Genomic DNA, 56,014 nt, shown 5'->3' on the forward strand with positions numbered 1-56,014 from the left:
GGTGTGCTCAGGCCTCGTGGCGTGCGTACAGGGCCCGGGCGGCGGCGTCGAACTCGGCGGCACTCATCCGGCTGTCGACGGCTCGCTTGACCAGTTCGGCATGAGTCTCGCCCGCCAACCCCGTCAACGGCTGGTCCAGATCGAGGTTCGACGGGAACGCGTACCCTTCGGCCGACGCTGCGATGACGTTCTCCACGTCCCGGGTGCGGCCGCTCTCGGTCCACTCGAGCAACGTCGGGTACAGAGCCGATCCGATGGCTTCACGGTCGACGCTGTCCAGTGCGCGGCCGAACGCCGAGGAGACCTGCAGCAGATTTGCCATGCGGTAGATGTCCGTCGACGTGTTGTGACCTGCCGCATGGAACAGCGCCGGGTTGAAGAAGACGGCGTCGCCCTCCTCCAACGGAAGCTGAATGTAGTTCTCCGCGAAGTACTCCCGGAACTCGGGCAGATTGAACGCGATGTACCCGGCCTCGAACTTCTGCGAGTAGGGAAGGTACATCGTCGGGCCGCTCTCGATCGGCATGTCGCAGTGAGCAACTGCACCCTGGAGGGTGAGGGCGGGCGACAGACGATGGACGTGCGCACGGAATTTCGCGGCGGTGTCCGTCGACATGAAGCCGAGATGGTAGTCGCGATGCGGGTTCTGAGCCGCACCACCGGGATTGACAACGTTGATCGCCGAGGTGACCTGATACATCGGGCCGAGCCATGCCTCGGACACGAGAGCGAGAATGTCGTTGGAGTAGTAGCGGGCGTAGAGCTCCGGCTGGACCAAGGCCAGCTTCTGCAGCGCAGACCAGATCCTGTCGTTGGCGCCCGGCTTGGCGAAGTGATCGCCACCGACGACGCCGGTTGCGTGCTGCTGCTCGATGATTCGCCGGTACTCCGCCGTCGTCTCCACAAGCGAGTTCTCCGACGTGAACGCCTTCTTGAACACCACGATGCCCGGACCGTTCAGCAAAGCGTCGGCGAGCTCGTCCTGGATGTCCGAGCGGGCGTCCGCATCTGCGGCCTGCGCCGTCAGTGCGGCGGCGTCGTAGATCAGGACGTTCGACGCGATGTCGGCCGCATGAGGGTAATCCGCCAGTTCGGTGGTCTGCGCGACGAGTTCACGAAATTGGTCGATGTTGCAGTCCGATTCGCTGAGCCTGTCGGTCCGCGGGGTCTGCCGGATGTCATTGGTCATGATGAGGTTCCTCGAAGTTCGGGGGGGATCGTTCCTGGATGCAAGCTTGCCAAGACAGATGTGGCCGATCAACGAAAAAAACCATCAAGATCCCCTCGAGCAACGGACGCGCTTCTCGAGGGGAATTTGATGGATCGGCCCGTTGATCGAGACCTGCGTTCCCGGGGACGATGAGCAGATGATCTCCGATGAGCCGGTGAAGTCCACGGACAATGCGCCCCGAGTCCCCGCCGACATGATCGCCGCGTGCTGGACGTCCGCAGGCAACGTGCGTCCCGACGCCTCCCCCGCGGTGAGCCCGATTCCCATCTCCGAACGGATCGCCGCCGTCGCCTCCGCGGGTTTCGCCGGGATGGGCATCGTGGCGGCGGATCTGGCCGCGATCGAGGCCGGCGTCGGATTGCACACTCTCCGAGCGATGTTGGACGATTCGCCGCTGAAGTTCGTCGAGATCGAATTGCTGGAGAAATGGTGGATTCCGCGAGGCGAGGACGGCAACACCTTCGCCGTCCGTGATTTGCTGTTCCGCGCATCCGACGTGCTCGGTCCGACTCACATCAAGATCGGATCGGAGAACGCAGAACCTCGCGACCTCGCTCCGTACACCGAACCACTGCTGGAACTCACCCGCCAGGCCGCAGAACACGGAACGCGGATCGCGATCGAACCGATGCCGTTCTCGATCGTCTCGACCATCCCTGCCGGGGCCGATCTCGCCCGATCCACCGGTCACCCCGATTGCGGGATCATCGTCGACGCGTGGCACGTGTTTCGGGCGGGCACGACGTTGGACGAGCTGCGCGACTCGCTGACGTCGGATGTCGTGTTCGGGATCGAACTGGACGACGCCGATGCAGAGGTGGTGGGTACGTTGCTGTCCGACACGATGGACAATCGTCGGCTCTGCGGCGACGGCACGTTCGATCTCACCGGACTGGTCGGGGTCCTGCGCGACATCGGCTACACCGGTACGTGGGGTACGGAAATCCTCTCGACCGAATTCCGTTCCACTCCCCTCGATCTCGCTCTGAAACGAGCGATCGACACCGCACGCGCCTTCGTCGAGTAGTCAGAACATGTTGAACGGGGTGAGCACGCGAATCGCCGACGACTTGGCGGACACCGGCGCCAGCGCGCCTTGCGCGTGCATCAGCATTCGGCATGCTCGATTCGCGTCTGCGCGGAGGTCGTGATCGAGCACGACGGTGATCCGATGCCGGTACAGCAATTCACGGTTGTCGGCGTCCAGGTCGTGGGCCACGAACACCGAACAGTCGCGGCCGAGCTTGTCGAACGCACGCACTATCGCGGAGTTCCCCCCGCCGCACGAGTAGACGGCGACGATGTTCGGGTTACGTTCCAGCGCATCGAGAACCAAAGTCTCGACGCGCGAATCGAGCCCGTCGTTCTCCGCGATCTCCACCACCGACCGCGGACGGTTGTCGCCGGTTCCGGAGATCCGGCGCATGGCGCTTCTGAATCCGATCTCTCGTTCTTCCTCACCGCGGTAGGAGTTGCTGCTCAGGGTGATCAGCACGTCGCCGGGGGTCTCGCCCAGCATCTTGGTGACCAGGTACGCGGCCGTCTCCCCTGCTGCACGATTGTCGATCCCGACGTAGCCGACCCGTCGGCTCCCCGGCACGTCGGTGACGTGGGTGACGACAGGTATTCCGGCTGCCACGACACGGTCGATCGCGTCGACGATCTCCGGAACGGCGGGAGCCTTCACGATGACTCCGTGGGACGACCCGGCAGCGATCCGGTCCAACCGCTCGACGAGCGAGCCGACGGATCCGTGCTCCTGCAAGTGGAATCGAGCTCGGACCAACGCAGGTTCGAGAGCCGGTAGTTCGGCCTCGATCGCGCGTTTGACGGCACCCGAGAATCGATTGGGAGCGGACATGACCACGTCGAACATGAACTTGCGTCCGGCGACTCGCAGCTGAGCTCGTTGATTGTCGAGGTCTGCGATGGCTTTCTCGACCGCGTCCTTGGTCGATTCACGAACGCCTGGACGCTTGTTCAACACTCGATCGACGGTGGCTTCGCTGAGTTCGGCCTGCTGGGCTATCTCGCGCACCCGGTATCGGTGGGGCATGGGTGCTCCTGATGGGATTTCGGCATCCGTACGGCGCGAAGGTCCATCACCGTACCCGCAGAGAATATCAGCGGCCGTGAACCGTTTTTCCTGAATCCAGCATCTCGAATGCGTCGAGGATCATGCGTCGGGCCACGTCGATCCTCCGCTCGTTACCGGCGAACCGATCGAGCAGTGCCCGCTGGAAGATTCCGTCGAGCAGGATGTACGCAGCCCCGCTGTCCAGCGCCGGCTCCGTTCCTCTGAGCGCGCAGAACCTGCTCACGACGCGCCAGATCATCTCCTCGCGTCGGCCCTCGATCTCGAGTACGTCGTCCCGGAACGAACTGTCGAACAGACTCTGATTGCGCAGGTCGTACCACAGTCGATGCACCAATGCGTCCGACTCCAGTGTGTCGAAATACATGGTGCGGAATCCGGTGAGCAGCTGTTCGTCGCTCTCGGCGGCCTCGACCACTTCGTCGTACCGGGTGACGCAGATGGCTTCGTACTGGCGCACGGCGTGCGTGATCAGGTCGAGTTTGTCCGAGAAGTAGTAGTGCAGCACGCCGTGCGAGTACTCGGAGTTGAGGGCGATCTCTCGCAGTGAGGTGCGCGCATATCCCAACTCGGCGAGGGTGTGCAACGTTGCTTGCGCCAGCTCGGTCCGCTTGGCCTCGAACTTGTTCTTGGCGCGCTCCTCGATGCGGCCACGTGCGTCGGCGGCCTCGTTCATCACCCAGCCCTCCCTTCGCGACGAACACCAGCAGGTTCCAACCCTGCGGCGTCATCGCAGTGTATTCCCGACGGCGTTCGAGTTTTCTGGGCACTTGTCCAAATTTTTCTTGACGTTCGTCCAAATATTGCCATAGTGTGACTCGTGACACACAACGGGCCCGGAGTTCTTCTTCCCGAACGCCCCGATCTCGATCCCACCGTGGCCGACTCCTGTGCGCTCGGCCGATGACGAGAGGACCTACTGCCATGCCAACCGACAAGCGTGTAGTCGTGTACGGAGCGTCCGGGTACACCGGCCGCCTGATCTGTGAGTATCTGCGCGAGTACAACATTCCGTTTCTCGCGGCAGGACGCGATCACGCGCGGGTCGAGGCCATCGTGGATGCCGTCCCCGGAATCGATACCGTCGAGCACGACATCGCGGAGGTCGAACATTCCAAAGATGCACTGGTGGAGGCTTTTCGCGGAGCCGAGGTAGTACTGAACACCGTCGGCCCGTTCTCCAGATGGGGTCACGCAGTGGTCGAGGCAAGCCTGGAGATCGGGGCTCATTACACGGACACCAACGGCGAACAGGACTGGATGATCGACGTCGAGAAAAAATACGGCGCGGCGTTCGCCGAACGAAACCTCGTTCTCACACCAGGATTGGCGCAGATGTACAGCATCGGCGAGATCGCGGCGAACATCTGCCTCGAGACGCCGGGGCTGGACACGCTCGACATCCAGGTGTTCTGGAAGGGGCATCCCACCGTCGCATCGACCAACACGATCCTCACCAACGCCGCATTCTCCAAGGCGTACTTCCTCGAGCAGAACGAATACGTGGAATGGCCCGCCGAGGACGGTATCTACCAGGTGGTGGTCCCCGGGCAGCACGATCTCGGCCTTGCCTTGCCGTGGGGCGGAACGTCACATCCGGTGTGGTTCAAGAACGATCCCCGCGTAGCCAATGCACGCGCACTCGGCGGCGTCATCAATCGACCGCTCATGCTCGGGGTCCCCCAGATCATCGCTGCGGCGCTCGAGCAGATGGAAGGAAAGTCCGACGCCGAAAAGTACCAGATCATCGACACCATATCGGCGTCCGTACGTAGCGAGACTCCGCCGCGAGAGAATCCACGGATCAACACCTCGTTGGATTCGGTCTACGCATCCGGACCCCTCGGACGGGTGCACACCGTCATCCACGGCAACTGCAACTACAAGCAGACGGCGTTGCTCAACGCGTACGCCGCGTCGCATCTACTTCAGGCACCGCCCCGAGCAACGGGCTTCGCGTCGAGCTGCCAAGCGTTCGGCCACCGTGAACTACTCGGCGTACTGCGCGCGTTCGGTCTGGTTCTCGATCCCGTCGTCACCGCGCACAGCTAGGCCGGGACGATGCGATTGTCCGACTATCTCGACAAAGGGATGTCCCTCGGCCGTGATGCACCGTGTATGACGATGGGTGAGTACACGCGAAGCTACGGCGACGTCCACGACGACACCGTGGCCATCGCGGGGGCGCTTCAGCGTGCAGGTATCGAGACCGGCGACCGCGTTGCCGTGCTGTCGGCCAACGATCCGCGTGCGTTGACGTGCGTGTTCGGTATCTCCCGTGCTGGGGCGGTGTGGTGCCCGGTGAACCCGCGGAACGAGGCCGACGAGAACCGCCAACTCTTCGATCTGTTCGGGTGCAGGTTTCTCTTTTTTCAGAAGGCGTTCGCGGAACTGGTGACCGAGATCCGTGACCGGCTCCCCCTGCTCGAGTGGCTGGTGTGCCTCGACGGCGATGTTCCGGGTGCACTTGCGTACGACCGATGGCTCGCCGATCACGTGGCCGAACCCGACACCAGCCGTCGCCCCGCCGACGGTCTGTGCATGATCGCCGGTACGGGCGGAACTACCGGCAGGCCGAAGGGCGTTCGCCTCACCGAGGAGAACATGATGGTCTCCACGGCCACGGCTCTGATGAGTTACCCGTTCGGCGAGCGGCCGCAGTACCTCGCGCTGGCGCCGCTGACACACTCTGCCGGGGTACTGACTTTTCCCATCCTGAGCCTGGGCGGACACGTGGTGATCATGCCCGCGCCCGACGTCGGCCGGTTCCTGGAGCTTGTCGACGAGCATGGCATCACGCACGCCTTCCTACCTCCCACCGTCGTGTACGGATTGCTCGACCACCCAGCACTGGATTCGACGGACCTGTCGTCGTTGCGGTGCCTCTGGTACGGCGCCGCACCGATGTCGCCGACCCGGCTCGAGGAAGCACTGCGACGCATCGGCCCCGTCCTCGGGCAGTTGTTCGGGCAGACGGAGGCACCCAACATGATTGCCACGCTCGCGCCGGCCGACCATTTCCGAGACGACGGTTCGATCGCCACCGAGCGGCTCGCATCGGCCGGCCGGCCGACGCCGCTCACCACGGTCGCGATCATGAGCGAAGCCGGGCTCCTGCTCGGGCCGGGCGAGCGAGGTGAAATCGTCGTCCGGGGTCCACTGGTGATGGCGGGCTATCACGAGAATCCCGACGCGACAGCAGAAGTCGGTGCGTTCGGCTGGCACCACACGGGCGATATCGGGTACCTCGACGACGACAACTTTCTGTACATCGTCGATCGAGCGAAGGACATGATCATCTCAGGCGGTTTCAACGTGTACTCCGCCGAGGTCGAGCAGGCACTTCTCGCACATCCAGCGGTGAAGGAAAGCGCCGTTGTGGGGTTGCCCGACGACAAGTGGGGAGAACGTGTCTCGGCCGCTGTGCAGCTGAGACCGGATCGACAGGCATCCGAGACCGAACTGATCGCTTTCGTGAAGAAGCGCATCGGAAGCATGAAAGCCCCCAAACAGATAGAGATCTGGGACGACCTCCCCCGCTCCAAGGTGGGGAAGATCCTCAAGACCGAAGTACGCACCACGATGCAACTCCACTCGAACACGAAAGGAAACACACCATGACCGAACTCGAGGGCAAGCGCGTGTTCGTCACCGGATCCGGCGCCGGAATCGGAAAGGCCATCTCGGCACTGTTCGTGCGACGCGGAGCCCGAGTCGTGGTCAGCGACATCGACGAGGCGGCCGCCGCCCGAGCGGCCCAGGAGATCGGCGCGGCCGGGATCGCCAACTGCGACGTCACCGACGAGGAACAAGTGCAGGCAGCCGTCGGGCAGGCCGTGGAAATCCTCGGAGGTCTCGACGTTCTGGTCAACAACGCCGGTATCGAGATCTCGTCACCGCTTCTTCAGCAGTCGACCGAGAGCTTCGACAAGATCTACGCCGTCAACGTGCGCGGGCCGTTTCTGGCCATGAAAGCCGCAATCGGGCCGCTCGTGGAGTCTCGAGGGAACATCGTCAACATAAGCTCGGTCGCCGGCATCGGCGGAAGCCCGCTGCTCGGATCCTACTGCGCCACGAAAGCTGCACTGATCCAGTTGACGCGCGTCGCGGCTGTCGAGATGCGGCCGTCCGGCGTTCGAGTCAACGCGGTGTGCCCCGGGTTCGCGGACACTGCGATGGTGGACCGACTCGTTCCGGATTTCGAGGCGGCAACACAGGTTCCGTTCGGAGACCTGGTTGCCGCCAAGCAGGGCCGACTCGGCACTCCGGAAGACATCGCCGAAGTGGCCGCGTTCCTGGCGTCGGACCGCGCATCATGGGTCACCGGTAGCCACTACGTTCTCGACGGTGGTCTCACGGCATCCCTCGTGTAGCGCGCCGCTACCGGGTGTCGGCGGCAGCGAGGTCCGCGATGGCGTCGATGTTGGTGTTGTCGATGAACGACGGACCGGTCAGCACCGCCTGGCCTCCGCCGATCGTGTTCTTGTTGTTCAGGTACAGCCACAGCGAATCGATCGCGAGGTAAGCCTGTAGGTACGGCTGCTGGTCGATGGCCCATTGGACGTCGCTGGACTTGATGGCATCGACCAACGCTGCATTGGTGTCGAAGGTGGAGACAGACGCGCCGGACCCCGCCGCGGACACCGAATCCACTGCGGTCAGTGCGATCGGCGCTCCCAGCGTGACGATCGAATCGATGCTCGGATCCTGTTGCAGTTTCGCTTGGATCGTCGATTGCACGGACGGCAGGTCCTGTCCGTTGACGTTGAGGTTCTCGATCGTCCCACCGAATCCTTCGGCGATGCCTGCGCATCGCGCTTCGAGCTGAACGGCGCCTTGTTCCTGAATCACGCAGATGGCGTTGGTCGCGCCGTCCGCCTTCAATCGTTCGCCCGCGGCGATGCCCGCGATCCGCTCGTCCTGCCCGAAGTATCCCTGCAGCCCCATGTTTTTCCAGTTGTCGTAACCGGAATTGAAGGCAACCACGGGTAGCCCCTGGTCGATTGCGGACTCGACGTTGGTCTTCATCGCGTCCGGCTTGGCCAGTGTCACGGCGATCGCGTCCACGCCGGAATCGACCGCATTCTGAACGAGATTCGCTTGACCCGGGGCGTCGATTTCGCCGTTGTAGCGCAGTTCGATGTTGTCCTTGGCGGCCGCGGCCTCGGCGCCCTTGCGGATCAAATCCCAGAAGGTGTCGCCCGGAGGCGCGTGGGTGATCATCGCGATCGTGGCCCTGGGCGTGTCCGCAGTCCCGCCCTCTGCAGACGGGCCGGTCGATTCCGGGGCTCCCCCGGTGCTGCTGCACGCAGTGAGCACCACGGCAAGAGCAATCGATGCGGCAAGTGCGGTCGGTGCGGAGCGCGCGGTGGATGCGGCCCTGCTGCGACGATTCGTGATCACGTGTTGTCTTCCTTCTTCGATTCGAGATGCGCCGAGTACGCACGTCGAGATGCCAGTTAGACCGAACTATTGGACCGGTCTAAACAATGAGAACGCCGCCAACATGAAGCAGGTCACATCCCTCTGTCAACACCCCGCAGGCGCCTCTTCCAGCGGTTCGTCGCCTCCGGATTGGTAAATGTGATTCAGATCACAACGACGTTTGCTTTTCCCATCAGAAACCGACTGAGTATCTGCAATTTTCAATCACACACAGAAGAGGTGCTCCGATGAGCTTCATCGACAAGGCCAAGAACGCAGCAGAAGACGCATTGGGCAAGGCCAAGGAGGTCGTGGGTGACGCGACCAACAACAAGGACCTCGAGGCCGAGGGCAAGAAGGACCAGGGATCGGCGGGCGTGAAGAAGGTCGGCGAGAACATCAAGGACACGTTCAAGTAACCACCTTTCAGGCCCGACAGGGTCCCCGCACACGCCGGGACCCTGCGGGCCGAACCCTTCGACACGACAACCGCGCCACCGCCAAGTTCCACACTCCGAGTTCCAATTCAGCCCCGAGGAAGCATCATGACCACCACCGACTCCACCTCCGTACGCCCCGCACCACGCCGCCGCGGAGGAATCACCTCCAAGCTCGCGCTGATCGTCGCCCTGATTCTGGCCATCGCGCTCGTCGTGTTCGTGCTCCAGAACACGGTGCACACCCGGATCAACTTCATCGGGTGGAACTTCGACCTCGCGCAAGGTGTGTCCCTACTGGGCGCTGCGGCAGTCGGCGCGGTCATCGCCCTCGCGGTGGTTGCGGCTCTGCGGCTTCGACGCGCGGTGCGTTGATCGATGCTTCCACTTCTGGCTCGAAAGTACTTGTACCGGTACCTGTTCGTCGCGATCGCGCTGCCGATTCTCGCGCGAATTCTGGTGCTCGGGGGTCTGGCAATCGAGAAGCGATCCGGCAAGCCGAACTTGATCTCCAAGGTGTTGACGAAAAGCGGGAGGTTCGCCGAGCGCCGAGCGGAAAAGGCCTCCGGTAAGCACGCCGCATGACGACGTAGGCGGTTACTCGTGTCGACGGCGATCGGAGTCGACACTCGGGAACAATCGGTAACAGTCGATGGTTCTCTTCCTCATGGCTCCGATCACCGTCGACATCTGGTCCGATATCGCCTGCCCGTGGTGCTTCATTGGCAAGCGCCGCTTCGAGGAAGGCCTCGCGGCATCCGGCCAGGACGGAAATGTCCACGTCGTGTACCACAGCTTCGAGCTTGCGCCCGACACCCCGGTGGACTTCGACGGTTCCGAGGTCGACTTTCTGTCGGGGCACAAGGGCATCCCCGCCGATCAGGTCCAGCAGATGCTCGCGCACGTCGAAAATATCGCCGCGTCCGTCGGGCTGAACTACGACTTCGACGCGCTGCAACACACCAAGACGCTCAAGGCGCATGAACTTCTGCATTACGCCAAAGCGCACAACAGGCAGCTCGAGCTTGCCGAGCGCCTGTTCCTGGCCTACTTCACCGAGGGCAGGCACGTCGGACGGATATCCGATTTGGCCGACCTCGCCGCCGATGTTGGACTCGACCGGGCGGACGCCGAAGCCGCTCTGACGGCGGGCAGGTATTCGGATGCCGTCGCTTCCGACATCGACCAAGCCCGCACCTTCGGCATCAACGGTGTCCCCTTCTTCGTGATCAACGGCAAGTACGGGGTGTCGGGTGCACAGGAGCCCAGCGCGTTCGCTGATGTCCTACGCACCGTAGCCGCAGAAACCACAGCCGACACCGCCGCGGCCGATGTCTGACCCGGCATCAGGGGCCGCTTCGGGCACGTCGTTCCGCATGCTCGGTGAACCCGCCGAGGCATGCGCGGGCGGCGTGTGCGCATGGCCCCCGGCGGGTGAAGAAGAGCTCTCCGACGCCCCGGCCGACCCGACGTAGCGAACCAGCGCTGCATCGCGTGGTGACTTCAGCGAGATGCCGTGGTCACTAGACTGGCGGCCGTGTCCAGTATCGATCAGCCTCACTCGGATCGACCGCCGGCCGAGCCGTCCGGAACCGGCCGCCGCCAACAGGACCGGAGCCGGGAGACCCAGGGCAAGATCCTGAGTGCGGCAGTCACGGTGCTGATCGAGCACGGGTACTCGGGAGCGTCGACCCTGCGGATCCAGCAGCAGGCCGGGGTGTCTCGCGGCCGATTGTTGCATCACTTTCCCTCGCGCGAGAAGTTGCTCAGTGCGGCAGTCCACCACTTGGCGCTCGAGCGCATCCGTGGTCTGCACATCAGCTCGGACATTCCCCAGGAACTCAAGGCGCGGATTCGGGCAGCTATCGACGCGATGTGGTCGAACTACAGCCAGCCCTACTTCTGGGCATCGAACGAGCTGTGGAATGCTGCGCGCACCAACGACGAGCTGCGAGCCGAGCTCCGGCCCGTGGAACAGCGAATGGGTCAGGTCATCCGTGATCGGACCGACGCACTGTTCGGTCCGGAGTGCACGACCCGACCCGGTTACAAGCAGATGAGGGAACTCCTCCTGACAAGCATGCGCGGAACCGCCATGACCTACACGTTCGATCCACACGATCCGACGACCGATCGCCATCTCAGCCAGTGGTACTCACACGCGGAAAGCGTTCTACTGCACTAGAAATGCACGTAATCGACGGGCCCGGATCACCGGCCGACCATCGAAATCTCTTGTTTGCAGGCTCACCGGCGAGAGCGTCTGTGCGGCTCGCTCGGACCGTGGTCCACCGGGCATCCCGTGGGAAACGTCCCGAGTTCCGAGATCCGATACCCAGCGGGATAGGAACGGACCGCCTTCTGATCGCGGGCGCGGTATGCCGTCGTACGCGGAGGGAGGAGCCGGACCACACGTGCGCGCGCCTTCACCATGGCTTCGGCAAGCGACCGTTCGAGCTTCGTCGGCTCCGGGTAATGGAAGGCGTCGAGCAGAGGCTTGTCCATCAGCGCGTATGCCATTCGCCGAAAGACCTTCTTCGGCAGGAACTTGTACGGCGCGAACGTGGACATGAGGTCGAGGGTGGCGTCGGCGACGGCGGTGCTGCCCACGTCGTAGGCGAAGTGCTGCTGCTCGTACTCGTCCATGTAACTGGCGAACTGGTCGTAGGTCTCGGGGATCTCTTTGATTCCCATGTGCCGCCCCAGAGTGCGGTAGTACATGACCATCGCGTCGCGCTCACTCACTCCGACCGGACGCCATCCGAACCTCTCGAGCCAGCGGAACGGCACGACCACGAACGTCGCTAGAACGTACAGAAAGTCTTCGTTGGAGATGTCGTACGCACCGTGCATTCGATTCATCCGACGGATCGCCGTGCGGCCGTCGACGCTCCCGAACCCCGACTCGACGACCTGGTCGAGGATCAGATTGGTGTCGTCGTAGCGCTGCTGTACACGTTCGGTGAACTCGCCCGTCGCGGCCAGCAGGCTTCCGACGGTCGGGACTGCGTAGGTGCGGAACAACGCAAAGCTGAGGGCCTGAACCGTGTCCCACGGGAACTCGTAGGAGTAGTGCAGGCGGTATATCTCCTCGTAATCGGTAGTCGGGTCCAGAGACTCGATTCTCGTGGTCCACGGATCGTGAAACATGCGCACTCCGATGCAGTCACAGTGACCTCACTCGCTCACTGGTGAATGTAAGGGTTGACGCTTAATCAGTCAACAGTGACCGTTTATGAGTCCGGCGACGTACGACGAAGCCGAGAACCAGGACATCCCCGACCCGGTTCTCGGCACACAAGTCGGCTAGCGCCCGATGCAGCCTTGAAGAGTGGTGAAGCTACCCGCGAGACTGAGACCGGTGCAGACTGCACCAGTCGGCGTCAGCGTGACGGTTCCGCCAGGACCTGCCACCGCAATCGACAACCCCGGCCCCACCCCTTCGTTCACGGCCGAACTGCCCGGCCCGAACGAGATCGCTGCCGGGCCCGCACCGGCGGTGGCGTCGGACACCGCGGTGCCGCCGTTCAGACCGAGTGCGAGTGCCGCTGCCTGTTCGAGCGCCGCCGCAGAGCCCCAGCCCTCGAATCCGTAACCTGCGGCCGCACTCGTTCCGTCGGCGACGCTGTCGCACTGCGACTGGCCTTCCACCGCGGCTTCCGATGCTCCGCCGGGGGCCGTGGTACACCCGACGGGCGCGGCCGAAGCGGCGGCGGGAGCGAGAAATGACATGCCTGCGGCCAGACCCAGAGTTGCTGCACCACCGAAGAGCTTCGTGAACGTTCTCATCTTGACGCCTTCCTTCGAACGACTTGGAGATCGAGTACCTGCCTCACGCTGCTCCGCCGACAGCACGACCGTCGATCGCGAATATCTCGAATCAGCATCGACCTGGTCACGTCAAGGTAACACCGCTCCCTGTCGATGAACCGGGAACTCCAGAACCCGCGTCGGGTAGGCCGCGATTGATCGGCCGCCGCCCGGGTACACGAACCTCATGAGCGCACCAGCGCACGCCGCTGTATCCCCGACCTTGCCCACACCGGACGGCGAAGTGTCCGCGTCCGTTGTCGATTACCTGTCCGGCACGACCACGTCGGTGGCCACCACTTTCGACGTCGATCCCGTCGGCCGGGACGCGCAACTGGCGCTGACCATCTGCTACGAACTCCACTATCGCGGATTCCACGGCATCGACGACGACTTCGAGTGGGACCCTGCAATTCTGGCGTTCCGGCGATCGATCGAAGAGCCGTTCCTGGCGCACGTCCGCGAGTCCGTCGAGGACGGCGTCGACGCGGTTGCCGAGATGGACGCTCTGTCCATCGAACCGAGGAGCGGCAGCGGTCCGTCCTGGTTTCTCAGAGACGAGGGAACGTGGGACCACATGCGCGAATACTTCGCCCATCGGTCGCTCTACCACCTCAAGGAAGCCGATCCGCACGCCTGGGCCATACCTCGGCTGATCGGTCAGGCGAAGGCGTCGTACGTCGCCGTCGAGTTCGACGAATACGGCGGTGGCCGTGGCGATCACGTCCACCAGCAGTTGTGGAGCGCACTGATGGACGCGGCCGATCTCGACTCGTCGTATCTGGGTTATCTCGACCGTGTACCAGCGCAGACCCTGGTCTGGGTGAACTTGATGTCGTTGTTCGGCCTGCATCGGAGCTTGCGCGGAGCGACGGTGGGCCACTTGGCCGCAACGGAGATCACGTCCTCGCCGGGTTCCCGACGGTTCGTCGACGGTCTGCGCAGGCTCGGGGCTCCCGAAGCGTGCGTGGCCTTCTACGCCGAACACGTCGAAGCCGACGCGGTTCACGAGCAGGTCTTGCGTCATGATGTCGTCGGGGATCTTCTGCGCCGGGAGCCCGAACTGGAACGTGACGTGGTGTTCGGGATGCGCGCTCTGTCCTACGTCGAGGATGCCCTCGCCGACCACATCATGGGTGCGTGGCAGAAGGGCAAGTCGTCATTGATGCACCAGTGACGCGATGCAACGGTGACGCCTCGAGTCATGCGGGCCGTTGCTTGCGTCGGTGGCTCGTGTCGCACAGCGGGTAGGTCTTGCTGCGCTTGCACGTACAGATCGCGACCGCGAACCGGTCGGACGTCGTGTGGGTTCCGTCATCTGTTTCGATGTCCACGGGACCCGACACGATGATCGGTCCGTTGGCCACGACCCGGATCGATGTTCGCGCGCGGTCACCGCTTGTCGGCACGGATGACCACCAATCGTTCCGTCCGTTGACCGGTGCGCGCGATACCCACGTTCTCGAGCCACTCGGCGCGCGACGACATGACCGGACCGTAGCCGATCGTGCGCGAATCGACGATCGCCGCGGACATACCTCGCGCCGCCAGCATCGATACCGTGAGCTGCGGATCCGCGAACTCGGACTGGACCGCCAGCAGCGTGCCACCCGTGGACAACATGTCGAATACGTTGTTGCACAAGGTATCGAGCACGAGACGGCCGGTAGGGCCCGCGTCCCAGGCCCGGGCCGGGCCGAGCTCGACGGGCACGTTGTCCGACGGTACGTACGGCGGATTGCACACCACCACGTCGAACGGCCCTGTTCGTCGAGCATCGTCGAACGACCCCAGCCGCACGTCCACGTTCAACCCGGCATTGCGGGCGTTCTTCTGGGCACACGTCGCTGCGACGGGATCGATGTCGAACGCGTGCACGCCTCGAGCCCCCGACCGTGCGGCATGAACCGCGAGCACCCCCGAGCCGGTACACATGTCCACGACCCGAGCACCCACGGCAATTCCCGACGCAGTGAGGGCCTCGGCCAGCAGCCACGAATCCTCTTGCGGTCGATACACACCCGGATCGACCGCCACGTCGAAGAACTTCTGCATATCGTGACCGGCACGGACTGCCGTCGTGTTCGCCATAGGGTAGGTATGCCGCCTGGCGAAAGACCCAAACCTCGAGGATCCGCGCCACCCGAACCATGGGTCGTTCTCGCTCTCGGCTGACGTTTGAGTTGTCCGGTTCGGGGAATCCGTCCCGAAGCAGCGAGGGTCTTCGGTTGAGCGTGCAGCCGACAACTCTTCATTTTCCAGTCGAAATTTTCGTCCTGCCGACGCCGGTCGCGCCCGGAGCACATCTCTCCTGCCGTGATTCGCCTCCGTCGCGGCTTGCGCAGGCGTCGGGACGCGAGAACAGGTGATTGCCGTGATGGATCGTGACCGATACCGAGCGGAGTGGTCGACGCTGCACGGGGGTCTCGACGCGTCGTCTTCGCGTTTGATCGACGGCTGGCTCGGGATCATGTACCTCTGCGCTGCCCCCTTCGTTCGACGGCGTGTCTCCCCGACGACCGTGACGGTCTTGGCGCTGGTGTGTGCGGCGATCGCGGTGGCGGCGAGTGCATTCGGTCGCTGGGGCGTACTGGCGGCAATGGTGCTGATTCTGGCGTCGACCCTGCTGGACGGCGTGGACGGTGCGGTGGCCGTCATGTCCGACCGCGCATCCGCGTGGGGGTCGGTCCTCGATTCCACCGCTGATCGCGTCAGCGATCTGTGTTTCTATGCGTGCGCCGCCGTAGTGGGTGTGCCGCTGCCGCTGATCGCGACGATGGCAGCCTCCACGCTCGTCCACGAATCCGTTCGCGCCCGAGCGGCCGCAGTCGGCATGCCGGAGGCGGGCGTGCTCACCGTGTGGGAACGACCGTCTCGCGCTGTCACCGTGTTGCTGATACTCGGCGCGAACATGATCTTCCCGGAGCAGACCTGGACTTCCGCGGCAGGTGGAGCCGTCGGAGCCGGATTGGCGCTCATCGGGTTGGTTCAACTCCTGGTGGTGGTGCATCGTCGGCTCGCGGCCCCTGCGCAACAACCTGCGCGGTCGCCTGGGTGAACGTCCAGCCCGTGATGAGCAGGACATGGAGCACCCACATCCACAGACCGATCGCGATCGCGGCTCCCACAGTGGTCAGGCCTCCGAACGGGGCGCCGAGCGACACCGGAATCGCCAGAAACAGAACGAAGCCCTGAACGAAGCCTGCGATGAACGACGCTGTGACCGCGGCACACCACCAGACGACGGTAAACGGAATGTCCTCTGCCGCAACTATCGAATACGCACCCGCGACCAGGACACCGAGCACGAGCCACACGACGACGAAGCCCAACCACACGCGCAGCAACAAGGCCGCTACTCCCCCGCCCGTCGTCGCATCGGCGAGCCATTCTGCCGACGCCAGCACTCCCAGGAGCAGAAGCGGCGCGACCACTGCCACCGGTACCAGGGCAAGCCGGCCTCGCCAACCGTCGAAGGATGTGGGGCGAGGTCGCCTCCGCGAGGTCAGCGCTCGGCGCAGGCCCTCGCCGTAGAACGTGGCAGGGAAGATCGCCAGTACACAGTGCAGCAGACTCAACTCGGCTCCCGCCGAAACCAGCTGCAGCACAACGCTCCGCGCCCCGAGCGCGTCGGGTAGCAACGATGCGACGTCGTCGCCTCTCGCTTCGACCCACGACGCCGACGTGACCAGAGCACAAGCTCGCAAGGACAACAGCAGTAAGGGCACCACCGCGATGGCGCCGTAGAACGTCAGTGTGGCGGCCAGAGCGCTCGAGTCTCGTGTAGCCGAAATTTCCTTGTATCGCGCGACCGTCGCCGACGCTCGTCGCCTGACGGATCCGAGGTTCCGAGTGCTGGGCAGTATGTTCATGATCTGTTGCCAATTCCCCGCGAGCCCCGTGATCAACCCCGGCGCTGGTTTTCGCGCGACCTACCTGGGTATGCCTCGCACAATGACATTCGACGGTACTCCCGCACCCACTGCCTTTTCTGCGCCTCGACATGGGCGGGAAGTGACCGACACCGTCGATGTTCTGATCATCGGAGGCGGCAACGCCGGCGTCAGCACCGCCGCTCGTCTGCTGCGAGAACACGTGACCGACAGCGTTGCCATCATCGAGCCACAACAAGTGCACACGTACCGGCCGATGCTGTCCTACGTCGGATCAGGCCAGGCTCGCTTGGCCGATGCGCAGAAGACGCAGCGGTCGGTAACTCCCGACGGGTGCAGGTGGATCGAGGACTCGGTGGTCTCGATCGATGCGGAGTCCAGAACGGTGCGCGCCGGTTCGGGCCGCGAGTACAAGTACACCGACCTGATCATCGCGGCTGGTCTCGTGCCGGATCTGGATGAGCTTCCCAACGTGTTCGACGCCCTCGAGACTCCCGCTGTCGCCAGCAACTATCTCGACCGCGCGGAGAAGACCGCGGCGCTCGTCGACTCGATTGCTCTGCCCGGGCACGCTGTGTTCACGTTGCCACGACCACCGGTCAGTTGCAGCGGCACCACACTGAAGCCGCTGTTTCTTGCCGCGTCGCAGTGGCAACGAGACGGCCGCCTGCCGAGGATCGACATCACACTCGTCGTCGACCGCTCGTATCTGGTCGGTGTTCCTGCCTTGGACGACATCCTGCGCCGTAGGCTCGACGAACTGGGTGTGCGAGTTCTGTTCGACACCAGCATTTCCGGAATCGAGGCGGACCACCAGCGCCTGCACGTTCACGGCGGCGGTAGCCAGAACCGCATCGACTACGACTTCCTTCACCTCGTCCCGCGGTTTCGTGGGCCGAGCTGGCTGGCGGACCTCGCCGACGACACACCTGCCCACCTCGTCGACATCGACCCGATGACCTTCAGGCACGTTCGCCACGACTCCGTGTGGTCACTAGGTGACATCGCCGCAACCGGCACCGACCCGTCGGGAGGCGCCCTCCGCAAGCAAGCTGCGACTCTCGTCGACAACATCGCGGCTGCCCGGCGGTCGCAGCCGTTGGCCTCGTACGACGGTTACACCGTTGCACCTGTGGCGGTCGATTCGCATACCCTGATCGCGGGGGAATTCGACCGAGATTTCGTGGTCTCGTCCTCACTTCCGAGTTTCCTCGATCCGCTCAAACCGCGTAGGTCGGCATTTCTTTTCGACCGCTACGCCTTGCCGCAGGCCTACTGGCGCAGGATTCTCCGCGGACGTCTGTGACGCCGGTGCCGAACAATCGTACGAGCCGCACGGTTTGGACGACCATGTTTGTGGACACCCACACCACATGACCGCTGAGCTCTACACCGCCCTGGTAACCGCGACGGAAGCAGGAGTGACGTCCGACGACGGATTCCTGTCACTCGACGTCCACGAGCCCGAAAAGCTCGGCGGGCCAGGAGAAACCACCAATCCCGAACAGTTGATGGCCGCAGCCTTGGCCAGCTGCCTCGTCCAATCGCTGCGCATCGCCGTCGGTACGGTCGAAGGAAGCATGGACTCCGTCGCCGTCGAAGGCAAAGTTGTTCTCACCGACTCCGACGGTTCCGGCTACGACGCCAGATTCTCACTGAAGGTCCAGCTACCCGACGTCGAGGATCCCGATGCCGTACTTGCACAAGCTGTCTCGATCTGTCCGTTCTTGAAGGTCATCGAGTCCGTCGATGTGAGTCTGGGCTGATTCTTTCTCGCCCCTCCCGACACGTCGTCGGGTAGCCCCCCGCCTCCGCGGACTCTGTGGGAAAGTATTCCCACCGACGACCGCGAGGGGAACCCGTGACACAGACTCATCCCGGACTGCACCGTCAACGGGTGCCGGCCGAGCACCGTGTGCTCGGCCTCGACCGAAGAACGCTTGCGCCAGCGCTTTTCGTCATCGCGGTCTTTCTCGTTCTTACCGTCGCTGTACCGCGCGTCGATGCGGCCATCGGCTGGAACGATCCGGTGCGCGCCGGTCAACAACTAGCGCTCACGGACACGATTGCCTTCACGCCGAGGACTGGCTGGGAGGTCGAGACCGGGTTTCGTGTGGGCGAAGAGGACCGGAGATCCGGCGACGCCACCGTATCCGGGGACGGCGTCACGTTTCAGGTGACGGCGGACTCGTTCGACGGGACACCGGACGATTTGGTGGACCAGGTGGAAAAGGTCACCTCGCGCACCACCGACCCGTCGTTTCGCGTCGACGGAGATCGGGCCACTCTGACCACAGCAGCCGGGCAGACCGGTGTCGTGCAGGCCTACAGCAGCGTCCGCGGAGACGGACTGGTCGCGGCGTTCGTTGTCGACGGCACCGGCCTGAAGATCACGACGTACGGTCCGCCCACTCAGATGACCGCGGCGGCAACCGATATCAAGGACATGATCTCCAGCATCCAGACCGTCGACGGGAGCAACCGATGAGTGACGCCGTGACAGACACCGCGTCGTCCGAGGCCGAGCACCGTCGGCAGGAGGCGCTCGAGGTCTCCGGGTGGGGTGAACGATTCGAATTCGTACAACCCCACAACCTGTCGTTCTGGGTGTACATCGCGCTCACTGCGGTCGGAGCGTTTCAGGCTTGGGCGTTCTTCGCACCGGGAGCCGGGTTCTACGCCGAGGGGTTCGCCGTGTCCGCGGTGCTGTGCACTCTGTGCGGACTCGCGTGGTTCGCGTGGTTCCGTCACATCGACCGGTGGGAACGGCAGCCAGGCCGACTGGTCGCGGCAGCACTGCTGTGGGGCGCAATCCCCGCCACCTTCGCGTTCGCGATGACGGTCAACACTGCGATGCTCAGCATCTACCCGAAGCTGTTCGGCCAAGCATGGAGCGCGAATTGGGCTGCAGGCGCGACTGCACCGATCACCGAGGAAGCGGCCAAGCTCTGCGGATTCATCCTGCTGATGAGCCTTGCCCCGCGGCTGATCCGAACGGCCAACGACGGTCTCATTCTGGGCGCCTTCATCGGACTCGGATTCGCAATGTTCGAGGACTTCCTCTACGCAGCCAACGCCACTGCCCGGACGTTCGGAACCGACCCGGTCGGAAATGCCGTCCACATGTCGCTCACGCGGATTGCCGTCAGTTTCGTCTCGCACCCTCTCTTCAGTGCGCTGGTGTGCGCAGGCGCGGTGTACCTCATCGGGACGAAAGCACAACCACGCAAGATCGGGCGTGGTCTCGCCTTCGTTGCGGCGGGGGTGTTCCTGCACTTCACCTGGGACGACGCCACCGGGCTCGGCGGAGGTAATCCGCTTCTGTTGTTCGGCGTCATGTTCGCGTCCGTCGTCATCGCATTCACGGTGCTGGCGATCGCGTTCCGCCGAGCAGCACCACGCGAGTACCAATTCGTCCGCGACATTCTGGCTCCCGAGGTCGATGCAGGATTCCTCACCGACGCCGAGGTGGACGGCGTTCTGGACAGAAAGGCCAGAAAGGCATTCCGCGCGTCGTCGCCCGATCGACGGGCCCGGAAAGCGCGTAAGCATCTTCGACGCGCAATCCTGGACCTCGCACACGACATCGCGAGCGCCAAGGGCGCGGACACCGAAGCGGTGCGGCACTCGCGTGCCGAGGTCGAACGTCTTCGCGCCGAGGACGGCATCGGGCAGCCACTCGGCAGTTAGGTGATCGGCGGCGGATTACGCCTTCGCCACAAGCGGTGCGACCTCGGTCCCCAGTAGTTCGATTCCTCGGAGCAGATCTCCGTGCGCAAGGCGAGGATTCGTCATCTGCAACGACAACCGATCGACACCGCCCAGCTGCTCACCCACGCGCAGGATCTTGTCTGCGACGGTCTTCGGGTCTCCCATGAAGAAGGCTCCGTTGGGGCCAGACGTCGCGTCGAACTGTTCCCGAGTGGGGCGTGCGAAGCCGCGCTCGCGTGAGACCTTGGTGAACATCTCGTGCCAGCCGGGGTAGATGGTGTCCGCTGCCGCTTGCGTCGACTCGGCCACGAAACCGAACACATGTAGTCCGACTTGCAGCTTTTCGGGTGCGTGCCCGGCCTCCGCGCCTGCCCGTCGATAGAGATCGACGAGCGGCGCGAACTGTCGGGGTTCGCCGCCGATGATCGCGATCATCAGGGGAAGACCCAACAACCCGGCTCGAACGAAGGACTCGGGAGTTCCTCCGACGCCGACCCAGATCGGCAGCGGATCCTGTACCGGCCGGGGGAAGATGCTCTGCCTGTTCAGAGCCGGTCGGTGACGCCCGGACCACGTGACTTCCACGCTCTCGCGGATCTCGAGCAGCAATTCGAGCTTCTCGGCGAAGAGCGAGTCGTAGTCGCGTAGATCCAGGCCGAACAGCGGGAAGGATTCGGTGAACGATCCGCGGCCGACGACCAGGTCGATCCGCCCCTTCGAAATGAGGTCGAGAGTGGCGAATTCCTGGAACACGCGTACTGGATCGTCCGCGCTGAGCACTTTCACTGCACTGCCGAGCCGGATGCGTTCCGTGCGAGCGGCCGCGGCCGCCAGGATGATCGACGGCGCCGAATCGTAGTACTCGCTCCGATGGTGCTCGCCGATGCCGAACGAATACAACCCGACCCGGTCCGCGAGGGCGATCTCCTCCAGCAGATGGCCCATTCGCTCGGACGGGCCGATCACGCGTTCATCGGTCGGGTCCGTCACGGAGGAGACGAAGCTGTCTACGCCCAGGTGCATTGTTCGACCTCTCGATTCGGGGCGGAAAGCCCACCCGTGTCGATTGTAGATTCAACCATCATCGCCGACGGTCTCTGTCGACCCCTCACCGGTTGCCCTAGCCTTGACGTGATCGTCTCACTGTCCGCACACCCACACGTTCAAGCCGACAAGGGAGCACCCATGACAACGTGGCTCATCACCGGATGCTCGACGGGCCTCGGAAGGCATCTGGCCGAGACAGCATTGGCACGTGGTCATCAGGTGGTGGTGACCGCGCGCGACGTATCGAAGGTCGCCGACATCGCTGCCCGCTACCCCGACACCTCACTCGCGATCGCTCTGGACGTCACCGACGACACTCAGGTCTCTGCTGCCGTCGACGCTGCTACCGACAGGTTCGGAGCAGTCGACGTACTCGTCAACAATGCGGGCTACGGATATCGCTCCGCGGTCGAAGAGGGCGAGGACGGTGCGGTCCGCCGGTTGTTCGACACCCACGTCTTCGGTACCGTGTGCACGATCAAGGCCGTTCTGCCGGGAATGCGCGGCCGTCGCTCCGGGACGATCGTCAACATCTCGTCGATCGGGGCGCGCCTTTCACCCGCCGGGTCCGGGTATTACGCCGCGGTCAAAGCCGCCATCGAGGCGCTCACACTGTCGCTTCGTCGAGAGGTCGCCCCCCTGGGCATCCGCGCCCTCACGGTCGAACCCGGCGCGTTTCGCACGGACTTCGCGGGCAGATCCCTGACCCAGTCCGCCTCCCCCATCGCCGAGTACGCAGCCACGGCCGGTGCGCGCCGGATCGAGAACGACACAGCGCACGGCAACCAGCCAGGTGACCCGGTCAAGGCAGCACAAGCTGTCGTCGACGCAGTCGAATCCGACGATCCCCCGTTCCTGCTGCTCCTCGGCAACGACGCGGTCGACGGATTCACCGGTGCGCTCGACGCCCTGCGCGCCGACGCCGAGTCGTGGGAATCCGTTTCACGAAGCACAGATTTCGACTCCTGAACTGCACGCGATTCAGTCGTTCTGCGGGTTGTCTTCGTAGGTGACGGTGATTTCCTGGAACCCTTTGTTGCGTTGAGCTTCCGCTTGCCCGGTGTACGAGTTCTTGTCGCCCTCGGTGAGTTCGACATTGTCGGTGAACGGTGTCAGCAGCGCGCGCGGATGAAGGTGGTCTACTCGAACTGCGTTGATCTCGATACAGATCACGATCAGAACCGACGCCACGTACAGAAAACCCAACAGCCCCAGCACGATTGCGAACACACCGTTGCTTGTGCTGACGTTGCCGACGACGTAACGGATGTAGATACCGCCGAAGGATTGCAGAGCCTGCCAGATCACCGCGGCTGCAACGGCTCCGAGCAGCACGTCGCGGACACTCAATGGCCGCGCGGTTCCGATACGGAACGCGGCAGCGAACACCGCACTGTTGAGCGCGATCGCGCCCAGGATCGCCGACACACCACCGGCGAAGCCGAACAGGCCGGACGACGCGACGACGTTCAGCACGGTTAAACCGATGATCGCGCTGCCGACGGTGCTGAGCAGCAGCAGCCCGCGCACTCGGGCGCGAATCGGGTCCGGCTGGTTGTTGCGCGGGACGGACCACGCAGTATTCAACGCGTGTTGCACCGCCAGTGACACCCCGAGACCGCCGTACAACGAGCCGGCCACACCGATCACGATTGCCGTGACGCCGCCACTGAGCCGGTCGGGCTCGCCGAGCTGGTCTCCGATGACCGGGATCTGACTCATCGCCGAGTCGAGGATGCGTTCCTGCAGATCGGGATTGCCCGCCAGCACGATGCCGAGCAGGGTGGTGAACAGCAGCAGCAGCGGGAACAGCGACAGAAACGCGTAGTAGGCGATCAATGCCGCCAGGTATCCGCCGCGGTCGTCGAGGAATTTGTAGACGACCGCGAGCGGGAACCCTGCTGCCGGGTGCTTGCGCTGGAACCCGTCGATGCGAGAGACCATCAGCGGTCGAAGAGGGACTTCGATTCGATGCTCCGCGCCAGTGCCCGCACTGCGCGAGTCGGCGCGGCCTTCAGCTGACGCTGACGACGGTTTCTCCTGGCAATGACGAACGCGATCGTCCCGGCGCCGATCACAGCGGCGACGACGGCCACGGTTCGAGGAGATGTCGCCGTGTCCACGACGCTGTCGACGTCGACCTCGCGGACCTTGGATGCTGCATTGTCGGCCAAGTCCGTGACCGACGCCTTGGCGTCGGCTGCGGTCGATGCCGCGGTGTCGGCGAGCGAGGAGGCTGCTTTGGTTGCCGAATCGGCCGCGTCGGATACGACGTCTGCTGCCTTGTCAGCGACCTCCGACGCCTTGTCGCCCAGTTCCTCGGCGCCGTCGGACACGGTGTCGGCGAGTTGATGGGCATTGCCCTTGGCCTTCTGCGCCGCCCCGCTACCGCGGAGTTCGTCGTCGCCGGTGGCGTTGCCGATGCGCTCCTTCGCATCACCGGCGAGTTCGTCGGCCTTGTGTTGCGCTTTGTCGATGAAGTCGGACATCAGGTTCCTCCATGTCGTTCGCGACGCCGCACAGCGTGTACGGCGTTCGAGGGTCGATCGGCCGGTGGGAACCGGCAGCTTTAAGTCGGTTCGAACGAAGAAAAACAAACGCGAAGAAGTAAGTGATCTGCGCCACACTACCTGCGAGCGATCCATGAAGCTCTCGGCCGCGAATTGATTGAAGAAAAAAGGTCCGACCAGTGTGTTTTGTACGCGACGCCACACGTTTGCCTCGGCACGACCCGTGCCAGAATCAGCTCCTCGATTCGACCTCCGATGTCGAATCCGAACAAGTACGGAAGTAGGTCGTCTGTGGGCGCGAAGTCGATAGTCGAAAGCTGGTCCGACATCAGACGGCCGAACAGCGGGTCCGACACCGATCGGACCTGCCAGAACATCGTCGACCTGGCCGTGGCGACCGTGGGATGCACGGGTGCGTCGATCACTGCGATGACCGACCGTGCCCGACCCATCATCGTCGCCGCGACCGATCCAGCGGTGATGCGCACAGCTCTGGAGGTCGCGTCGATCACCGGGTACTCGGCGACCGAGGCGGTCATCGACGGCCGAAGAGCCGTCGTGGTCGACGACATGGCCACCGAACCAGACCGTCCGGAGTATTCCCAGGAGATCTTGGCTCGTACCGGGGTGCGCTCGACAGCGAGCTTCCTACTGCTTCTCGACGACGTCGAGCTGGGCGTGATGACGTTCTACTCGACGGAACCACGCACGTTCACACACGACGTCCTGGATCGGTGTGCACGTTTCGCTGACCAGTCGGCCCTTCGGTTGGCATACGCCAGTGCACGGGAGCGGGCAGACCACCTGGCCTCCGCGCTTGTGCGTAGCCGTGAGATCGGCATCGCGATCGGAGTCGTCATGGCCACGGCCAAGGTGGATCGCGACGCTGCTTTCGACATGCTTCGTCGGGAGTCGTCGCTCACCAATCGCAAGCTGCACGAGATCGCGTCCGAGACCGCAAGAACAGGAGAAGTGCCGGGACTCCGCGTGCCGTGAACCGGTCGTACACTTCGGCCATGGACTGGGTCTTCGACGCCGAGGTGTTCCAGTGGCGCGGTCCCGCGCCGTTCTACTTCGCGGCCACTCCCGCGCACGTCGACGACTTTCTGCACGCTCACCTCGGTGAGCTGACCTACGGATGGGGCGTCATCCCCGCTCGGGTGAAGATCGGTGACACCGAAATCGAGACTTCTCTGATCCCGAAGGACGGTGCATACCTGGTGCCGTTGAAGGTCGCGCTACGCCGCCCAGAGGACATCGACGACGGTGACCACGTGGAAATTCACCTGTCCGTGGGGCGCTGTGAGCAACAGATCCCGGTGCTCAGTCGGCCTGATCCGCACGCGCCATGACGCCCTGGTAGTCGTCCAGATCTATTTCCTCCGCAATCACGGTCTTGGTCCCGTTGTAGACGTCGCGGTCGATCTCGTCGTCGGCGTTGGCAACGAGCATCGCCACGAACGTGTCACCGTTGACATTGAGGAAGGTACGGAAGATTCCGGCGAACCAATCGACTGCGATCAGCAGCCCGACGGCTTCGAACGGCAGGCCGAGCGAGGTGGCCAGGAACATCGCGACGACGGGAAATCCGCCCGGAACAGTGATGGTGCCCATGTTGAGGAGGATCGCCAATCCCATACCGAGGGCGATCTGTCCGATGCTCAGGTCGATGTTTCCGGCTTGCGCGAGGAACATCACCACGATCATGTAGTTCAGGACCGCGCCGTAGGAACCCATCGTCAGGCCGATGGACAGCGTGAAGTTGGCGACCTTCTGACTTACTCCCACCTTTTCGACAGTGTTCTTCAGCACCGTCGGGAAGGTGACGGCCGAACTCGTCGTCGTCACTGCGACGATGGTCTGCTCGGTGAGCTTGTTCGGCAGCTTCCATGGGCTGAGACGAGTTCGTGCTGCCACGACAGCGACGAACAGCGCGAACAGGACGATGACGCCGATGAGTGTCGTGCCCAGATACTTCAGCGCCGTCGAGACCACCGAGAAGCCGACGTCTCCTGCGAGAGCTGCCAGTAGACAGAACACGCCGATGGGGGCGATCACCATGACGAGACGGATCATCGTGAGGACGATCTGTTGAATCTGATCGAACAGCCTCAGGACGCCGGTGTCGCCGGTCTTGTTCACGTGGATGCGCAGTGCGATTCCGAACAGCAGCGAGAAGACGATGATCGGCACCATCGTCGCGGTGGACATCGCGTCGAACACGTTGGTGGACACGAAGTTCAGCAGCGTGTCCTGCCATCCGAGTGCTTCCCCCGCCGATTCCTCCAGGCTCGGGTCCAACTCTTGCGTGAACACCATTCCCGACCCCGGCCGCACGAGACTGCTGAGCACCCAAGCCAAGACAGCCGCAACGAACGAGAACCCGATCATCCACTTGAACGTTCGGAACGCGATCTTTCCGGTACCGGTGCCCGACATGGATCCGGTGGCGACGATGACCGATGCCATCACCAACGGAACGATGGACATCTGGATCAGACGGATGAACAGGTCTCCGATGAACTTCAGGTTCGCTGCCCACTCACCGACGAGCAGACCGAAGACAATGCCGCCGATCGCAGCGAGACCGATCTGTGCAGCGGGATGCCTCAAAGACTTCATGCCTCAAACTAAGACGAGCCCGCTACCGGGCCGTGACCGTCGTATTGCACTCGCATTACGGCCTCGAAGCGCGGCCGATTCCCGACGATGCGCCGGTCACGATTGCTGTCTTCATCCTTGCCCCTGTTCCGCCCGCGCGAGTGCGCGGAGCTTTCCCACTGACATGCGAAGCCCGTACGCCACCAGAGTCTTTCGACCGTCCGGGTGCGTCCAGCGCAGCAGGGCCGACCCGTCGTCCACCGAACCGGTGACAATTTCCGGTTCACCGACGAGTGGCAGCGGACCTACCGCCTTGATGGACAACCCGAGCACCTCGGTCCAGAAGTAGTCGTCGACCGGAGCGCACCGAGCGGCTGCTCCGAGCGCGGATGCTGCAGCAACCCTGCCCTGAGCCACAGCGTTGGACCAGAACGGTCCGCGTCGGGGATATCTCGACGGCTCCCGGAAGTACGTGACGTCGCCGGCAGCGAACACGTCGGGTACCGACGTCGAGCAGTCCTCTCCTATCCCCACACCGTCTCGATCCGCAACGCCGGTACCGTCGAGCCAGTCGGAGGCCGGCACCTCCCCCACACAACTGACAACGACATCGGCATGCAGCGCAGTGCGATCCGGCAGGACGATCCCGTCCACGGGACTGCCGGACAGCGTTACCGGCCCCGCAGGGCGCAGCATACTTCCGCTGTTCTCCGCCAGGCGCTCTTCGATGGCCGCAGCAAGGAAGCTTCCGAGAACTCGCTCCAGAGGAGGATCCACGTCGACGACGGTTGTCTCGATAGTGCGTCGGACGCACGCCGAGGCGATTTCCATTCCGAGGAAGCCTGCGCCGACGATGATCGCCGACGATGCCGCGTCCAGCCGGGAACGCAGGACCCGTGCGTCGTCATGGGTTCTGACGACCAGTTCCCCCGCTTGGCCGACCCGAGCCAGGCGTCGAGCATCGGCGCCTGTCGCGACGACGAGTGTGCCGTACTCGACGTCGGTTCCGTCCGAGAGAGCAACGGTCTTTCGGTCTGGGTTCAACCGTATTGCAGCAGAGTTCAGTTCGGTGATGTCCAAGTCGGACAGATCCCACCGGGCCGACGTGCCGCTGCCGTAGTTCAGGACGTGCTTGGAGAGCGGCGGCCGTGAGTACGACCCGTCCGGATCCCCACCGATCATGACGATGTCCCCGTCGTGACCGAGGGCTCGGAGCTCACGGGCGGCCGCGCAACCGGCTGTCGACCGACCGACGACGACAATCGGAGCTGCGTTCATTTCTGTTCGCGCAGCGCGGCCACCGGGCAGGCGCCGATCGCGGACCGCACCGCAGCGACCTGCTCCTCGGGCACGTCCTGGTGGTCGTACGCGTAGTGCAGTTCGCCGTCGTCGTCGAGGCTGAACACCTCGTGTGCGGCCTCTTCACACAGTCCGTGGCCTTCACAGCGATCCCAGTCGACGTCGATCCTCATACTTGCTCTCCCCTGCTCGGTACCAGCTCGAGCGGTAGCCGTTCGAGCCGGTGAATGATGTTGTTGACGGCCCACTTCGGCTCTCCGGTCAGTTCGATTCGTTCGACCCGACGCGCCAGCGCCTGCAGCATCGATCGTGCTTCCAACCGTGCCAAACCCTGGCCGGCGCAACCGTGCACGCCGGACCCGAAGCCGAGCTGCCGAGCAGCATCGCGGGTGATGTCGAACGAGTCGGGTCGATCCCATTCGGCAGCATCACGGTTGGCCGAGGCGTAGATCACCAACAGGCGGCTCCCACGCGGAATCGGAACTCCACCGATGTCGACGTCGCGCGCTGCTTTGCGCGAGAACGCGCGTAGCGGCGACTCGAACCGGACCACCTCGTTGACGGCGCCTGGGATGAGCGTGGGGTCGGCCCGCGCCGCCTGCCACTGCTCCGGGTGCTGCGAGAACAGGTACAGCGCACTCGAGATGGCTCCGATGGTGGTGTCCAGAGATGGCGCCATGTAATCCACCATCAACGCAGGGCACGCCTTCGGGTCGATCGTGCCCTCGTCGGCGGCAGTGAGCACATCGCCGCCCATGCTTCCTTCCAGCACCGATCTGTTCTTCACGACGCGACGTGCGAACGCCATCATTTCCGCCACGGCCTTCGCAGCACCGACCGACCGGCAATTCACCGGTCCCATTGCGTCGAATGTCGCTCCGGCCCAGCGCAACAGCTCCTCGCGGCCGTCCTCCGGCCATCCGACCAGATCGGGAACGACCGACAGCGGAAGGACCGTCGCCAAGTCCTCGACCCCATCGACGTCCAGCATCGACATCGCTCGATCGACCACTCCGTCGGCGGCCTCCTCCACTGTCGTGGTCATCTTTCTCAGGGCTTTGGGGGTCATGCGGTGCGCCAGAACGGATCTCTTGGTCGCATGGTCGTCCGCGTCGCTGTTGAGCGTCGTGCCGTGCCCCAGGCGATTCGCGACGGCGTTGAGCGACACTCCGTCGCCGGAGATGAACGACTCGTCGTCCAGCAGCACCGCCTTGCAGTCCGCGTAACGCGATACGGCATAGACGCGTTGGTGCGGCAACCACACCGCAGGACCCAAGGCGCGCAGCCGCTGGTAGTGGGGATACGGGTCGACGATCGCGTCGACGTCGTAGATGTTCTGTCGGTATCGGGGGACCGACGAGTCAACGGTCACCGGAGCTCCTGACAATTCGATAGGCGCAATTCGGCAACCGAGTGTGCAGTGACGGCACCGACCGGCCTGCGGCCATCACGGTTCTGTCCGGCCGCACGATGGCAGCGTTGGCGCGGCGTCGATGCAGCCACATCCCGAGTTCCGAGGATTGCGGGACCTCCAGTGCGGTTGCGCCTCGGCGGACAACTTCCGTGTTCTGCTCGCGGGTGAGCGGTGTGGTGGAGACGAACAGGAAGCACCCTGGGGCAACGTCGTCGACCCTCCTCCCGCGATCGACGACGGCGTTGGGACACAGCGATCCGGCGAGCCCACGCGACAATACTTTTCGCGTAACGAAATTGGAGGGCGACAGGCGCGGCGAGGTACTGTCGGTCACCTGTGCTCCGATCATGGGTAGGTGTCCGAGGACGGGCGCGACGGACTTGCGCACGGCGTCGGTGATCGCTCCCCCACCGGTCATTGCCCTCCCGATTGCCACGGCCAATCGAATCGACGACGTCACGTGAGGTTTGCGCTCCGCTTCGTAGGAGTCGAGAGTGTCGTCGGCGAAGGATCCGTTCATGACGCCTACCAGTTTCCAGACCAGGTTCATCGCGTCGCGCACACCCGCGCCCATGCCCTGCCCGATGAACGGCGGCGTCAGGTGCGCTGCGTCGCCGAGCACGAAGATGCGACGATCGCGCCACCGGTCGACCACTCGGGCACGGAAGGTGTACTCGGTGGATCTGATCAGGTGCAGTGCGTCCCGATCCGCAGTACCTAGCCATGGCGTCAGCAGAGGGCGGACACTGTCGAGATCATCGAAATCGTCGGCAGTTTCGGTGTCGCGGAGCCGGAATTCCCACCGATGACGGGTGTGGCCGATACGCATGTAGGTTGCGGCGCGTTCGGTGTCGCACACCTGGTGCACACCCTCCCACAAATCGAGCTCGGGCTCGGTGGCGATGTCGATCACCAGCCATCGTTGCTCGAAGCCGAGGTCGAGCATTCTCGATCCGATCGATGACCGCACGGTGCTGTTCGCTCCGTCGCATCCGAGTACATAGTCCGCGGTGACGGCACAGCGTTCTCCAGTGCGTGTATCGAGGTATGTCACGACGCAGTGGTCCCGCCTGTTCGCGACGTCGACGACGGTGCAGCCGCCTGCCATGTGGACGCCGGCGAGCGAGGACAGCCGCGACCGCATGAGATGCTCGAGGTCGGGTTGATCGAACATGTTGGCCTGCGGAAAGCCGTGCGGCCTGAGGTCGGGGTCTCGATCGAACACTGCGAGCGTCGTGAGGCGTCGGTCGACCAACTGCAACCCGCGGGCCGGTCTGGAGATCGCCGCGAACTCTTCGGCCAACCCGAGGCCACCGAGTATTCGGCAGACCTCGTCGTCCATGTGCACCGCCCGAGGCTGCGGGTACACACCCTCCCAGCGGTCCATAATGGAACAGCTGATTCCGTACTGCGCCAACAACAGTGCGGCCGTCATCCCGGTGGGCCCCGAGCCGATGATCACGACCGGGTGGTGATCGACGGACTCAGGCATACCGAACCCTGGTCCGTTGAATGCCGAGATCGAGTGCCCCATCGGGTGTCGACACGGCCAGTTCCAGCACATCGCCGTCCTGCAGATACGACGGGTTGGACGACTGTTTCTTGAAGAAGATCTTCCATTTGAGTGCGGGAGGGAGGAGCGAGCCGATGATCTCGATCGGTTTGGCGGGCGCCGTCAGCGCTGTCCCGCCTGGAGTGCCCGTCAGCAAGAGATCACCCGGGTCCATACGCTGAAATCGTGTCAACGTTCGCAACGTGTCCAACGGGTGGTAGATCATGTCCGCGACCGTGCTGTTCTGCCGTACTTCACCGTTCACGCGCAGGGTGAGGCAGAGATCGGTGAAGCGGCTGAAGTCGCCCGCCTCGAGGAGCAGCAACACCGGTCCGGCGGGCGTGAACGTGGGGTACGACTTTCCCTCGTAGAACTGAGTTTTTGGCAGTTGTACGTCCCGGGCGGACACATCGTTGGTGATGACGAGAGCTGCAATGTAGTCGGCCATGTTGTTCTCGTCGAGTGCCGTGCCCACGGTCATCGATGCGCCGAAGACGAGCCCGATCTCGATCTCGTAATCGAGCAGTTGCACATGCGCGGGCTTGACGATGTCGTCTGCCGGACCACTGATGGACCCCGATGCCTTGCGGAAGAACGTCAGCGGCACCGTCTCCGGGTTCATCCCCGAATCCCTCACGTGTGTCACGTAATTGGTCATCTGCGCGACGACCCTGCACGGCGCGGTCACCGGTGAGACCAGCGCCAGACCCTCCACCGACGCGGTCGCCGAACCGCGGCGTGCGGCGTCGATCGCGGCCCGGTCGGCAAGGAGCTCGGCTGTCGTCACCGCGTCGGTGTCGACTCGGACGGCGCCGCCTGGCGTGTGCACCCACCAGGCGTCGACGGTACGGAGAATCGAAACAGTCATGAGTTGGCTACTTTCAGCAGGCCCCGCAAGCGCTGGGCGTCGAATTCGTTGTCGTGTCGTAGCGACGAGATGATCGACCGCAGTTCCCCCAACGATTGCCGTCCGGGCGCGATGCCGAGGAAATCTCGTGTTGCCGGCGGTCCCCATTGGGCGAGGCCCGACGCCGTCATCGGGGCCCAACCGGGTTCGAGCGAGCTGTCGAACAGGTCGCCGTCGCTGAAGTGCTCGACCAGGAAACCGTCGGGATCGCGCCAATAATCGAAGATCTGGCTTCCCTGGATGTGTCGGCCGATCCCCCACGAGTGGCGGTAGCCGCGTTCGGTCAGGAACTCGCTTCCCGCGGCGATAGCGTCGAGATCACACACCTGGTAGGCCGAGTGCACGTATCGATCCGAGGGTCCCAGTGTCATCGCCACGGTGTGGTGGTCGGTCGGGGTGTCGCCGCGGTCGCAGCGGATGAAGCTCATCACCGGTCCACGTTCGCGCTGATTCTCGTAGAAGAGAAAGTCACTCACGATGAGCCCGAGGTGTTCCAGGTACCAGTTCAGGTTTTCGAGATATCGAGTGCGCGAGAGGACGACGTGACCGATGCGCTCGACGAGCGCTGGTTCATGGGGAGTTCGGCACGTCGCGTTGACGCGAGTACGACTCCCGCCGTCGTTGTGGGGGTGGATGCGCTGGCCGGTCAGCGCAGGAAGAGCCCGGGTGCCGGCGACCACGCGTACCGGTTGTCCGCTCGGATCGTGGAGAGTGACCCCGATACCGCCGATGCTCTCGTGCAGTCGATCGACCCGACGTCCGGTTGCCTTGCCCAGCCGAAGTACGTCGGACTCGTCGACGGCCTGGAACGCCGCGCCGACGAAGCGGGTTCGCGTGCCTCTGCGAATGACGACGCACGGCGAACCGCCTTGCGTGCCCCGAAGGTGGAGCTCCTGGGACGAACGATGGGTCACGGTGAACCCGAATGCCGACGCGAATGCCTCGGCACGGAGAAGGTCCGGTTTGCAGAATTCCAGCCAGGCGATGTCGTGAATTTTGACGATCGGATTTTTTGCCCGCCCCGGGTGCTCGCCTGGCAGCGCGCCCTGGTCGACGTGCATGTCCTTGTGCGCGTCCGTCATCGTTGTTCCCTCCCTCGTCCACTTTCTGACGATATCGTCACCTATGAGTGAGCCGTCAGTCAAGGGTTCTGACTAAATCGTCAGCTATGAGGGTGGTCTAATGTGGCGACGGACATTCACGCGAAGAGGGGTGTGACCAGCAGAATGACCACTGCAGGAAACCGGCTCGAACGCCGCAAGGCTCGTACCCGCTCCGCGCTGATCACAGCTGCGCAGCGGTTCATCGCCGACGGTAAACCCAACGCGCCGATCCTGGAGATAACGCAAGCCGCCGACGTGGGAATGGGCTCGTTCTACAACCACTTCGACAGCAGAGACGAATTGTTCGCTGCCGCAGTCGAGAGCGCACTGGAGTCCCTCGGGGACTACCTGGATTCACTCACCGTCGAACTCAGCGACCCAGCGGAGATATTCGCACAGTCCTTCCGCATCACAGGACGGCTCTTTCGCCTGCAACCCGAGCTGAGCCGGGTTCTCGTCAACTCAGGACCATCCCTCATCGCCTCGACGAAGGGCCTGGCTCCGAGGGCCGCACGCGACATCGCCGCAGCTACCGAAGCCGGCAGATTCGTCGCCCCTGATACGGACCTCGCCATGGCGTTGGTCGCCGGATCCCTCCTCGGCCTCGGGCAACTACTCCTGCAGCAACCCGACCGCGACGACGCAGCCGCCGCCGACGCCATGACGGCTGGAATCCTTGTCTCACTCGGACTTTCACGCGCCGAGGCCGAAGAACTGTGCAGCCGGCCCATACCGTTGGGCGCTGCCGATCTCGACCAGCCCTGACCGTCGCGGTCTCGGGGGTGCGGAAACGCGACTCAGCCTCCCTGAACGTACGTCTCCACGTGAGCGCCGGTGACCACTCCGACATTCGGCACAAGTGCACCCCACCCCGAGCTGCATGTACCCGACGCCTGACCTGTCGGCCCGAACGAGCTGGTCGACGCGGTGTACGGCCCGACCGCGTAGAACGGGAAGGCATTGGGGATGCCATGAAGACCCCAGCATTCGATGCTGAGGAAATACTCTCTCCGGGGCGGAGCTCCGGTGTCGTGACAGGTTACCGATGCGCTGAAAGAGTCGTGCACGACGGCACAGTCCTGCGGGCCGGCAGACGCCACCCCGGAAGTCGAGATCGAAGCGGTGGCCAGACCGCACATGACGACGCTAACTCGTGCGGCTGCAATAAGTTTGCTTCTCATAGGTAGTAATTCGCCGGCGCGTGACACGCCGTTACGTCCGGAAGCAAGTAGTCAGCCCGCTGCACTTCTCGTCGCTCTCGACAAATGCAGGCAGTTCTCGCCCACATTGTGAACATATGGCAGTGATGCAGCCTACATCGCCGGCCATAGGCTTTCGTCACGCCGAAAAGCGGGGGCGAGTGTTCGGACCCCGACGTTCTCTGATCGGCGTTCTCGAAAGAATTCGGCGTCCACGCCGCCGTCGATGAAACGTCTACAGTCCCGCTTCGAGAGGAACCCCATGACCGGTGCAGCCGACGCTCGTATCGAGAGCCTGGAAAGAACTTCACCCGAGCGGGCGCGCACACGTCGAAAGGCGCTGATCGCCGGCGCAACGGGGAACATCGTCGAGTGGTTCGATTTCACAATTTACGGCTTCAGCGCCGCAGTTCTCGCCACAGTGTTCTTCCCTGCCGAGTTCGGCAGCGGCGCTCTGCTCGCCACCTTTGCACTCTACGGTGTCGCGTTCCTCGCCAGGCCCGCAGGCGGCGTGGTTTTCGGCAGGCTGGGCGACCGGTTCGGCCGCCGAGGATCCCTGTCCTTGGCAATTACGCTCATGGGTTGCTCGACAGCGGCTATCGGGCTTCTGCCGACCTACGCCTCCATCGGCGCTGCTGCCCCACTACTCCTGCTGGTCTGCAGATTGGTTCAGGGTTTCTCGGCCGGCGGCGAATACACCGGAGCAGCCACCTTCGTCGTCGAACACGCGCCATACCACCGTCGGGGACTTTACGCCGGAATCATTGCCGGTTCGTCCTTCGTCGGCAGCATTCTCGCGACAATCACGGTACTGACGTTCAATTCGGTTGGCACAGAGTACTTCCTGGACGGTGGGTGGCGTTGGCCGTTCATCATCGGAGGGGTTGTCGCAATTGCCGGCCTGTTCATGAGGCTTGCGGTCGACGAAACACCGGCTTTCACCGAGATGAAAGAAAAAGAAGCTCTTCTCACTCGCCCCCTGGCCGATCTGTTACGCAATCACTGGCGGTCTCTGGTCACTGCGTTCGTCTACTTCGCGTCGCTCGGTGTCGCTACTCATATGCTCATCGGTTACATGCCGACATTCCTGACACACGCTGCAGGAGTGTCGAGCACAGCTGCATTGATGCTGACGTCCGGTGCCCTGGTGCTCGCGGTTCCTCTGTACATCGCCTTCGGCGCAACTGTCGACCGGATAGGCAGGCGTCCCCTGGTCAGAATCGGAATGGTTGCATCGGTTCTTGTCGCGGTTCCCAGCTATGTTCTGATCGGCACGGGAAACATCGTCGCAATCGCAGGTGCGTTGATCGTCTTGGTTATCGTGCAATCCTTGCTTGCCTCAGCTCTTCTCGCGGTCCTCGAGATGATGCCGACGAATGCTCGATTCACGGGTACCGCACTGCCGTACAACCTTGCGTACGCGCTCTTTGCCGGTACCGCGCCTTTGGTATGCGAGACGCTGGTCAACTCCACGGGCAGCAACCTGTCGCCGGCGTTCTATGCAACCGCGGTCGCTTCGATTGCGCTTCCGGTCCTCTGGCGGGGCATACCGGAATCGAGAATCGCAGGGACGGACCGCCCTTTGCACAGCTGAGAAACCCAACGATGCAGTGGCACCTCCCGAAGCAATCGATCGAACCGGGACTCGACATATGTCGATGGTCCCGTGCCCAAGTCGCAACGCGCGGCCACTGTCCGTTCCGGTGGACACGCACCATGATGGGACCTGGGCGAAAGCACATGAAAGACATGCGTCATCGTTGCCATTACGGAGGAGACATCCGAAGAGGCGAAGACCGGGAGGTTGTGTGACGGAAACGTGGTACGCAGGAGGAAGAGTCGCGGACGGATCCGGTGTCGAACCATCCGCGGTGGATGTCTGCGTGAATAACGGGATCATCACCGCCCTCGGCGATGCACCAGCAGGCGCAACAACGGTGGATCTGGATGGCAGGCTGGTCACCCCCGGACTTATCGACGCACACGTTCACCTCGGTCTGTCCAGTCCCATCAGAGCACAGTTCGGATTCGAACTGTCTGCCGCCGAGATCGCGGCCGACATATTCGCCTCGGCAGGCTTCGCCCTCGATGCCGGCTTCACGACCGTTCGCGACACCGGTGGCATAGACCGCGGTGTCGTCGACGTCATCGCCAAGGGCAAGGTGCGGGGTCCGCACGTCCTGTCCTGTGGCCCTGTCCAATGCCAGGTCGGCGGGCACGGATACTACGGCGCCGATTGGGAACCCACAGAATTGTGGACACAGCATCACATTCCCGGGCTGTGTGCGCTGTCGCTGATGTCCGGCAACGCCGACGAACTCAGGAAGAACGTGCGTGAGACGTTTCGCCGGGGTGCCACGTTTCTGAAGTTGTGCGTTACCGGTGGAGTCGTGGGCGGGCACGACCGGCTCGCGGACACCCAGTTCACCGTCGAGGAAATCGCGGTCGCTGTGCAGGAAGCCGCAGCACGAGGCACGTACGTCACAGTGCATGCGCACGGTGAGGAAGGGATTCGCAACGCAGTACAGGCGGGGGTGCGCTGCGTAGAACACGGCACCGATATCGACGAGCAGACAGCGGCTCTGATGCTCGAGCACGACGTCGCTATGGTGCCCACCTTCTCCGTGATCGACCAACTGTTGAACGACGGGGTGGCGGATGTCGATCCCGCGACTGTCGAACGAGTAGCAGGAGTTCGAGAGCGGATGGCGGCCGCTCTCGAGGTTGCCCGCGCGTCCGGCCTGCGCATCGGCCTCGGTTCCGACCTCATCGGCCCGAATCAGCAACGGCGCGGCGACGAGTTGCGCGTGCGTTCGGAGTTGGAATCGCCGATGCAGGCCTTGGTGTCCGCAACGAGCGTCAATGCAAACATCCTCGGCGTGGGCGACACCGTGGGCATGGTGCGGGTTGGAATGCGAGCAGACCTGACCGTCTGGCAGGAAGACCCTCTCGAAGACCCCGATGTCTTCGCCGATCCCGAGATGGCCGTCCTCGTAGTCAAGAGCGGCACGACAGCAAAGGACATTCGTTGAGCGCGATATTGCATGGTTGCCTTCCGGACACCGAATACCTCGAAGTGGAGTCACGCTCAGGCAACCGGTACGGAATCTGGATCACCACACCTCCCGGATACGAAGAATCCAGCGAATCAGTGCCACTGGTCTACGTGTTGGACGGCAACTGGACCGTGGGTTTCACCGCTCCGCTCATTGTCACGCAACGCGATCCGTATCTGAGCATTGCGCCCTACATTCAAGTCACCGTCGGCTACGCCGGTGACGAGGCATCGGACTGGGCGCGGCTTCGCAACCGCGACCTCGTGCCGCCCGGGGAACCTATCGGCGATGACGTAGTGGCTGCATTGGAGTCTGCACGCGAAACCGGGGCGATGAGTCAACGGGACATCGACGCCTACATCGAGCAACACTCGGACTGCAATGCGGATACGTTTCTGGACTTTCTGACCGACGAACTGCACCCTCGTCTGCACTCTCACCTTCGCGTCAGCGACACCGGTCACGGGCTGTTCGGGTTCTCGTACGGTGGGCTCTTCGCGTTGTACGCGTGGCTTCGCGGCGGAACTCCCTTCTCGACGGTCGGCGCGGGAACACCGGGGATCAGCAGCGCAGACAGCCAACTGTTCGACATGATCGGAAACCTTCCGGAAGCGAGCGACGGCGGCCCAGGCGCCGGACGTCTCCACGTCACTCTGAACAAGGTAGAACTCTGGGGCGATGTCCCCGTGTATCGCGGCTTGGCCCGAAATGTCCTCAGAGCGCTCGAGGGACTGCGCGCACAAGGTCGTTCGGAGCTCCTGTCGACTTCGATGCTCGACGAGACGCACGTCACCGGAGTACAGGCATCCTTCTTGAGCTATCTGAAGGAATGTCATGTCCGGTGATCGAGCGAGGTGGTCTCGGACCGCGCTGCACTAGCATCAAGGTGCCTGTCGAGAGTTGCGAGGAGAGTCCACATGTCCATCGACGAACTGCAGCTCCTCGTCGACGACCTGGCCGGGCGACTCCGCCGTTCTGTGGCCATCGACGACCCGTCCATCCGACTCCTTGCGTCCAGTCGACACTTCGGCGACGAAGACTCCCTGCGCGTCGCATCGATTCTGAATCGAGCGGTACCCGAGGAGGTTTCGCGGCCACTTCTCGCTCTCGGCATCGGCACCTGGATCAAACCGGGTAGCGCGCGGCCCGATGTGCCGGGGAGCGAGAAGCGACTCTGTGTACCTGTGCGGTGCAAGAGTCTGCTTCTCGGTTTCCTCTGGCTGATCGACAGTGAAGAGAACCCTCTGACCGAGTCCGACGTCGAAATGGCTGAGGACACTGCCTCGCGCGCGGGCATTGTGCTGTACGAACGACTTCTGCGTCATGAGCGTTCGAATGCTCGTCGCGAATCGATTCTCCGCAACCTCGTCAGCTCAACTCCAGAGGTCAGGACGCAGGCCGTCGAGGATGTAGTCACCGACCAGCTGTTCGCCCCGCGACCGATGCTTTATCAGGTCATCGCAGCGCAACGCGACACTGCACATTCGGTAGAAGCATCGGACGACATAGCGGTACAGGTCGCGATGCAGGAAGCGCTGGACACTCTTCCGACCGGCGCCGGTCTGATGGTGGCAGACAAGTCCCGCGCGTGGATCCTTCTTGCATTCGAGAATATTCCGACGCCACAACAATTGAAGCGCGTCACCGAACGCGCGGATTATCGCTTTCGCCAACTGAGTGGTCGGGACAGTCGATTCGTCCTCGGCGTCGGCGACACCGTGAACGAGCTCGGCGCGGTATACCGCGCCTATCGCAGCGCGACGGCCGCAGTTCGCGCTGCACTGCTCGTCCCCTCGCTCGGCGACGTGGCGAGATGGGGCCACCTGGGTCCCTACGACGTCCTACTGCGACTGTCCCGTGACGAAATCATCGGAGCTACACAGGTTTCACCTGTGAAGGCACTCGAAGCCGCGGACAAGCAACAGGTACTGACGACTACCCTCGGCGCATTCTTCGACAATGCGTGCGATATTCGACGCACCGCGGAACTGCTGCGAATTCACCGTGCGACGCTCTACCAGCGACTCAAACGCATCGAGCAGATCACCGGTTGCAGTTTCGACAACGGCGACGACCGACTCTCTCTGCACCTCGGCTTGAAGATGAAGTCCATAGCCGAAGCACACGACTCGTCGATCGGCTGACTGTTCCGTACGGGCGCCGTACGCGACAAATTCTGTTCGTAGTCAACCGAAGTATCCACAAATGGAGATAGCGTCGCCCTCCGGTCTAGGCAAAACTTGTGGTTGTAGCGGTTCGCTTCGTGTACACCGTCGCAACAACACATCTGGAGGAACGATGCCCCGATCGACCGATGCGATAGTTGTGGGAGCCGGGGTGATCGGCAACTCCATCGCTTACGAACTTGCTGCTCGTGGTTACGAAGTCCTGGTCCTCGACAAGGAGGGAGGTTCCGGGTTCGGTTCCACCAGCGCCTCCAGCGCGGTCATACGCTACAACTATTCGACGTACGACGGGATGGCTGCAGCATGGGAGGCCGCGCACTGTTGGAAGAGCTGGCGCGAACATCTGGACGACTCCGCCGGCGGACCAATTGCCCAGTTCCACGAATGTGGAATGGTATTCCTCGATGTGGACCTCGCCCCACGTGAACGTACGGTTCGACTCTTCGACAAGATCGGGGTGAAGTACGAGCTGTGGGACTCGAAAACGTTGGGCGATCGGATCCCAGGAATCGATGTCGGGTCTTACTACCCTCCCAAACCTGTTGACAGCGAGGAATTCTATGCCGACACCCACACCTCGCTCGGAGCGGTGTTCACACCTGAAGCCGGCTTCGTCGACGACCCCCAGCTTGCGGCGGCCAACTTGGGCGCTGCCGCGGCAGCGAAAGGCGCGATCCATTCGTTCCGCACCACAGTGATCGGCATCGAACAACATGCCTCGCGGCAGTGGGCCCTTCGACTGGACAACGGCGACACCGTCGAAACCTCGGTCGTGGTCAACGCTGCTGGGCCGTGGTCGAATGCGCTGAACGCAATGGCAGGAGTGGGATCGGATTTCACCGTCACCGTTCGCCCCCTCAGGCAGGAGGTTCATCATGTCTCGGCGCCGAAAGGCTACAACCACCATGCGCGACTCGGGCCGATGATCGCCGATCTCGATCTGGGAACCTATATGCGACCAGAACACGGCGGTGGCTTTCTGATAGGTGGTACCGAGCCCGAGTGCGATCCACTGGAATGGATCGACGACCCCGACACCGCAAACCCGAACCGCACTGCCGCTCGTTTTCAGACGCAGGTCCTCAGAGCAGCTCGGCGTCTTCCACATTTGCCGGTACCGTCCCAGCCCAAAGGAATTGCCGGCGTGTACGACGCTGCCTCGGACTGGACCCCGATCTATGACAAGACCGATCGACCGGGCTTCTACGTAGCGATGGGCACCAGCGGTAATCAATTCAAGAACGCACCTGTCGTCGGCCGAATGCTGGCTACTCTGATCGAGAAAGTCGAGGCGGGGCACGACCACGATCTCGATCCAGTTGTCTACACGGGTCCGCACACCGGTGTGCAGATACATCTCGGATCCTTCTCCAGGCGCAGGGAATTCAATACCGAGTCCACCGGAACTGTCCTGGGTTAGGCAATGCATCTGGACCACGTCGGTCGACCACCGCACCAACACCTGAACTCATGCACGATGATTCTTCGGAAGGGCTTTCGAACATGACACTCAGCACGCAATCCGTCGCGGGCGCCGCAGACACAACAGTCTTCGACCGGACCGATGCACTCGAGGGATTGCCACACGAGCAGGTCGTCTTCTGCGAAGATCACGCCACGGGCCTGCAGTCGATCATCGCGATCCATTCGACCACCCTGGGTCCCGCCCTGGGTGGCACCCGGTTCTACCCCTACTCGGACCAGGGGGCCGCTTTGACGGACGTACTCCGCTTGTCACGTGGGATGACCTACAAAGCGGCAATCGCAGGCGTTCCACTCGGTGGCGGCAAAGCCGTGATCATCGGCGATCCGCGGGACATCAAGACCCGGGCTTTGCTCCGGTCGTACGGACGCTTCATCGACACTCTCGGCGGCCGATACATCTCGGCGGGCGACGTCGGCACCGGCGCAGACGATCTCGACGTCATCGGAGAACGGACTGCCCACGTGGTCGGACGGTCGGCGGCCGCGGGCGGTTCCGGCAACAGCGGTCCGATGACTGCTCTCGGCGTCTACCAATCCTTGCGTGCCGCGGCCACTTCGACCTGGGGCACGCCCGATCTCACGAATCGTGTGATCGGGGTCGAAGGCGTGGGAAAGGTCGGCTCCGAGCTGATCGCCTTGCTGGTGCGAGCAGGGGCGAACGTCATCGCGACGGACGTCGACGTCGAGGCAGTGCGCGCTGTTGCAGCCCGCTTCCCTTCGATCGTCGTCTGCGACGATGTTCTCGACGCCGAGTTGGACGTGTATGCCCCCTGCGCGCTGGGTGCGACCGTCACCGTCGCTTCCACCGACAGGATGACCGCATCTATCGTGTGCGGCGCAGCAAACAACCAACTCCGGACTGCGGACGTCGGCCAGTATCTGCACAGCAAGGGTGTGCTGTGGGTGCCCGACTACGTTGCCAACGCCGGCGGACTCATCCAGGTTGCGGGGGAAAAGGACGGTGTCGACGCGCAGTGGGTCCGCCACCGCGTAGAGAGGATCTACGACACGGTGTTGTCGATTCTCGACCGCTCCCGCTCCGACAGTGTTCCCCCAGGCGAGGCTGCCGACCGAATCGCTGGCGCACGCCTCCGGCTCGAACGGAACGGGGTGTGACCGGTCTCCGCGCAAACAGCACGCCAGTCGAGACCCGGATTGTCTCAGGTTGCTACAGACCGGTGGGCCGCTTCGATCCAGTTGCTGAATTCGCAGGCGAGATGCCACTGATGTTCTGCGATCAGTCTTGCCGGTGTCGTGCCGGGAAACTGCACCGTCAGCACAGCGTCGAGGTTTCCGTTGACATTGCGAAATTGATGTCGCACACCGCCGATGACCAGACCGTCATCGAGAACAGCTGATCCCGCGACTTGGATGGGATAGTCGTGATCGATCTCGATCGTCAACGACGCCGTTCGGGTGTAGTCGACCAAGAAGCGGCTTGCCGCAGGCGATCCGCCCGTCGTCTCGATGACCTCCTGGCGCCCGTCGGGTAGCCCCCGCAGAAGGTAGTGATCGGGACACGCGTCGAGCATGTCGGTTTCTGCATTCGTGACGGTCAAGTTGTCGAACCACTCCACGGAGCGTTCAGCGTCCACACCTGGGACCTGCAGCCGTGTCACGGCATGTCGGGTGTGGCCGCGACTGGCGGCAACACCGATACGCGTGAGACGCTCCGATACTGCCATCTCGCGTCGGAGCGCAGCGTAGATCCCGGCATGTCCGAGTTCGTATTTCAATCGCGTCAATGCAGACCGTTGCTCGGCGAGGTTGGTCGACAGGAGCTGTTGGACCGACTGATTCGGCGACAGCTCGCGCATCGCCCGCTCCCCCAGCTTGGCCGCGAATGTGGTGAGTACTTTGGTTGCGCGGGCGGACTCCCACTCGAGCACACGCTGTCGAGACACCGTTCTCGCCCCGATGGTGGCCCGAATATCCAGCGACTCTTTCATCTTCATTCCCCATCTCAGACGCGTGATCAAGCTACTCCGGTGGTAGGCGACCGAAGATGAGCGACTTAACGCCAGTAATTATTGCGTTAAGGTGCCATTACCGCAAGAGGGCAGGTGCTCGGGTTCATCGAACGGTTCCTCTCAACCGCCCCGAACAGGGTGTAAGTGGATCCTGGCAGGCATCTAGCGTAGAAACAGAGCCCATGGACCGGGCCACACACGACATCCCTGAATCCGCGGCGGGTGACGGCGAGGTTCGTAGGAGAACCGGCGGCAGATCGGCACGTGTGCGCGAGGCGGTGCTCACCGCAACTCTGGACCAAGCCCGCGAACACGGTATCGAAGGATTGACCATCGGCGACATCGCCGCACGCGCCGGCGTCGCCGAGACGACCGTCTATCGCCGGTGGGGTACTCGAACCGCGTTGATCGCCGACGCTGTCACGGATCTCGCAGCTACCCATAATCCTGTCCCGGACACGGGAACCCTGCGCGAAGACCTGATGGTGGTCGCCGACCAGATAGCGCAGCTGATCTCACGACCGGGCATCACGCGTTTGATCGGAACGACCATCGCCCTGTCCGCCGATCCGGACGTCAGCGCCGCACGAAACCGGTTCTGGACCGAGCGATTCGAACAGAGTTCCCACGTGATCACCCGAGCCCTCGAACGGGGAGAGTTGCCCGCGAACACCGATCCCCGTTCGCTACTCGAAACACTCTGCGCACCGATGTATTTCAGACTGCTCGTTATCGACGAGACCCTGGACCGCGCTTTCATCGAGCAGTGTATCGACCACACCTTGGTTTTGTACGGCGCAACTTCCTGAGCGGTGCCCCCGCTGCGACAACGACAGTCACCGCACCGTCGAGTGGTGTCGACGATGTGAGGGGACGTCGTGATGAGCCGGTAGCCGCACGTCTTTTTCGCCGTCATCAGTCGAGGTGCTGAGCCCACGTTGTGTCGACGTGACGGTGCCCTGTCTGTGTGCTCGATCGGGGTGTGCAGCGCTGGGGGTCTGCCGGCCGGGCCCCATAGGCGGGCGCCGATCAGCTGCGCCGCGCTCCCATTCCCCGCGCCAGCAGGTCGTCGACGAATCGGCGGGTCAGTGCGTCCGTGCGCGTTCCGACCATCGCGACGACCGCGCGTTGCAGCGGTGGCCGCATCGGGGTGACGATGCCGGCGAACCGCGTGGGGAGTGCGGTGGTCGGAACGAGCGCGATTCCGAGGCCCGCGTGGGCGAGTTGTGCTGCTGTGGTGGCGTTCCGGGAATGGGTGACAGCATCGAGCTCGACGCCGTGGGTTGTCGCGACGGAGTCGAACCACCCGCGTAGACCGTTCGACGGGTGGTAGTGCACGATCGGTCTTCCGGCGAGATCGGTCCACGAGATGGCGGGCTCGTCGGCGAGATCGAGCCCCTCCGGAATCACCGCGACGATGTCTTCCGTCCCGATCACGTGGGTGACGCCGGCGAACTGCGTCGAAGCCGGACCGACTGCGAGGTCGATGTCGCCGTACGAGAGTGCGTCCGCCATCGCATCCGCGCTGGCGAACTCGGTCAGGTCCAGGCCGATGTGCGGATACTTTCTCGTCCATTTTCGTAGCGTGGGCGCGAGGACTGGGACAGTCATGCTTTCGGCGCACCCTAGCCGTAACCGGCCTTCGCGTCCCTCCGCCGACGCTCGTCCGATCCGGACGATTCGGTCGGCAGCTGAGAGTGCGGCCCGCGCATCGTCGAGCAATGCGCGGCCGGTCGGGGTCGTCCGAACCCCGCGCGGGAGACGCTCCAGCAGCGGGGTGCCGATTTCCGTTTCCAACGACGCCAACTGATGAGACAGCGCAGGCTGTGAGAGATTCAACTTCGCTGCCCCGGCGGTCACAGAACCGGCGTCCACCACGGCGACAAAGCATTCGAGGGCTCGCAGAGTCGGCATCGGTCGAGCGTATTCTACGGCGACAGTCCGACGCCTCTAGCTTGAATCCCTCTTCAGGTTGCGACTTGTCGTCTGAACGAGCATCGTGCTGAAGAAGATGCCGATCAGCGTGAGGATTACGCCGGACCGAATGTCTCCGTCGATGAAGTTCGTGACGGCGACGACGTAGGAGATCACGGCCATGACGATGCCTGCGGCCATTCTGATCCTCGGGTCGACGTTCATGTGTGTCAGCTCCTGTCGTAAGTAATGGTGTGCGATGGTGGCGGCTCGGCTCGGTTCGGTCAGCCGACCGCGACGAGTCCGGCTTGCCGGAGGAAGGTGAGGTTGTCTTCGAGGTGCCAGTCCGAGTCGATGCGAGCATCACCGACGTGCTGGATGTCGATCGCACCGAATTCGATCGGTTGTCCGGTGCCGGTGCGACCGTCGTACGTGCCGGTGAAATGACCCCGGAAGATCAACCGTGCGGTGAAGGTGTCACCAGTGACGTACAGATCGACGAGCTCGCACGTCAAGTCGGGCACCGCAGCGCGGAACGTATCCGACGCCGCGACGGGTCCCGCTGGGCCTTGCGGGCGTCCTGGCGGCAGCGTGTTGTCGACGAAGCCGGGGTCCACCGCTCGGTCGAGATACCCCTTATCACCGGTATTCCAGAACGTGTACAGCGTCTGCGCGATACGGACGACCTCACGGGTCCGGTCCGTAACCGATGCATCACCGACGTTCACCGTACCCGGTGCGACCAGGTCGACCGCAGAATCCACCAGAGGCCGGTCGGTGGTTGTCGCACGGGCGGAACACGCCACCAGTGGCAGCGTCACGGCCACCAGGGCAGCCATTGCCGTGAGGAGTTTCATGCCAACCGCCCTCCCCCGTCGACGTGCAGGGTGACGCCGGTGACGAAGGTGTTCGTCAGCAACGACAGTGCAGCGGCCGCGATGTCGGACGGTCGACCGACTCTGCGTACGGGGTTGGTGCGCGCCGTATCCGCGAACAGTTTGTCCTTCCCCGGTCCCATAGAGTCCCAGGCCCCCGAGTCCACGATCCCGGGTGACAGGGCATTGACGCGGACGGGTGCAAGTTCGACTGCGAGCGCCGCGGTCAGGAACGCCACCGCCCCGTTCGTCGTCGCCATTACTGATAGGCCGGACGCAGGTCTCCACGCAGCGACACCGGAGAAGAACAGGAACGAACCCCCCTCTCGCACCTGCGGCGAAAAGTGCTTCGCCAGCAGAATCGGTCCGATCACTTTGGCGTCGAATGCGATTCGGACTGCGGTGCCGTCAAGATCGGCGAGGGGTCCGTTCGCATGATCGGCGGCGAGGCTGATGACGTGGTCGACCGAGCCCACCGACGAGACTGCCTGCGCGATGGAAGACTCGTCCGCGAGATCCATCACCACCGCACTCGCTCCCGGACCCAACGAAGCGACTGCTGCGTCGAGAGACTCACGGTGCCGGCCGGCGAGGACCACCTCACCGCCGCCGTCGAGAACAGACGACGCAATGGACCGGGCGATCCCCGACGCTCCGCCGATCAGAAGTACTCGCATTCGAATGACCCTTTCGTTGTGTATGTGTGCCATTCGAGTGAAGCAAGAGAGCGACCGTCGAACAATCGATACTTTCTCTGATTGCCATCGATACCTTCGATACCGGCCATCCTCGCCTGATCTACGAATTGATCGAACTCATCGCCGTCGAGTGAAGCGGTAGCCGAAGCAGCGTCGCTCAGTGGTCTGCCGCCGGCCTGAGCTCGGGTGCGCGGTAGCCGCGGCCTCCTCGTACCCGATCACGGGGAACAGTGCGGTGGTGTCGCAGTTCAAATCGTCTCCGTTGAAACAGGATTCGATGAAGTTGGTGTACATGTCGCCGAGAATCGTTGCCGAGCAACACTGTCCATCGAATCGCTCTCACCCGACACCGTGGGAACCAAATGTCGACCGTAGTCGCTCACCGGCCGGAATCCCGGACGCCACCAGCGCGGCACCGTCGGACCGCATGATGGCATCACGCGGTGTGAACTCGATGCGACTCGTCGGGTTCGTGGTGGGTCATGCACAAGCACGTGCGGAAACGCTTCGAGAAACTGTTCAGAGAGATGAAGGAGCCCGACATGAGGCTGGGCGACGGAGGTCCCGATGGGCTAGGGACCTGTTCGAACTTGGCGCGTGGGTACGAATCTCGACCACGACATCCGCCAGCGTAACCGTCGTCAGATATCGACGACGACGGGGTCGGTGGCACGTATAGCGGCGCGCATGCGGAAGCCCGCCCCGCAGCCCCCACTCTCGTGACGGTCCGGAGGTCGATCTCCGACTGCTTCCCATCTTGCGCAAAATGACAAAACTCCGCCCAGAGCGCTTCTCGAATTCCTGACCCTGACTCAACTGAGCGTGAGGCTCGAACGGACCGCGGCGAGCTCTCACTGTTAGCCCGGCCTGGACCAGATGTGACCAGCAGCTGCTGCAACTGATGAGCTGGGCTGTAATCTCCAGAAACCAAAACACCCCGCCCCCAGCTTCACGCTGGTGACGGCGAGTTTCTGGGTGCGCCGTCAGGAACTCGAACCCCGGACCCGCTGCAGAAGCGATAACAATTAAAATGTATCCATTGAGGTTCATCACAGTGCGGCTGACCAGCGAGTCCGGCGAGTCGAGTGACCACCGACGTACGGATGAATCCACCCGAATACGACCCAAAGTGATGAGTAAAAGATGAGCACATCCGCCCGCCTCCCGGTCCAACCGCGTCCCGCACGGTCCCCCATCGTCTAAACGGACCGCCATGGCCACTCGACTCCACCACGTTTCAAAATGATGAGTTCGAACCCGTTCTGAAACACCGGCCGTCGGACGTGCCAGCCCAATCCGCCTGGATCAACATCGCCCACTGTGCGATGAGGCAGACTACCGAAAGCAAAGAACCCGGGTCAGCTGCATGAGCTGAATACCGGGTTCTTCGAACTTCTTCAACCGGGTCACGTCTTACGACGTAGCACCGCCTGTGCACGGTAATCATAGCTTCATCTGATAGGAGTGCCAACCGTGACAACACAAGCGCCCGGCCCTGGGTCGAAGAGTGGTTGAGTCCCGAACGCTTCGGAACCTACCTGCGACTCGCCGGCGGCAGCAGGATCCGGGCGCTCGCACTGCACGAGAAGAACACCTGCGTTAACGCGGCTCTCCTCCACGACTTCGCGCACCTCGAAGTGGGCCTACGAAACATGTACAACCGCGCACTACTCGGCGCTCACACCCGCGGTGACAACCACTGGACCGACACGCAATCCGCCGCTATGCTGTTTCCGCACGCCACCCGAACACATGCCGATCTCGAGAGAGCCCGCAGAGCCGCTGGCGGGCCCAGCGCACCACCCGGGAAAATGATGGCAGAGCCGACATTCGGATATTTGGTACTGATGACCAGCTCACGAAACTCACCACTCATTTGGCAGCCGCACCTACAGCACGTGTTCCCTAACGGCTCCAACCGGCAACAGGTCCACTCCGGGCTCGACGATACTCGCAAACTCCGCAAACCCGTAGCCCACCACGAACCAGTCAATCGAAGCGAGCTCAACGGTTCGCTAAGACGAATGCGGCGCTTCACCAACTACATAACGCCCGAACTGACCTCATACCTCACATCGACAAACCAGGTGCAGAGCCTCCTAGCGGCACGACCCTAACACCCCGCCAGACGTCATCCCAGAGCGTTGCACCGGCCATGCACCCGACGCCCAGCTCAGCGTGACTTGTCCATAAGTACAAGGTGGACGGCAGACTGCGTTCAACAGGCGAACAACAACCTCACGCGTTGCCCGCCACCTGACGGCGCTTGTGTCGAAAATGAGCCTGAAGCGCCGTACTCTCCCCAGACCGATCGGGGACTGTCTAGATCTATAAGCCGCCGATGATGCGTCGGCGGCTGTCGCACGGATTTCGCGCCGCCGAAAGCCACGACAACTGGAGTAGAGCTATTTTTTCGGGGCCTGTGATGCCAGATCGAGTGCGATGTCGGTGATCAGATCCTCCTGGCCTCCCACGAGTCCGCGTTCACCGACTGCGAGAAGAACTGTGCGGGTGTCAAGCCCGTACTGTTTCGCTGCTGTCTCGGCATGACGGAGGAAGCTCGAATACACACCTGCGTAGCCCAGGGTGAGGGTTTCGCGGTCGACCTGTACCGGTCGATCCTGTAGTGGCCGAACTACGTCATCGGCGGCATCCTGCAGCCCGAATAGGTCGCAGTTGTGCTTCCAGCCGTGCAGGTCTGCGACGGCGACGAACGGTTCGATCGGGCAGTTGCCCGCGCCGGCGCCGTGTCCGGCGAGTGACGCGTCGACGCGTGTGACGCCTTCTTCCACTGCGACTATGGAGTTGGCGACCGACAGCGACAGATTCTGGTGAGCGTGGATACCGATCTGGGTTTCGGGCTCGAGAATGTCTCGGTAGGCTCGGACGCGGTCGCGTACCCCGTTCATCGTCAGCCGGCCGCCGGAGTCCGTGACGTACACGCAGTGTGCGCCATACGATTCCATCAGCTTCGCCTGTGTTGCCAGCTGCGCGGGTTCGGCGAGATGCGACATCATCAGAAAGCCGGAGACATCCATGCCGAGTTCACGGGCTTTGTCGATGTGTTGGGCGGCAACGTCGGCTTCGGTGCAGTGCGTGGCCACACGCACCGAGGTCACGCCCAGTTTGAAGGCGTGTTCGAGTTCGGTGACGGTGCCGACGCCTGGCAGTAGCAAGGTGGTGAGTTTGGCGCGGTGCACGACCTCGGCGGCGGCTTCGATCCATTCCCAGTCAGTGTTGCTGCCGGGTCCGTAGGTGAGGCTGTGGCCGGCCAGCCCGTCGCCGTGGGTGACTTCGATGGCGTCGACGCCGGCGCTGTCGAGGGCGCTGGCGACACTGGCGACGTTCTCGGGGCTGATGCGGTGGCGCATGGCGTGCATGCCGTCGCGCAGGGTGACGTCCTGGATGTAGAGCGCGGCACCGTCGGCGACGTTGGCACGCGTGGTCTGCTCGGTCATCGTGCTGCCTCCAATGTGGTGTTCTCTGCGATCTTTTCGGCGACCTGCAGCGCTGCGGAGGTCATGATGTCGAGGTTTCCTGCGTACGCCGGCAGGTAGTGCGCGGCGCCTTCGACTTCGAGGAATACAGATACCTTCCACAGGCCAGGTCCTTTGTCGACACCGCCGGTCAAGGTGGCGACCGATTCTGCGTCGTCGAGTTGAGTGAACTGGATGTCCTGTTTAAGTCGGTAGCCCGGCACGTACGCCGATACCTTGGCGACCATATCGAGGATCGACTGCCGGATTCTCTCCTGGTCCGGGTCGGTCACCAACGCCAGGACGGTGTCGCGCATGATCAGCGGCGGTTCGGCCGGATTGAGGACGATGATGGCCTTACCGTGGGCCGCGCCTCCGACCTTCTCGATCGCTTCGGAGGTGGTTTCGGTGAATTCGTCGATGTTCGCGCGGGTTCCGGGGCCGGCCGACTTCGAAGCGATCGAGGCGACGATCTCTGCGTAGTGCACCGGAGTGACCTGGGAGATAGCTGCGACGATGGGGATGGTGGCCTGCCCGCCGCAGGTCACCATGTTTACGTCGGGTGCGCCGAGGTGCTCGTCGAGGTTGACCGCTGGGACCACGTACGGCCCGATGGCAGCCGGGGTGAGGTCGATCAGGCGTTTGCCGTGCGGGCGTAGAGCTTCTTCGTTGATCAGGTGCGCTTTGGCGGAGGTCGAGTCGAAGATGATGTCGATATCTGCGAAGTCCGGATGATCGATCAGTCCGTGCACTCCGGAGTCGACGGTACTGATCCCGAGGCGCCGTGCGCGGGCGAGCCCGTCAGAGGCCGGGTCGATGCCGACGAGCACGGCGATTTCGACGTTCTTGGCGACGCGTTTAAGTTTGATGACGAGGTCGGTGCCGATGTTGCCCGACCCGATCACCGCTGCTTTGGTTTTCTTCATGAGTCGACTTTCTGGGTTAAGAAGTGAATGTGGCTGTGACCGAGCCGAGGTCGGAGAAGTGGGCGGTGTATGTCGCACCTGCCTCTGCGGGGACCATGGGGCCGAGGGCGCCGGTGAGGATGATTTCACCGGCACGTAGAGGCGACCCGTATGACAGGCTCGTGTTCGCCAGCCACGCAAAGGCGTTCCATGGGCTGCCGAGGCAGTCTCCACCGGATCCGGCGGAGACCTGCTGTCCGTTGCAGGTCATCGTCATGACAATCGATGCGAGGTCGGGCGCCGTAATCCGTGGTGTCGCATCGCCCAGGACATAGCAGCCGCTTGAGGCGTTGTCTGCCACGGTGTCGACGAAAGTGATGTTCCAGTTCTGGATTCGACTGTCGACAATTTCGAATGCTGCAAAGACGGAATCGACCACATCCGGAGCGGTGTCTCCGGTGATCGGTGCAACGACGTCGCGGGCGAGCAGGAAGGCGACCTCGGCTTCGATGCGGGGCTGCAGCAGCGATGAGGTGTCGACGTTCTTGCCCGTGCAGTCCATGTCGTCGAGGAGGACTCCGAAATCGGGCTGATCGACGCCCAGCTGTTTCTGGACCGCAGGCGAAGTCAACCCGATCTTCCGTCCGGAGACAGTCCTGCCCTCGGCCAGCCGCCGGGTGATGTTGCGTTGCTGTATGTCGTAGGCGGTTCGGACGTCGCCGACTCCGATGAGGTCGCGGACGGGCGCGCAGGGGCTCTTGTTTACGCTCGCGTCACGGAGACGGGTGGCCGCCGTCTCTGCAGCGCTGCGGGGTGGCGGGGTGCTGTTCATCGGTTCCGATCCTGTCCCGGTGTTCTCTTCTGGTCGCGCGGGCGGGCCGCGATCGCGCCGAAACCGGCAATGTATTCGCGGATCGGCCGGTAGTACTGGACGTCGGTGTCATAGTTACCGAAGGTGGACAAAGCGGCGAATGCCGCTAGCCAGGTGCGTGTTTCGTGTGAGCTGTGTCCTGCATCCCGGGTCATCTGTTCCCAGTCGTATTCGGCAAGCGCGGATAGATCACCGGTTCGGCAGTGGTCCATGAAGGCGCGATCCCAGGTTGGGTTCAAGTCCTGAATCGTGGCGGTGCCCTCCGCGAATGCCTGCGCAGTCGCCATGACGTTCTTCTCGCGAGTAGCTCTGGCTTTCGGTGTTGGCTGGCGACCATTCAACAGTCCCGCACGAGCGGTGGGCGTCGCAGTGTGCCAACGCGGAACGGGTGGATCGTGGGAGAGCCCACCGGATGCGACGAGGAGCACCCGTTCTCTTCTTCCCTGGATGAACTGTCCGATGGACTCACCGAGTGTTTTAACTCGCCGCATCGGCGTGAAAGGTTCCGCCACGCCGTTGATGAACACGGGTATTACCGGGTGCTTGTCGATCGAACCGAAGAGCAGTTCAAGCGGTTGTACCGCGCCGTGGTCGACCTTCATCGCTTTGGACATCGTGAGATCGACGCCGTCTGCAAGAACGTGGTTGGTCAGATCCATCGCGAACGACTCGGGAACGTTGAGCGGTCCGCTTGGGCTGCCGAAGTCTCCGATCGATTCGGCAGCTGTGCCTACGCAGAACGGCGGCATTATGTCGTAGAAGAACCCGTTGTAATGATCGGGCGTGAACAAGATCGTGACGTCGGGTTCGAAGTCGGCGACGAAGTCTCGAAGCAACCCGAACACGGTGTCGAGTTGCGACTCCACGTCCCGCTCGACGGTCACCTTGCCGAGCAGTGGGGTGTGGGACATAGCGACCAGGCTGGTGGGCATTACGCGCCCTTGTTCTCGTCGCGATGACCGTGGCGTAGGAAGTCGAGTTGAATGCGGTTGAACTTGTCCGTCTGTTCGTACTGCGGCCAGTGTCCGGCGTCCTCGATGACCGCGAGTCGGCCGTTGGGTAGCAGGTCAGCGATGCGTCGGCCTTCCTCGACCGGGCCGGACGGATCTTGCCTAGTCCACAGGACCAGCGCCTCGGTGGTGATGGAACGCAGGTCGTCGTCGGAGAACATGTTGCGTTTACGGGTCTCGAGGTTCTGCAGGGCCATGTTCGCCTCGCACGCAGCCAGCCAATCGGGCTGTTCGAAGATCATCTGCCTCGTGCGAATCAGGTCGTCGGTGACCATGGAGGGGTCAGCCATCAACCATTCGAGGCGCGCTTTGACGCGCTCCCAGCTCGGATCCGTAGCCGCCTCCATGCTGAGTGTGTAGAGCCGCTCCATGACCTTCGGGTTGGCCATCGTTCCGCCCATGGTGTTCAAAACGATTCGATTGACACGGTCAGGGTGCTTGAGAGCCATCGCGGCAGATACCCATCCCCCGACGGACTCACCGGACAGCGAGACGCGATCGAAGCCAAGGGCGTCCATGACTTCGAGTACCTGCTCGATGTAATGTTTGATTTCCAGTGGATGATCGGGTTTCGAGGAATATCCATGACCGATGAAATCGATTGCGTATACATCGAAGTGCTGGCCGTGCGACTGCAGGTTTCGGACGTAAGCCTCTGCGTGACCGGTGACACCGTGAAGCAGCAGAAGGGGTGGCTTATCCGCGGTGCCCGAGTGCAGGTATCGGGTTCTGTAGTTGGCGGTTTGAAGGAAGCCTTGGCTGAATTCGACCTGGTTCAGATCGGACCAGACCGAAGTGTATGACGTGGACACGAAGTCCTCCTAAACAACGTTGGGTATCTGTCAGCGACCGTGCGGAGTGGCGTCTGTTGCAAGGCCCCGCGAGTCTGCCTCATCCAGATTGCGATTCAAGGTGTCCCGCGACATCGCGATCGCCACGAGACTGATCAGTGTTGCGACGATGAGATATCCCGCCACGAACGAGTACTGGGCAGCCCCTTCGCTGCTGAGATGGTCTTGGCCTAGAACCCACACAGCAGAACTGATGATCGGGGTGAAGCTGGCCAGGACCGTGCTGATCTGGTAGGTCAATCCAGCACCGGTATACCGGGAGCTTGTGGAGAATCGCTCAGCAATGTACGCCGCGAGCGGACCGTACATCGATCCTTGAATTAAGGGATTGCCGATGAGGAAAGCGAGAAGCACTAAAGCCGTGACCCCACTGCTCAGCAGCCAGATCAACGGGAACGCCAACACGAGGCTGAGTGCGCAGCCCGCCAGCATCACTTTCCGGCGTCCGATCCGATCCGACAGACGTGCAAAATACGCGATGGTGAAGATGTGTACGAACGCGGCGCCTGCCTTGCACAGGAGCACTGCGGTGGAGCCCGTACCCATCTCGCGAGCGATCGAGATTGCGAACGTGGCCATGAAGCTGGAGTAGACGAATGCAGCGACACCACCAAGAGCGGCAATAGCAACCTGGGCGCGATACTTGGTCAGGATAACCATCACCGGTGCCTGCGTTTTGGCTTTGGTGGCGTTTGCCTTGGCTTGAGCGGCGAGGAAGAGCGGACTTTCGGAGATTCGAAGTCGAATGAACAGTGCGACGAGTACGAGTACAGCAGACAGAAGGAATGGAACTCGCCAACCCCAGCTCATGAATTGTTCTTCGGGTAGCAGCGCGAACCCGGCGAAGACCAAGGTTGCGAGCATCGCTCCGGCAGGCCCGCCCATGTTTGCGACGGAGGCCGCGAAGCCGCGCTGCTTCTGTGGGGCGTGCTCGAGCGCCATGAGCGCCGCGCCGCCCCATTCTCCCCCGACGGCTAGCCCCTGAACGATGCGCAAGATCAGTAGTATGACCGCAGCCCACGAACCAATCTGCGCGTGCGTCGGAACGAGCCCGATCGCGGTAGACGCAATGCCCATCATTGCCATGGTAATGACGAGGGACGATTTGCGCCCTATGCGGTCTCCCAGGTGCCCGAACAGGATTCCGCCGATAGGACGCGCAACGTATCCGACTGTGAAGGTCGCGAAAGAAGCCAACAAGGCCATGCTGGGACTGAGATCAGAGAAGAACAACGGACCAAAAACCAGAGCGGCCGCTGTTCCGTAGAGCAGGAAGTCGTAGAATTCAACAGTCGAACCGATGAAGCTCGACATCAAAATACGCCGGTACTCTTTCGGACTGGCAACCAAAGGCGCGTCGATCGAATCGACGCCTCCCTGTTGTTTTGCCATGATATTTCCTTTGCTTCAGTGGGGGGCTGCATTTTTGAGGAAGTCTTGTGAAGACGCGCACGAGGGTCTGTTCATTAGACGATTGACCGGCAAGCATCTCGCTCACTGTGCGTGACTCGATCAGCTGCAGGCAACCTTCCGGTTCAGGTGTCGAGGTGCCCGACACCGTCCGGTGGCACCCATATAGTGACACCACTGGTGTCGGTAGATAGCCAACGTTTGTCGTGCGCCACTTTCAGCGCGACGTCGACGAAGCTGAGTACTTCCTCACGCGCTTCGTGTTTTCGCCAGAACAGTGACCATGGGTAGTAGGCCTGAACGTCGTTCAACTTGTACCAGTTGTAATACTCGGAACCTGGATAATCGCGCATTCCGTTCAAGGCAAGTACTGGTGGTAATTCACCGCTGATCTGTCCTTGGCCGATCGCTTCGAGCATAGTGTTGTCGTGTGGGACGACTTCGAGGTCTACCTCGAAATCGTGGGCGAGTTGTTGGCAGAATGTGCTCCATCCAAGAAATCTGTCACTGAACAGTCCTGTGTATCCGAGCCGGCTTTTGGCCAAAGTGACCGTTTCCAAAGGATGGATACTCAATACCATCAACGCATCTAATCGTAGCGGGGCGGACTCGATTCCTGGAATATGTTCCATCAATCGACCCATTCCTACGTCGAGGCGACCTTCAAGGACTGCTTGAATTTGCTCGACGCTGAGCATGTCGTGGAAGCTGACTTGCTGCCGCGGGTTGCTTTTTCGGTACGTTTTCCAGCAGTCTTGCATCATTCTGCGGCCACGAATTTCGGCTACACGGACAGGCGGGCGTTCGGACCGAGACAAGCCGAGCAAGTTATCGGTCGCAACCATCACCGCATGTGCGTACGGCAGTAGTCTCGTTCCTTGTTCCGTCAGGACGATGTGAGAATGGTGCCGTTCGAACACCGGGTACTCCAGGAGACTTTCCAGTTTTCTGATGTGATTGCTCACGCCCTGCTGTGTCATTCCCAGCTTTACGGCGGCTTGAGTGAAACTTTGGTCACGGGCGACCGCGGCGAACGTACGGACGAGTCGTGTGTCGATGTCGCGAGGCGTTCGG

At 62.8% G+C, this 56,014-nt stretch carries 58 protein-coding genes and 1 pseudogene (1 of these 59 cut by a window edge); 27 read left to right on the top strand and 32 right to left on the bottom strand.

Annotated elements, in window-relative coordinates:
- Positions 1 to 7: 7 nt before the first annotated feature.
- On the bottom strand, positions 8 to 1,189 hold the full coding sequence (locus BH95_RS03410; RefSeq protein ID WP_019664838.1) for a phytanoyl-CoA dioxygenase family protein: 1,182 nt from the start codon (positions 1,187 to 1,189) through the stop codon (positions 8 to 10).
- Between the two features lie 178 nt (positions 1,190 to 1,367).
- Between BH95_RS03410 and BH95_RS03415 the strand changes: the two genes are divergently transcribed.
- A complete protein-coding gene (locus BH95_RS03415; protein ID WP_019664839.1) occupies positions 1,368 to 2,258 on the top strand; it encodes a sugar phosphate isomerase/epimerase family protein in 891 nt (296 codons plus the stop codon).
- Here the strand turns inward: BH95_RS03415 and BH95_RS03420 are convergent, their stop codons facing one another.
- Together BH95_RS03420 and BH95_RS03425 are read right to left on the bottom strand one after the other, a co-directional pair.
- Positions 2,259 to 3,287 (bottom strand): LacI family DNA-binding transcriptional regulator, encoded by a 1,029-nt coding sequence (locus tag BH95_RS03420; protein ID WP_026347749.1) that lies wholly within the window; start codon positions 3,285 to 3,287, stop codon positions 2,259 to 2,261. It abuts the gene before it with no gap.
- Between the two features lie 67 nt (positions 3,288 to 3,354).
- The gene (locus tag BH95_RS03425) at positions 3,355 to 4,002 is read right to left on the bottom strand and encodes a TetR/AcrR family transcriptional regulator (protein WP_020111739.1); all 648 of its coding nucleotides are present in this window, start codon (positions 4,000 to 4,002) and stop codon (positions 3,355 to 3,357) included.
- Between the two features lie 248 nt (positions 4,003 to 4,250).
- Here BH95_RS03425 and BH95_RS03430 point away from each other — a divergent pair, with 248 nt between their 5' ends.
- From BH95_RS03430 to BH95_RS03440, 3 genes are read left to right on the top strand one after another with little or no spacing between them, the layout of a single operon-like run.
- The gene (locus BH95_RS03430; RefSeq protein WP_037180957.1) at positions 4,251 to 5,378 is read left to right on the top strand and encodes a DUF5938 domain-containing protein; all 1,128 of its coding nucleotides are present in this window, start codon (positions 4,251 to 4,253) and stop codon (positions 5,376 to 5,378) included.
- Between the two features lie 9 nt (positions 5,379 to 5,387).
- Positions 5,388 to 6,947: an AMP-binding protein gene (locus BH95_RS03435; RefSeq protein ID WP_020111741.1), complete on the top strand. Its 1,560-nt coding sequence runs from the start codon at positions 5,388 to 5,390 to the stop codon at positions 6,945 to 6,947.
- Complete coding sequence (locus BH95_RS03440; RefSeq protein ID WP_019664844.1) at positions 6,944 to 7,699, top strand: SDR family NAD(P)-dependent oxidoreductase; 756 nt, start codon at positions 6,944 to 6,946, stop codon at positions 7,697 to 7,699. Before BH95_RS03435 ends, BH95_RS03440 begins: the two co-directional genes overlap by 4 nt.
- Positions 7,700 to 7,706: 7 nt before the next feature.
- On the opposite strand, the gene BH95_RS03445 is transcribed toward BH95_RS03440, so the two are convergent.
- Complete coding sequence (locus BH95_RS03445; protein WP_208601135.1) at positions 7,707 to 8,729, bottom strand: substrate-binding domain-containing protein; 1,023 nt, start codon at positions 8,727 to 8,729, stop codon at positions 7,707 to 7,709.
- A gap of 269 nt (positions 8,730 to 8,998) precedes the next feature.
- On the opposite strand from BH95_RS03445, the gene BH95_RS03450 reads away from it, so the two are divergent.
- From BH95_RS03450 to BH95_RS03470, 6 genes are all read left to right on the top strand, one after another.
- Positions 8,999 to 9,169 (top strand): CsbD family protein, encoded by a 171-nt coding sequence (locus BH95_RS03450; RefSeq protein ID WP_019664848.1) that lies wholly within the window; start codon positions 8,999 to 9,001, stop codon positions 9,167 to 9,169.
- Positions 9,170 to 9,295: 126 nt separating this feature from the next.
- Positions 9,296 to 9,562, top strand: coding sequence for a lipopolysaccharide assembly protein LapA domain-containing protein (locus BH95_RS03455; protein ID WP_019664849.1), 267 nt, complete (start codon positions 9,296 to 9,298; stop codon positions 9,560 to 9,562).
- A gap of 3 nt (positions 9,563 to 9,565) precedes the next feature.
- Complete coding sequence (locus BH95_RS03460; RefSeq protein ID WP_019664850.1) at positions 9,566 to 9,772, top strand: hypothetical protein; 207 nt, start codon at positions 9,566 to 9,568, stop codon at positions 9,770 to 9,772.
- Between the two features lie 67 nt (positions 9,773 to 9,839).
- Positions 9,840 to 10,526: a DsbA family oxidoreductase gene (locus BH95_RS03465; RefSeq protein ID WP_019664851.1), complete on the top strand. Its 687-nt coding sequence runs from the start codon at positions 9,840 to 9,842 to the stop codon at positions 10,524 to 10,526.
- A complete protein-coding gene (locus BH95_RS28685; RefSeq protein WP_155290387.1) occupies positions 10,519 to 10,662 on the top strand; it encodes a hypothetical protein in 144 nt (47 codons plus the stop codon). Before BH95_RS03465 ends, BH95_RS28685 begins: the two co-directional genes overlap by 8 nt.
- Before the next feature lie 62 nt (positions 10,663 to 10,724).
- Positions 10,725 to 11,372 (top strand): TetR/AcrR family transcriptional regulator, encoded by a 648-nt coding sequence (locus BH95_RS03470; protein ID WP_019664852.1) that lies wholly within the window; start codon positions 10,725 to 10,727, stop codon positions 11,370 to 11,372.
- 62 nt (positions 11,373 to 11,434) lie between these two features.
- On the opposite strand, the gene BH95_RS03475 is transcribed toward BH95_RS03470, so the two are convergent.
- Together BH95_RS03475 and BH95_RS03480 are read right to left on the bottom strand one after the other, a co-directional pair.
- Positions 11,435 to 12,337, bottom strand: coding sequence for an oxygenase MpaB family protein (locus BH95_RS03475; RefSeq protein WP_037180959.1), 903 nt, complete (start codon positions 12,335 to 12,337; stop codon positions 11,435 to 11,437).
- A gap of 156 nt (positions 12,338 to 12,493) precedes the next feature.
- Positions 12,494 to 12,976, bottom strand: coding sequence for a DUF6764 family protein (locus BH95_RS03480; protein ID WP_019664853.1), 483 nt, complete (start codon positions 12,974 to 12,976; stop codon positions 12,494 to 12,496).
- A 208-nt stretch (positions 12,977 to 13,184) separates the two neighbouring features.
- Between BH95_RS03480 and BH95_RS03485 the strand changes: the two genes are divergently transcribed.
- Entirely contained in the window at positions 13,185 to 14,174 is a 990-nt protein-coding gene (locus BH95_RS03485; protein ID WP_019664854.1) for an iron-containing redox enzyme family protein, read from the top strand.
- A gap of 25 nt (positions 14,175 to 14,199) precedes the next feature.
- Here the strand turns inward: BH95_RS03485 and BH95_RS03490 are convergent, their stop codons facing one another.
- Both BH95_RS03490 and BH95_RS03495 read right to left on the bottom strand, forming a co-directional pair.
- The gene (locus BH95_RS03490) at positions 14,200 to 14,364 is read right to left on the bottom strand and encodes a CDGSH iron-sulfur domain-containing protein (RefSeq protein WP_019664855.1); all 165 of its coding nucleotides are present in this window, start codon (positions 14,362 to 14,364) and stop codon (positions 14,200 to 14,202) included.
- A gap of 25 nt (positions 14,365 to 14,389) precedes the next feature.
- On the bottom strand, positions 14,390 to 15,088 hold the full coding sequence (locus BH95_RS03495) for a HemK2/MTQ2 family protein methyltransferase (protein ID WP_019664856.1): 699 nt from the start codon (positions 15,086 to 15,088) through the stop codon (positions 14,390 to 14,392).
- Positions 15,089 to 15,374: 286 nt separating this feature from the next.
- Here BH95_RS03495 and BH95_RS03500 point away from each other — a divergent pair, with 286 nt between their 5' ends.
- Positions 15,375 to 16,055 carry a CDP-alcohol phosphatidyltransferase family protein gene (locus tag BH95_RS03500; RefSeq protein ID WP_230595669.1) on the top strand — a complete coding sequence of 227 codons (681 nt, stop codon included), beginning with the start codon at positions 15,375 to 15,377 and terminating at the stop codon, positions 16,053 to 16,055.
- On the opposite strand, the gene BH95_RS03505 is transcribed toward BH95_RS03500, so the two are convergent.
- Positions 15,973 to 16,869 (bottom strand): YhjD/YihY/BrkB family envelope integrity protein, encoded by an 897-nt coding sequence (locus tag BH95_RS03505; protein ID WP_037180961.1) that lies wholly within the window; start codon positions 16,867 to 16,869, stop codon positions 15,973 to 15,975. The two genes, BH95_RS03500 and BH95_RS03505, sit on opposite strands and share 83 nt — an antisense overlap.
- 142 nt (positions 16,870 to 17,011) lie before the next feature.
- Here BH95_RS03505 and BH95_RS03510 point away from each other — a divergent pair, with 142 nt between their 5' ends.
- The 4 genes from BH95_RS03510 (at position 17,012) to BH95_RS03525 (ending at position 20,580) form a co-directional block, all read left to right on the top strand.
- Positions 17,012 to 18,196, top strand: a complete 1,185-nt coding sequence (locus tag BH95_RS03510) for an NAD(P)/FAD-dependent oxidoreductase (protein WP_019664859.1) — start codon at positions 17,012 to 17,014, stop codon at positions 18,194 to 18,196.
- Between the two features lie 67 nt (positions 18,197 to 18,263).
- Positions 18,264 to 18,656 carry an OsmC family protein gene (locus tag BH95_RS03515; protein WP_020111750.1) on the top strand — a complete coding sequence of 131 codons (393 nt, stop codon included), beginning with the start codon at positions 18,264 to 18,266 and terminating at the stop codon, positions 18,654 to 18,656.
- A gap of 95 nt (positions 18,657 to 18,751) precedes the next feature.
- A complete protein-coding gene (locus BH95_RS03520; protein ID WP_037158172.1) occupies positions 18,752 to 19,378 on the top strand; it encodes a hypothetical protein in 627 nt (208 codons plus the stop codon).
- Positions 19,375 to 20,580, top strand: coding sequence for a PrsW family intramembrane metalloprotease (locus tag BH95_RS03525; protein ID WP_037180963.1), 1,206 nt, complete (start codon positions 19,375 to 19,377; stop codon positions 20,578 to 20,580). The genes BH95_RS03520 and BH95_RS03525 overlap by 4 nt, the downstream gene beginning before the upstream one ends.
- Positions 20,581 to 20,595: 15 nt before the next feature.
- On the opposite strand, the gene BH95_RS03530 is transcribed toward BH95_RS03525, so the two are convergent.
- Positions 20,596 to 21,624 (bottom strand): LLM class flavin-dependent oxidoreductase, encoded by a 1,029-nt coding sequence (locus tag BH95_RS03530; RefSeq protein ID WP_037180966.1) that lies wholly within the window; start codon positions 21,622 to 21,624, stop codon positions 20,596 to 20,598.
- 162 nt (positions 21,625 to 21,786) lie between these two features.
- On the opposite strand from BH95_RS03530, the gene BH95_RS03535 reads away from it, so the two are divergent.
- On the top strand, positions 21,787 to 22,617 hold the full coding sequence (locus BH95_RS03535; protein WP_037181071.1) for an oxidoreductase: 831 nt from the start codon (positions 21,787 to 21,789) through the stop codon (positions 22,615 to 22,617).
- 12 nt (positions 22,618 to 22,629) lie between these two features.
- On the opposite strand, the gene BH95_RS03540 is transcribed toward BH95_RS03535, so the two are convergent.
- Together BH95_RS03540 and BH95_RS03545 are read right to left on the bottom strand one after the other, a co-directional pair.
- Positions 22,630 to 23,592, bottom strand: coding sequence for a YihY/virulence factor BrkB family protein (locus BH95_RS03540; protein WP_037180968.1), 963 nt, complete (start codon positions 23,590 to 23,592; stop codon positions 22,630 to 22,632).
- Positions 23,592 to 24,137 (bottom strand): CsbD family protein, encoded by a 546-nt coding sequence (locus BH95_RS03545; RefSeq protein ID WP_019664865.1) that lies wholly within the window; start codon positions 24,135 to 24,137, stop codon positions 23,592 to 23,594. The genes BH95_RS03540 and BH95_RS03545 overlap by 1 nt, the downstream gene beginning before the upstream one ends.
- 312 nt (positions 24,138 to 24,449) lie before the next feature.
- On the opposite strand from BH95_RS03545, the gene BH95_RS03550 reads away from it, so the two are divergent.
- The gene (locus tag BH95_RS03550; protein WP_230593896.1) at positions 24,450 to 25,154 is read left to right on the top strand and encodes a GAF and ANTAR domain-containing protein; all 705 of its coding nucleotides are present in this window, start codon (positions 24,450 to 24,452) and stop codon (positions 25,152 to 25,154) included.
- A gap of 20 nt (positions 25,155 to 25,174) precedes the next feature.
- Positions 25,175 to 25,510: a DUF1905 domain-containing protein gene (locus BH95_RS03555; protein ID WP_037158166.1), complete on the top strand. Its 336-nt coding sequence runs from the start codon at positions 25,175 to 25,177 to the stop codon at positions 25,508 to 25,510.
- On the opposite strand, the gene BH95_RS03560 is transcribed toward BH95_RS03555, so the two are convergent.
- The 7 genes from BH95_RS03560 to BH95_RS03590 all read right to left on the bottom strand — a co-directional run bounded on the left by BH95_RS03560 (position 25,482) and on the right by BH95_RS03590 (position 33,013).
- On the bottom strand, positions 25,482 to 26,780 hold the full coding sequence (locus BH95_RS03560) for a dicarboxylate/amino acid:cation symporter (protein ID WP_020111756.1): 1,299 nt from the start codon (positions 26,778 to 26,780) through the stop codon (positions 25,482 to 25,484). The two genes, BH95_RS03555 and BH95_RS03560, sit on opposite strands and share 29 nt — an antisense overlap.
- 111 nt (positions 26,781 to 26,891) lie before the next feature.
- Positions 26,892 to 28,037 (bottom strand): NAD(P)/FAD-dependent oxidoreductase, encoded by a 1,146-nt coding sequence (locus BH95_RS03565; protein WP_037180970.1) that lies wholly within the window; start codon positions 28,035 to 28,037, stop codon positions 26,892 to 26,894.
- The gene (locus tag BH95_RS03570; RefSeq protein WP_019664872.1) at positions 28,034 to 28,231 is read right to left on the bottom strand and encodes a ferredoxin; all 198 of its coding nucleotides are present in this window, start codon (positions 28,229 to 28,231) and stop codon (positions 28,034 to 28,036) included. The genes BH95_RS03565 and BH95_RS03570 overlap by 4 nt, the downstream gene beginning before the upstream one ends.
- Positions 28,228 to 29,430, bottom strand: coding sequence for a cytochrome P450 (locus BH95_RS03575; protein WP_037180973.1), 1,203 nt, complete (start codon positions 29,428 to 29,430; stop codon positions 28,228 to 28,230). The genes BH95_RS03570 and BH95_RS03575 overlap by 4 nt, the downstream gene beginning before the upstream one ends.
- A complete protein-coding gene (mhpA, locus tag BH95_RS03580) occupies positions 29,420 to 30,964 on the bottom strand; it encodes a bifunctional 3-(3-hydroxy-phenyl)propionate/3-hydroxycinnamic acid hydroxylase MhpA (protein ID WP_037180975.1) in 1,545 nt (514 codons plus the stop codon). Before mhpA ends, BH95_RS03575 begins: the two co-directional genes overlap by 11 nt.
- Entirely contained in the window at positions 30,957 to 31,892 is a 936-nt protein-coding gene (locus BH95_RS03585) for a fumarylacetoacetate hydrolase family protein (RefSeq protein WP_026347751.1), read from the bottom strand. Before BH95_RS03585 ends, mhpA begins: the two co-directional genes overlap by 8 nt.
- A complete protein-coding gene (locus tag BH95_RS03590; protein WP_037180976.1) occupies positions 31,889 to 33,013 on the bottom strand; it encodes a VOC family protein in 1,125 nt (374 codons plus the stop codon). Before BH95_RS03590 ends, BH95_RS03585 begins: the two co-directional genes overlap by 4 nt.
- Positions 33,014 to 33,157: 144 nt before the next feature.
- Here BH95_RS03590 and BH95_RS03595 point away from each other — a divergent pair, with 144 nt between their 5' ends.
- The 7 genes from BH95_RS03595 to BH95_RS03630 all read left to right on the top strand — a co-directional run bounded on the left by BH95_RS03595 (position 33,158) and on the right by BH95_RS03630 (position 42,076).
- Positions 33,158 to 33,799: a TetR/AcrR family transcriptional regulator gene (locus tag BH95_RS03595; protein WP_244164795.1), complete on the top strand. Its 642-nt coding sequence runs from the start codon at positions 33,158 to 33,160 to the stop codon at positions 33,797 to 33,799.
- A 696-nt stretch (positions 33,800 to 34,495) separates the two neighbouring features.
- A complete protein-coding gene (locus tag BH95_RS03605) occupies positions 34,496 to 35,827 on the top strand; it encodes an MFS transporter (RefSeq protein WP_052059949.1) in 1,332 nt (443 codons plus the stop codon).
- A gap of 289 nt (positions 35,828 to 36,116) precedes the next feature.
- Positions 36,117 to 37,265 carry a metal-dependent hydrolase family protein gene (locus BH95_RS03610; protein WP_244164797.1) on the top strand — a complete coding sequence of 383 codons (1,149 nt, stop codon included), beginning with the start codon at positions 36,117 to 36,119 and terminating at the stop codon, positions 37,263 to 37,265.
- On the top strand, positions 37,262 to 38,134 hold the full coding sequence (locus BH95_RS03615) for an alpha/beta hydrolase (protein WP_027498809.1): 873 nt from the start codon (positions 37,262 to 37,264) through the stop codon (positions 38,132 to 38,134). Before BH95_RS03610 ends, BH95_RS03615 begins: the two co-directional genes overlap by 4 nt.
- A 72-nt stretch (positions 38,135 to 38,206) precedes the next feature.
- Positions 38,207 to 39,433 carry a PucR family transcriptional regulator gene (locus BH95_RS03620; protein ID WP_037180980.1) on the top strand — a complete coding sequence of 409 codons (1,227 nt, stop codon included), beginning with the start codon at positions 38,207 to 38,209 and terminating at the stop codon, positions 39,431 to 39,433.
- 154 nt (positions 39,434 to 39,587) lie between these two features.
- The gene (locus BH95_RS03625) at positions 39,588 to 40,895 is read left to right on the top strand and encodes an NAD(P)/FAD-dependent oxidoreductase (RefSeq protein ID WP_037180982.1); all 1,308 of its coding nucleotides are present in this window, start codon (positions 39,588 to 39,590) and stop codon (positions 40,893 to 40,895) included.
- Between the two features lie 83 nt (positions 40,896 to 40,978).
- Entirely contained in the window at positions 40,979 to 42,076 is a 1,098-nt protein-coding gene (locus tag BH95_RS03630) for a Glu/Leu/Phe/Val family dehydrogenase (protein ID WP_033190389.1), read from the top strand.
- A 44-nt stretch (positions 42,077 to 42,120) separates the two neighbouring features.
- On the opposite strand, the gene BH95_RS03635 is transcribed toward BH95_RS03630, so the two are convergent.
- Positions 42,121 to 42,909, bottom strand: a complete 789-nt coding sequence (locus tag BH95_RS03635; protein ID WP_230593892.1) for a hypothetical protein — start codon at positions 42,907 to 42,909, stop codon at positions 42,121 to 42,123.
- Positions 42,910 to 43,112: 203 nt separating this feature from the next.
- Here BH95_RS03635 and BH95_RS03640 point away from each other — a divergent pair, with 203 nt between their 5' ends.
- Positions 43,113 to 43,739, top strand: a complete 627-nt coding sequence (locus BH95_RS03640; RefSeq protein WP_052059951.1) for a TetR/AcrR family transcriptional regulator — start codon at positions 43,113 to 43,115, stop codon at positions 43,737 to 43,739.
- 220 nt (positions 43,740 to 43,959) lie between these two features.
- Here BH95_RS03640 and BH95_RS03645 read toward each other — a convergent pair whose 3' ends face one another.
- The 12 genes and pseudogenes from BH95_RS03645 to BH95_RS03695 all read right to left on the bottom strand — a co-directional run.
- A complete protein-coding gene (locus BH95_RS03645) occupies positions 43,960 to 44,844 on the bottom strand; it encodes a LysR family transcriptional regulator (protein WP_037180984.1) in 885 nt (294 codons plus the stop codon).
- A gap of 36 nt (positions 44,845 to 44,880) precedes the next feature.
- Positions 44,881 to 45,069 (bottom strand): hypothetical protein, encoded by a 189-nt coding sequence (locus BH95_RS03650; protein ID WP_037158148.1) that lies wholly within the window; start codon positions 45,067 to 45,069, stop codon positions 44,881 to 44,883.
- Positions 45,070 to 45,128: 59 nt separating this feature from the next.
- A complete protein-coding gene (locus tag BH95_RS03655; protein WP_037180986.1) occupies positions 45,129 to 45,701 on the bottom strand; it encodes an ester cyclase in 573 nt (190 codons plus the stop codon).
- Positions 45,698 to 46,396, bottom strand: a complete 699-nt coding sequence (locus BH95_RS03660) for an SDR family oxidoreductase (protein ID WP_037181077.1) — start codon at positions 46,394 to 46,396, stop codon at positions 45,698 to 45,700. Before BH95_RS03660 ends, BH95_RS03655 begins: the two co-directional genes overlap by 4 nt.
- Before the next feature lie 360 nt (positions 46,397 to 46,756).
- Positions 46,757 to 46,882, bottom strand: a pseudogene (locus BH95_RS29890) (hypothetical protein); the annotation flags it as partial.
- A gap of 1,940 nt (positions 46,883 to 48,822) precedes the next feature.
- Positions 48,823 to 49,875, bottom strand: coding sequence for a 4-hydroxy-2-oxovalerate aldolase (gene dmpG / locus BH95_RS03665; protein ID WP_037180988.1), 1,053 nt, complete (start codon positions 49,873 to 49,875; stop codon positions 48,823 to 48,825).
- Positions 49,872 to 50,819 carry an acetaldehyde dehydrogenase (acetylating) gene (locus BH95_RS03670; protein WP_037180990.1) on the bottom strand — a complete coding sequence of 316 codons (948 nt, stop codon included), beginning with the start codon at positions 50,817 to 50,819 and terminating at the stop codon, positions 49,872 to 49,874. Before BH95_RS03670 ends, dmpG begins: the two co-directional genes overlap by 4 nt.
- Positions 50,820 to 50,835: 16 nt before the next feature.
- Complete coding sequence (locus BH95_RS03675; protein WP_037180992.1) at positions 50,836 to 51,630, bottom strand: 2-keto-4-pentenoate hydratase; 795 nt, start codon at positions 51,628 to 51,630, stop codon at positions 50,836 to 50,838.
- On the bottom strand, positions 51,627 to 52,601 hold the full coding sequence (locus tag BH95_RS03680) for a 3-carboxyethylcatechol 2,3-dioxygenase (RefSeq protein WP_052059952.1): 975 nt from the start codon (positions 52,599 to 52,601) through the stop codon (positions 51,627 to 51,629). Before BH95_RS03680 ends, BH95_RS03675 begins: the two co-directional genes overlap by 4 nt.
- On the bottom strand, positions 52,601 to 53,491 hold the full coding sequence (locus tag BH95_RS03685; protein WP_037180994.1) for an alpha/beta fold hydrolase: 891 nt from the start codon (positions 53,489 to 53,491) through the stop codon (positions 52,601 to 52,603). The genes BH95_RS03680 and BH95_RS03685 overlap by 1 nt, the downstream gene beginning before the upstream one ends.
- A 30-nt stretch (positions 53,492 to 53,521) precedes the next feature.
- Positions 53,522 to 54,922 (bottom strand): MFS transporter, encoded by a 1,401-nt coding sequence (locus BH95_RS03690; protein WP_052059953.1) that lies wholly within the window; start codon positions 54,920 to 54,922, stop codon positions 53,522 to 53,524.
- A gap of 143 nt (positions 54,923 to 55,065) precedes the next feature.
- A protein-coding gene (locus BH95_RS03695) for a LysR family transcriptional regulator (RefSeq protein WP_037180996.1) crosses the window boundary here: on the bottom strand, positions 55,066 to 56,014 show its 3' portion. It continues 20 nt past the right edge of the window; 949 of the gene's 969 nt are visible here — the last part of the coding sequence; its start codon lies off the right edge, out of view; the stop codon is at positions 55,066 to 55,068.

The sequence above is a fragment of the Rhodococcoides fascians A44A genome (assembly GCF_000760735.1).
Taxonomy (GTDB): domain Bacteria; phylum Actinomycetota; class Actinomycetes; order Mycobacteriales; family Mycobacteriaceae; genus Rhodococcoides; species Rhodococcoides fascians_E.

Coding starts and splice junctions, on each gene's coding strand:
- BH95_RS03410 (WP_019664838.1), bottom strand. CDS start 1,189: ATGACCAATGACATCCGGCAGACCCCGCGGACCGACAGGCTCAGCGAA.
- BH95_RS03415 (WP_019664839.1), top strand. CDS start 1,368: ATGATCTCCGATGAGCCGGTGAAGTCCACGGACAATGCGCCCCGAGTC.
- BH95_RS03420 (WP_026347749.1), bottom strand. CDS start 3,287: ATGCCCCACCGATACCGGGTGCGCGAGATAGCCCAGCAGGCCGAACTC.
- BH95_RS03425 (WP_020111739.1), bottom strand. CDS start 4,002: ATGAACGAGGCCGCCGACGCACGTGGCCGCATCGAGGAGCGCGCCAAG.
- BH95_RS03430 (WP_037180957.1), top strand. CDS start 4,251: ATGCCAACCGACAAGCGTGTAGTCGTGTACGGAGCGTCCGGGTACACC.
- BH95_RS03435 (WP_020111741.1), top strand. CDS start 5,388: ATGCGATTGTCCGACTATCTCGACAAAGGGATGTCCCTCGGCCGTGAT.
- BH95_RS03440 (WP_019664844.1), top strand. CDS start 6,944: ATGACCGAACTCGAGGGCAAGCGCGTGTTCGTCACCGGATCCGGCGCC.
- BH95_RS03450 (WP_019664848.1), top strand. CDS start 8,999: ATGAGCTTCATCGACAAGGCCAAGAACGCAGCAGAAGACGCATTGGGC.
- BH95_RS03455 (WP_019664849.1), top strand. CDS start 9,296: ATGACCACCACCGACTCCACCTCCGTACGCCCCGCACCACGCCGCCGC.
- BH95_RS03460 (WP_019664850.1), top strand. CDS start 9,566: ATGCTTCCACTTCTGGCTCGAAAGTACTTGTACCGGTACCTGTTCGTC.
- BH95_RS03465 (WP_019664851.1), top strand. CDS start 9,840: ATGGTTCTCTTCCTCATGGCTCCGATCACCGTCGACATCTGGTCCGAT.
- BH95_RS28685 (WP_155290387.1), top strand. CDS start 10,519: ATGTCTGACCCGGCATCAGGGGCCGCTTCGGGCACGTCGTTCCGCATG.
- BH95_RS03475 (WP_037180959.1), bottom strand. CDS start 12,337: ATGTTTCACGATCCGTGGACCACGAGAATCGAGTCTCTGGACCCGACT.
- BH95_RS03480 (WP_019664853.1), bottom strand. CDS start 12,976: ATGAGAACGTTCACGAAGCTCTTCGGTGGTGCAGCAACTCTGGGTCTG.
- BH95_RS03485 (WP_019664854.1), top strand. CDS start 13,185: ATGAGCGCACCAGCGCACGCCGCTGTATCCCCGACCTTGCCCACACCG.
- BH95_RS03495 (WP_019664856.1), bottom strand. CDS start 15,088: ATGGCGAACACGACGGCAGTCCGTGCCGGTCACGATATGCAGAAGTTC.
- BH95_RS03500 (WP_230595669.1), top strand. CDS start 15,375: ATGGATCGTGACCGATACCGAGCGGAGTGGTCGACGCTGCACGGGGGT.
- BH95_RS03505 (WP_037180961.1), bottom strand. CDS start 16,869: ATGAACATACTGCCCAGCACTCGGAACCTCGGATCCGTCAGGCGACGA.
- BH95_RS03515 (WP_020111750.1), top strand. CDS start 18,264: ATGACCGCTGAGCTCTACACCGCCCTGGTAACCGCGACGGAAGCAGGA.
- BH95_RS03525 (WP_037180963.1), top strand. CDS start 19,375: ATGAGTGACGCCGTGACAGACACCGCGTCGTCCGAGGCCGAGCACCGT.
- BH95_RS03530 (WP_037180966.1), bottom strand. CDS start 21,624: ATGCACCTGGGCGTAGACAGCTTCGTCTCCTCCGTGACGGACCCGACC.
- BH95_RS03535 (WP_037181071.1), top strand. CDS start 21,787: ATGACAACGTGGCTCATCACCGGATGCTCGACGGGCCTCGGAAGGCAT.
- BH95_RS03540 (WP_037180968.1), bottom strand. CDS start 23,592: ATGGTCTCTCGCATCGACGGGTTCCAGCGCAAGCACCCGGCAGCAGGG.
- BH95_RS03545 (WP_019664865.1), bottom strand. CDS start 24,137: ATGTCCGACTTCATCGACAAAGCGCAACACAAGGCCGACGAACTCGCC.
- BH95_RS03555 (WP_037158166.1), top strand. CDS start 25,175: ATGGACTGGGTCTTCGACGCCGAGGTGTTCCAGTGGCGCGGTCCCGCG.
- BH95_RS03560 (WP_020111756.1), bottom strand. CDS start 26,780: ATGAAGTCTTTGAGGCATCCCGCTGCACAGATCGGTCTCGCTGCGATC.
- BH95_RS03565 (WP_037180970.1), bottom strand. CDS start 28,037: ATGAACGCAGCTCCGATTGTCGTCGTCGGTCGGTCGACAGCCGGTTGC.
- BH95_RS03570 (WP_019664872.1), bottom strand. CDS start 28,231: ATGAGGATCGACGTCGACTGGGATCGCTGTGAAGGCCACGGACTGTGT.
- mhpA (WP_037180975.1), bottom strand. CDS start 30,964: ATGCCTGAGTCCGTCGATCACCACCCGGTCGTGATCATCGGCTCGGGG.
- BH95_RS03585 (WP_026347751.1), bottom strand. CDS start 31,892: ATGACTGTTTCGATTCTCCGTACCGTCGACGCCTGGTGGGTGCACACG.
- BH95_RS03590 (WP_037180976.1), bottom strand. CDS start 33,013: ATGACGGACGCGCACAAGGACATGCACGTCGACCAGGGCGCGCTGCCA.
- BH95_RS03595 (WP_244164795.1), top strand. CDS start 33,158: ATGACCACTGCAGGAAACCGGCTCGAACGCCGCAAGGCTCGTACCCGC.
- BH95_RS03605 (WP_052059949.1), top strand. CDS start 34,496: ATGACCGGTGCAGCCGACGCTCGTATCGAGAGCCTGGAAAGAACTTCA.
- BH95_RS03620 (WP_037180980.1), top strand. CDS start 38,207: ATGTCCATCGACGAACTGCAGCTCCTCGTCGACGACCTGGCCGGGCGA.
- BH95_RS03625 (WP_037180982.1), top strand. CDS start 39,588: ATGCCCCGATCGACCGATGCGATAGTTGTGGGAGCCGGGGTGATCGGC.
- BH95_RS03630 (WP_033190389.1), top strand. CDS start 40,979: ATGACACTCAGCACGCAATCCGTCGCGGGCGCCGCAGACACAACAGTC.
- BH95_RS03635 (WP_230593892.1), bottom strand. CDS start 42,909: ATGAAAGAGTCGCTGGATATTCGGGCCACCATCGGGGCGAGAACGGTG.
- BH95_RS03640 (WP_052059951.1), top strand. CDS start 43,113: ATGGACCGGGCCACACACGACATCCCTGAATCCGCGGCGGGTGACGGC.
- BH95_RS03645 (WP_037180984.1), bottom strand. CDS start 44,844: ATGCCGACTCTGCGAGCCCTCGAATGCTTTGTCGCCGTGGTGGACGCC.
- BH95_RS03650 (WP_037158148.1), bottom strand. CDS start 45,069: ATGAACGTCGACCCGAGGATCAGAATGGCCGCAGGCATCGTCATGGCC.
- BH95_RS03655 (WP_037180986.1), bottom strand. CDS start 45,701: ATGAAACTCCTCACGGCAATGGCTGCCCTGGTGGCCGTGACGCTGCCA.
- BH95_RS03660 (WP_037181077.1), bottom strand. CDS start 46,396: ATGCGAGTACTTCTGATCGGCGGAGCGTCGGGGATCGCCCGGTCCATT.
- dmpG (WP_037180988.1), bottom strand. CDS start 49,875: ATGACCGAGCAGACCACGCGTGCCAACGTCGCCGACGGTGCCGCGCTC.
- BH95_RS03670 (WP_037180990.1), bottom strand. CDS start 50,819: ATGAAGAAAACCAAAGCAGCGGTGATCGGGTCGGGCAACATCGGCACC.
- BH95_RS03675 (WP_037180992.1), bottom strand. CDS start 51,630: ATGAACAGCACCCCGCCACCCCGCAGCGCTGCAGAGACGGCGGCCACC.
- BH95_RS03680 (WP_052059952.1), bottom strand. CDS start 52,601: ATGCCCACCAGCCTGGTCGCTATGTCCCACACCCCACTGCTCGGCAAG.
- BH95_RS03690 (WP_052059953.1), bottom strand. CDS start 54,922: ATGGCAAAACAACAGGGAGGCGTCGATTCGATCGACGCGCCTTTGGTT.